At 66.5% G+C, this 57,190-nt stretch carries 48 protein-coding genes (1 of these 48 cut by a window edge); 28 read left to right on the top strand and 20 right to left on the bottom strand.

Annotated features, from left to right (window positions below; genetic code table 11):
• Window positions 1–1,194 carry the 3' portion of an enoyl-ACP reductase FabV gene (gene fabV / locus AC5P7E_RS13520; protein ID WP_495222849.1) on the top strand. It extends 66 nt beyond the left edge of the window, so only the last 1,194 of its 1,260 coding nucleotides appear in the window; the start codon falls outside the window, past its left edge; the stop codon is at window positions 1,192–1,194.
• Between the two features lie 107 nt (window positions 1,195–1,301).
• Here the strand turns inward: fabV and AC5P7E_RS13515 are convergent, their stop codons facing one another.
• From AC5P7E_RS13515 to AC5P7E_RS13505, 3 genes are all read right to left on the bottom strand, one after another.
• Window positions 1,302–3,371 (bottom strand): EAL domain-containing response regulator, encoded by a 2,070-nt coding sequence (locus AC5P7E_RS13515; protein ID WP_005413024.1) that lies wholly within the window; start codon window positions 3,369–3,371, stop codon window positions 1,302–1,304.
• 91 nt (window positions 3,372–3,462) lie between these two features.
• The gene (locus AC5P7E_RS13510) at window positions 3,463–4,647 is read right to left on the bottom strand and encodes a BaiN/RdsA family NAD(P)/FAD-dependent oxidoreductase (protein WP_005409262.1); all 1,185 of its coding nucleotides are present in this window, start codon (window positions 4,645–4,647) and stop codon (window positions 3,463–3,465) included.
• Window positions 4,644–5,192 carry a YaeQ family protein gene (locus AC5P7E_RS13505; RefSeq protein WP_005409263.1) on the bottom strand — a complete coding sequence of 183 codons (549 nt, stop codon included), beginning with the start codon at window positions 5,190–5,192 and terminating at the stop codon, window positions 4,644–4,646. The genes AC5P7E_RS13510 and AC5P7E_RS13505 overlap by 4 nt, the downstream gene beginning before the upstream one ends.
• 125 nt (window positions 5,193–5,317) lie before the next feature.
• Here AC5P7E_RS13505 and AC5P7E_RS13500 point away from each other — a divergent pair, with 125 nt between their 5' ends.
• Entirely contained in the window at window positions 5,318–6,196 is an 879-nt protein-coding gene (locus tag AC5P7E_RS13500) for a pseudouridine synthase (protein WP_024958677.1), read from the top strand.
• 6 nt (window positions 6,197–6,202) lie between these two features.
• Here the strand turns inward: AC5P7E_RS13500 and AC5P7E_RS13495 are convergent, their stop codons facing one another.
• A complete protein-coding gene (locus tag AC5P7E_RS13495) occupies window positions 6,203–6,691 on the bottom strand; it encodes a YaiI/YqxD family protein (protein ID WP_024958678.1) in 489 nt (162 codons plus the stop codon).
• 301 nt (window positions 6,692–6,992) lie between these two features.
• Between AC5P7E_RS13495 and AC5P7E_RS13490 the strand changes: the two genes are divergently transcribed.
• The 4 genes from AC5P7E_RS13490 to AC5P7E_RS13475 all read left to right on the top strand — a co-directional run bounded on the left by AC5P7E_RS13490 (window position 6,993) and on the right by AC5P7E_RS13475 (window position 10,884).
• Window positions 6,993–7,202: a cold-shock protein gene (locus AC5P7E_RS13490; protein ID WP_004153307.1), complete on the top strand. Its 210-nt coding sequence runs from the start codon at window positions 6,993–6,995 to the stop codon at window positions 7,200–7,202.
• A gap of 183 nt (window positions 7,203–7,385) precedes the next feature.
• On the top strand, window positions 7,386–8,075 hold the full coding sequence (locus tag AC5P7E_RS13485) for a glutathione S-transferase family protein (RefSeq protein ID WP_005409266.1): 690 nt from the start codon (window positions 7,386–7,388) through the stop codon (window positions 8,073–8,075).
• Between the two features lie 32 nt (window positions 8,076–8,107).
• Complete coding sequence (locus tag AC5P7E_RS13480; protein ID WP_111174495.1) at window positions 8,108–9,673, top strand: protein adenylyltransferase SelO; 1,566 nt, start codon at window positions 8,108–8,110, stop codon at window positions 9,671–9,673.
• Window positions 9,674–10,347: 674 nt separating this feature from the next.
• The gene (locus AC5P7E_RS13475; protein ID WP_099523483.1) at window positions 10,348–10,884 is read left to right on the top strand and encodes an adenine phosphoribosyltransferase; all 537 of its coding nucleotides are present in this window, start codon (window positions 10,348–10,350) and stop codon (window positions 10,882–10,884) included.
• Between the two features lie 174 nt (window positions 10,885–11,058).
• Here AC5P7E_RS13475 and dbpA read toward each other — a convergent pair whose 3' ends face one another.
• Complete coding sequence (gene dbpA, locus AC5P7E_RS13470; RefSeq protein WP_114618662.1) at window positions 11,059–12,435, bottom strand: ATP-dependent RNA helicase DbpA; 1,377 nt, start codon at window positions 12,433–12,435, stop codon at window positions 11,059–11,061.
• 85 nt (window positions 12,436–12,520) lie between these two features.
• Window positions 12,521–13,600: a YeiH family protein gene (locus AC5P7E_RS13465; protein WP_111118121.1), complete on the bottom strand. Its 1,080-nt coding sequence runs from the start codon at window positions 13,598–13,600 to the stop codon at window positions 12,521–12,523.
• A gap of 102 nt (window positions 13,601–13,702) precedes the next feature.
• Between AC5P7E_RS13465 and AC5P7E_RS13460 the strand changes: the two genes are divergently transcribed.
• Window positions 13,703–14,578, top strand: coding sequence for a LysR family transcriptional regulator (locus tag AC5P7E_RS13460; RefSeq protein ID WP_111193755.1), 876 nt, complete (start codon window positions 13,703–13,705; stop codon window positions 14,576–14,578).
• Window positions 14,579–14,728: 150 nt separating this feature from the next.
• On the top strand, window positions 14,729–16,612 hold the full coding sequence (locus AC5P7E_RS13455) for an ATP-binding cassette domain-containing protein (RefSeq protein ID WP_087803551.1): 1,884 nt from the start codon (window positions 14,729–14,731) through the stop codon (window positions 16,610–16,612).
• Window positions 16,613–16,899: 287 nt separating this feature from the next.
• On the opposite strand, the gene AC5P7E_RS13450 is transcribed toward AC5P7E_RS13455, so the two are convergent.
• Window positions 16,900–17,361: a c-type cytochrome gene (locus tag AC5P7E_RS13450; RefSeq protein ID WP_005409273.1), complete on the bottom strand. Its 462-nt coding sequence runs from the start codon at window positions 17,359–17,361 to the stop codon at window positions 16,900–16,902.
• Between the two features lie 9 nt (window positions 17,362–17,370).
• Entirely contained in the window at window positions 17,371–17,760 is a 390-nt protein-coding gene (locus AC5P7E_RS13445; protein ID WP_005413034.1) for a c-type cytochrome, read from the bottom strand.
• Between the two features lie 205 nt (window positions 17,761–17,965).
• On the opposite strand from AC5P7E_RS13445, the gene AC5P7E_RS13440 reads away from it, so the two are divergent.
• The 3 genes from AC5P7E_RS13440 to AC5P7E_RS13430 are packed head-to-tail and all read left to right on the top strand — an operon-like array spanning window position 17,966 to window position 25,718.
• Window positions 17,966–19,117 carry an efflux RND transporter periplasmic adaptor subunit gene (locus tag AC5P7E_RS13440; protein WP_005413036.1) on the top strand — a complete coding sequence of 384 codons (1,152 nt, stop codon included), beginning with the start codon at window positions 17,966–17,968 and terminating at the stop codon, window positions 19,115–19,117.
• Window positions 19,114–22,635, top strand: coding sequence for an efflux RND transporter permease subunit (locus AC5P7E_RS13435; protein WP_162792548.1), 3,522 nt, complete (start codon window positions 19,114–19,116; stop codon window positions 22,633–22,635). The genes AC5P7E_RS13440 and AC5P7E_RS13435 overlap by 4 nt, the downstream gene beginning before the upstream one ends.
• Window positions 22,632–25,718 carry an efflux RND transporter permease subunit gene (locus AC5P7E_RS13430; RefSeq protein WP_024958283.1) on the top strand — a complete coding sequence of 1,029 codons (3,087 nt, stop codon included), beginning with the start codon at window positions 22,632–22,634 and terminating at the stop codon, window positions 25,716–25,718. Before AC5P7E_RS13435 ends, AC5P7E_RS13430 begins: the two co-directional genes overlap by 4 nt.
• 140 nt (window positions 25,719–25,858) lie before the next feature.
• Here the strand turns inward: AC5P7E_RS13430 and AC5P7E_RS13425 are convergent, their stop codons facing one another.
• The 6 genes from AC5P7E_RS13425 to ykgO form a co-directional block, all read right to left on the bottom strand.
• Window positions 25,859–27,079, bottom strand: coding sequence for a TraB/GumN family protein (locus AC5P7E_RS13425; RefSeq protein WP_005409278.1), 1,221 nt, complete (start codon window positions 27,077–27,079; stop codon window positions 25,859–25,861).
• A gap of 4 nt (window positions 27,080–27,083) precedes the next feature.
• Window positions 27,084–27,614, bottom strand: coding sequence for a GNAT family N-acetyltransferase (locus tag AC5P7E_RS13420; RefSeq protein ID WP_005409279.1), 531 nt, complete (start codon window positions 27,612–27,614; stop codon window positions 27,084–27,086).
• Between the two features lie 14 nt (window positions 27,615–27,628).
• Window positions 27,629–28,516 (bottom strand): carbon-nitrogen hydrolase, encoded by an 888-nt coding sequence (locus AC5P7E_RS13415; RefSeq protein WP_005409280.1) that lies wholly within the window; start codon window positions 28,514–28,516, stop codon window positions 27,629–27,631.
• A gap of 161 nt (window positions 28,517–28,677) precedes the next feature.
• Window positions 28,678–29,715 carry an agmatine deiminase family protein gene (locus AC5P7E_RS13410; protein ID WP_033834906.1) on the bottom strand — a complete coding sequence of 346 codons (1,038 nt, stop codon included), beginning with the start codon at window positions 29,713–29,715 and terminating at the stop codon, window positions 28,678–28,680.
• A 39-nt stretch (window positions 29,716–29,754) separates the two neighbouring features.
• Entirely contained in the window at window positions 29,755–30,054 is a 300-nt protein-coding gene (locus AC5P7E_RS13405) for a hypothetical protein (protein WP_227837998.1), read from the bottom strand.
• 176 nt (window positions 30,055–30,230) lie between these two features.
• Window positions 30,231–30,356: a type B 50S ribosomal protein L36 gene (gene ykgO / locus AC5P7E_RS13400; RefSeq protein WP_005409283.1), complete on the bottom strand. Its 126-nt coding sequence runs from the start codon at window positions 30,354–30,356 to the stop codon at window positions 30,231–30,233.
• Window positions 30,357–30,553: 197 nt separating this feature from the next.
• Between ykgO and cmk the strand changes: the two genes are divergently transcribed.
• The 8 genes from cmk to galU all read left to right on the top strand — a co-directional run bounded on the left by cmk (window position 30,554) and on the right by galU (window position 38,840).
• Window positions 30,554–31,231: a (d)CMP kinase gene (gene cmk, locus AC5P7E_RS13395; RefSeq protein WP_005409284.1), complete on the top strand. Its 678-nt coding sequence runs from the start codon at window positions 30,554–30,556 to the stop codon at window positions 31,229–31,231.
• A gap of 198 nt (window positions 31,232–31,429) precedes the next feature.
• Entirely contained in the window at window positions 31,430–33,115 is a 1,686-nt protein-coding gene (gene rpsA, locus AC5P7E_RS13390) for a 30S ribosomal protein S1 (RefSeq protein WP_005409285.1), read from the top strand.
• Between the two features lie 88 nt (window positions 33,116–33,203).
• Window positions 33,204–33,509: an integration host factor subunit beta gene (locus AC5P7E_RS13385; protein WP_049397760.1), complete on the top strand. Its 306-nt coding sequence runs from the start codon at window positions 33,204–33,206 to the stop codon at window positions 33,507–33,509.
• Window positions 33,510–33,585: 76 nt separating this feature from the next.
• The gene (locus tag AC5P7E_RS13380) at window positions 33,586–33,870 is read left to right on the top strand and encodes a lipopolysaccharide assembly protein LapA domain-containing protein (protein WP_005409287.1); all 285 of its coding nucleotides are present in this window, start codon (window positions 33,586–33,588) and stop codon (window positions 33,868–33,870) included.
• Window positions 33,871–33,876: 6 nt separating this feature from the next.
• Window positions 33,877–35,055, top strand: coding sequence for a lipopolysaccharide assembly protein LapB (gene lapB, locus AC5P7E_RS13375; RefSeq protein ID WP_049397759.1), 1,179 nt, complete (start codon window positions 33,877–33,879; stop codon window positions 35,053–35,055).
• A 3-nt stretch (window positions 35,056–35,058) separates the two neighbouring features.
• Window positions 35,059–36,048: an MraY family glycosyltransferase gene (locus AC5P7E_RS13370; RefSeq protein WP_114618664.1), complete on the top strand. Its 990-nt coding sequence runs from the start codon at window positions 35,059–35,061 to the stop codon at window positions 36,046–36,048.
• 3 nt (window positions 36,049–36,051) lie between these two features.
• Window positions 36,052–37,965: a polysaccharide biosynthesis protein gene (locus AC5P7E_RS13365; protein WP_005413043.1), complete on the top strand. Its 1,914-nt coding sequence runs from the start codon at window positions 36,052–36,054 to the stop codon at window positions 37,963–37,965.
• On the top strand, window positions 37,962–38,840 hold the full coding sequence (gene galU, locus AC5P7E_RS13360; protein ID WP_005409291.1) for a UTP--glucose-1-phosphate uridylyltransferase GalU: 879 nt from the start codon (window positions 37,962–37,964) through the stop codon (window positions 38,838–38,840). Before AC5P7E_RS13365 ends, galU begins: the two co-directional genes overlap by 4 nt.
• A gap of 637 nt (window positions 38,841–39,477) precedes the next feature.
• On the opposite strand, the gene AC5P7E_RS13355 is transcribed toward galU, so the two are convergent.
• From AC5P7E_RS13355 to AC5P7E_RS13345, 3 genes are all read right to left on the bottom strand, one after another.
• Entirely contained in the window at window positions 39,478–40,686 is a 1,209-nt protein-coding gene (locus tag AC5P7E_RS13355; protein WP_005409292.1) for an acetyl-CoA C-acyltransferase, read from the bottom strand.
• Between the two features lie 99 nt (window positions 40,687–40,785).
• Complete coding sequence (locus tag AC5P7E_RS13350) at window positions 40,786–43,158, bottom strand: 3-hydroxyacyl-CoA dehydrogenase/enoyl-CoA hydratase family protein (RefSeq protein ID WP_114618665.1); 2,373 nt, start codon at window positions 43,156–43,158, stop codon at window positions 40,786–40,788.
• A gap of 26 nt (window positions 43,159–43,184) precedes the next feature.
• Window positions 43,185–43,850, bottom strand: a complete 666-nt coding sequence (locus AC5P7E_RS13345) for a TetR/AcrR family transcriptional regulator (RefSeq protein WP_005413120.1) — start codon at window positions 43,848–43,850, stop codon at window positions 43,185–43,187.
• 313 nt (window positions 43,851–44,163) lie between these two features.
• Here AC5P7E_RS13345 and ndk point away from each other — a divergent pair, with 313 nt between their 5' ends.
• The 7 genes from ndk (at window position 44,164) to der (ending at window position 50,795) form a co-directional block, all read left to right on the top strand.
• Entirely contained in the window at window positions 44,164–44,589 is a 426-nt protein-coding gene (gene ndk / locus AC5P7E_RS13340) for a nucleoside-diphosphate kinase (RefSeq protein WP_005409295.1), read from the top strand.
• A 10-nt stretch (window positions 44,590–44,599) separates the two neighbouring features.
• Window positions 44,600–45,805, top strand: coding sequence for a dual-specificity RNA methyltransferase RlmN (rlmN, locus tag AC5P7E_RS13335; protein WP_005409296.1), 1,206 nt, complete (start codon window positions 44,600–44,602; stop codon window positions 45,803–45,805).
• Window positions 45,792–46,577 (top strand): tetratricopeptide repeat protein, encoded by a 786-nt coding sequence (locus AC5P7E_RS13330; RefSeq protein WP_114618666.1) that lies wholly within the window; start codon window positions 45,792–45,794, stop codon window positions 46,575–46,577. Before rlmN ends, AC5P7E_RS13330 begins: the two co-directional genes overlap by 14 nt.
• An 18-nt stretch (window positions 46,578–46,595) precedes the next feature.
• On the top strand, window positions 46,596–47,468 hold the full coding sequence (locus AC5P7E_RS13325; RefSeq protein ID WP_005409298.1) for a RodZ domain-containing protein: 873 nt from the start codon (window positions 46,596–46,598) through the stop codon (window positions 47,466–47,468).
• A 65-nt stretch (window positions 47,469–47,533) separates the two neighbouring features.
• Complete coding sequence (locus AC5P7E_RS13320) at window positions 47,534–48,172, top strand: YfgM family protein (protein ID WP_005409299.1); 639 nt, start codon at window positions 47,534–47,536, stop codon at window positions 48,170–48,172.
• Window positions 48,172–49,380, top strand: a complete 1,209-nt coding sequence (gene bamB, locus AC5P7E_RS13315; protein WP_005409300.1) for an outer membrane protein assembly factor BamB — start codon at window positions 48,172–48,174, stop codon at window positions 49,378–49,380. Before AC5P7E_RS13320 ends, bamB begins: the two co-directional genes overlap by 1 nt.
• A gap of 17 nt (window positions 49,381–49,397) precedes the next feature.
• Window positions 49,398–50,795 carry a ribosome biogenesis GTPase Der gene (der, locus tag AC5P7E_RS13310; RefSeq protein WP_005413118.1) on the top strand — a complete coding sequence of 466 codons (1,398 nt, stop codon included), beginning with the start codon at window positions 49,398–49,400 and terminating at the stop codon, window positions 50,793–50,795.
• 138 nt (window positions 50,796–50,933) lie between these two features.
• Here the strand turns inward: der and AC5P7E_RS13305 are convergent, their stop codons facing one another.
• The 3 genes from AC5P7E_RS13305 to AC5P7E_RS13295 all read right to left on the bottom strand — a co-directional run bounded on the left by AC5P7E_RS13305 (window position 50,934) and on the right by AC5P7E_RS13295 (window position 53,300).
• Window positions 50,934–51,683 carry a lysine transporter LysE gene (locus AC5P7E_RS13305; protein ID WP_114618668.1) on the bottom strand — a complete coding sequence of 250 codons (750 nt, stop codon included), beginning with the start codon at window positions 51,681–51,683 and terminating at the stop codon, window positions 50,934–50,936.
• Between the two features lie 94 nt (window positions 51,684–51,777).
• Entirely contained in the window at window positions 51,778–52,407 is a 630-nt protein-coding gene (locus AC5P7E_RS13300; RefSeq protein ID WP_062606288.1) for a LysE family translocator, read from the bottom strand.
• 77 nt (window positions 52,408–52,484) lie between these two features.
• Window positions 52,485–53,300 carry an AraC family transcriptional regulator gene (locus tag AC5P7E_RS13295; protein ID WP_005409304.1) on the bottom strand — a complete coding sequence of 272 codons (816 nt, stop codon included), beginning with the start codon at window positions 53,298–53,300 and terminating at the stop codon, window positions 52,485–52,487.
• Between the two features lie 88 nt (window positions 53,301–53,388).
• Between AC5P7E_RS13295 and moeB the strand changes: the two genes are divergently transcribed.
• On the top strand, window positions 53,389–54,525 hold the full coding sequence (moeB, locus tag AC5P7E_RS13290; RefSeq protein WP_495222848.1) for a molybdopterin-synthase adenylyltransferase MoeB: 1,137 nt from the start codon (window positions 53,389–53,391) through the stop codon (window positions 54,523–54,525).
• 442 nt (window positions 54,526–54,967) lie between these two features.
• Complete coding sequence (locus AC5P7E_RS13285) at window positions 54,968–56,800, top strand: monovalent cation:proton antiporter-2 (CPA2) family protein (RefSeq protein ID WP_114618670.1); 1,833 nt, start codon at window positions 54,968–54,970, stop codon at window positions 56,798–56,800.
• The last annotated feature ends 390 nt before the right edge of the window (window positions 56,801–57,190 follow it).

Genomic DNA, 57,190 nt, shown 5'->3' with positions numbered 1-57,190 from the left:
GCGGTCAAGCAGCAGATCGACTACATCCGCGCGCGTCCGCCGATCCAGAACGGCCCCAAGCGCGTGCTGGTGATCGGCGCCTCCACCGGCTACGGCCTGGCTGCGCGCATCGCCGCTGCCTTCGGCAGCGGCGCCGCGACCCTGGGCATCTTCTTCGAGCGCCCGGGCAGCGAGAGCAAGCCGGGTACTGCGGGCTGGTACAACTCGGCTGCGTTCCACAAGTACGCCGACGAAGCCGGCCTGTACGCCAAGAGCATCAACGGCGATGGCTTCTCCGATGAAGTGAAGGCGAAGACCATCGAAATGATCAAGGCCGATCTCGGCCAGGTCGACCAGGTCGTCTACAGCCTGGCGGCGCCGCGTCGCAAGCACCCCAAGACCGGTGAAGTCATCAGCTCTACGCTGAAGCCGATCGGCGAGCCGATCACCCTGCGCGGCCTGGATACCGACAAGGAAGTAATCACGGAAACCACCCTGCAGCCGGCTACCCCGGAAGAGATCGCTGGCACCGTCGCGGTGATGGGTGGCGAAGACTGGCAGATGTGGATCGACGCGCTGGCCGACGCCGGCGTGCTGGCCAACGGCTGCACCACCACGGCCTTCACCTACGTGGGCGAAGAGATCACCCAGGCGATTTACTGGAACGGCTCGATCGGCGCCGCCAAGAAGGACCTGGACACCAAGGTGCTGGGCCTGCGCGAGAAGCTGGCGAAAATCGGCGGCGACGCGCGCGTGTCGGTGCTGAAGGCCGTGGTCACCCAGGCCAGCTCGGCCATTCCGACCATGCCGCTCTACCTGTCGCTGCTGTTCAAGGTGATGAAGGAAAAGGGCACCCACGAAGGCTGCATCGAGCAGCTGGACGTGCTGTACGACATCCTCTACGGCGGCAAGGCCGACGGCGTGGCGATCGATCGCCTGCGCCACGATCTGGTCGATGGCGATGGCCATACCGTCGCGCTGGTCGACGAGGAAGGCCGCCTGCGTGCCGACTACAAGGAAATGGCGGCAGACGTGCAGGGCAAGGTGGTCGCGCTGTGGCCGCAGGTCACCAATGAGAACCTGTACGAGATCAGCGACCTGGCCGGCTACAAGGCCGACTTCCTGCGCCTGTTCGGTTTTGGCGTGGAGGGTGTCGACTACGAGGCCGACGTCAATCCGGACGTGAAGATCGATAATCTGGTCGACATGACCTGACCAATGAAAAGGCCGGCGAAAGCCGGCCTTCGCTTTTGGTGGGGCCGGCCGCTGGCCGGCAACCCTGGGTACCAAAGGCTGCCGGCCAGCGGCCGGCACTACCCCGGTCACCCGAACTCGAACCCCATCTCCGGCAGCGCCGGGCCGACGAAGTCGCCCTGCACGTAATCCACGCCGGCACTGAACAGCAGGGTCATCGAATTGGCGTCGCTGACGAACTCGGCGATGGTGCGGATGCCGGCCTCCTGCGCGCGTGCGGTGATCTGGCTGATGCGGTCGATGTTCTCGCGGGTGGCCGCCAGATCGCTGGTGAAACCGCGGTCCAGCTTGAGGAACTGCGGCTGGAAGTGGGCGAGCAGCTGGAACGAGTCCAATCCCGAACCGAACTGCTCCAGCCCGATGCGGCAGCCCAGTGGCGCCACTTCGGCAAGGAACTGCTGCGCACTGCGCAGGTGGGTGAACACCTTCGCTTCTGGCGCATGCAGCCACAGCCGTTCGCCGGGCACGCCCTGCGCCTGCAGCTCGCGCCGCAGGGTGGCGATCATCTCTGGGTCGTCGAACGATTCCGGCGTTACCTTCACCAGAACCTGGGTGGCATGGCCCTGGCGTGCGCGCTGACCCAGTACGGCGATGGCCTGCGAAACCACCCAGCGGTTGATCTCCGCCAGCAGGCCGTACTCCTCGGCGATGCCCAGGAACGCGGTCGGGCTCAGCAGTTCGCCGTTGTGCTCCAGGCGCAGGTAGGCCTCGTACAGCTCCAGCGGCTCGCCCTGCAGGTTCAGCACCGGCTGGTAGTGCAGCTGGAAGCCGTCGCCGGCCAGTGCTTCACGGATACGGGTGACCCAGCGCAGCACGCGTTCTTCCTCGACGCGGTCGGCCGCAGCCGGGTCGAAGATGCGGCAGGTATTGCCCAGTTCGGCGGCGGCATGCGTGCACTCGCTGGCGCGTGCGAGCACCTGGCCGATGCTGGCGATCTTCTCGCCCACCTGCACGCCACCGATGCTGACCGTCACCGTGGCCGAGCGCGCGCCGATGCTGAACACATGCGCTGCATACGCTTCGCGGATGCGCTCGGCCAGTGCCACGGTCTGCGCGTAGGGCCCGGCCTGCAGCACGGCGAAATTGTGTTCGCCGAAGCGGGCCAGCTGCGCGTCCTCGCCAACGACCTCGGCCAGCAGGCCGGCAAGGGCGCCGATCAGCGCGTCGGCCGAGGCCAGGCCGATGTCCGGCAGCAGGCGCGCGTAGTGGTCCGGCTCGATCAGCAGCAGGCCGAACTGGCCTTCGCTGCGCCCGGCCTGTGCCACTGCGCTTTCCAGCTGCAGCATGAAGGTCGGGCGGTTGAGCAGGCCCGTGACCTGATCGCGCTGGCGCAGGTCCTCGACCTCGCGGGCCAGCTCCGGATCGAACTCCATGCGGCGGCGAAGCACCACCTGCAGGCAGGATTCGCCTTCGTAGGTGGCGGCGGTGAATTCCATGGTTGCCGCGAACGTACTGCCATCCTCGTGGCGGGCATCGAGCTGGTACTGCGGCGGCGGCGCCTCGCCACGGCTCAGGCCCTTCAGCAGCTGCTTGAAGCCTTCCACATGCTGCGCGGCGACCATGTCCAGCAGCGAGATGCCTTCGATGTCGTCGAACTGCTCGTAGCCGAACATTTCCAGGTAGGCATCGTTGGCACGGATGTGCATGCCTTCGTGCACGTAGGCGATGGGATCGCGCGAAGAGGCGATCAGCGCATCGCAGCGGCGCTCGGTCTCGCGCATCTGCGCTTCGATGCGGCGCAGGCCGCGACGGGCCTGCAGGTCCACCCATTGGTCGCGGACCACGGCCAACAGATGCTCGGAGCGCTGGCGCAGGGCGAGGGCACGGATGCCGTGGCTGCTGGCCTGCACCAGCTCGTCCTCGTCGATGCGATCGGCCAGCAGCACCAGCGGAATGTCCTTGCCGCTGGCGGCGATGTGCTGGGCCACCAGCGGCAGCGGGATGCCTTGCGAGGGGGACGCCAGCACCAGGTCGATGGCCTGGCTGGACAGCACCTGGGACAGCTCGGCCGCATCCTGCGGACGCCAAGGGCGCACCGCGATGCCGCTGTTGCGCAGCGTGCTGACGATGGCTTCGGCATTCTCGCCGCTGTCATCGACGATCAGCAGGCGGATGGTGATGTCGTTCGCGTTCTGCATGCACTGCTCCCCAATCTGCGAATCTAGATACACGATGCGCGGCGAACCGTCCATGCGCGCGCCCCTTGCACGCATCGAACGGCGATCTGGTTCACACCACGCCACCGGCCGCGTGGCCGCTGGCCCAGGCCCACTGGAAGTTGTAGCCGCCCAGCCAGCCGGTCACATCCAGCACCTCGCCGACGAAATGCAGGCCGGGTACGCGCTTGGATTCCATTGTCGAGGACGACACCTCAGCGGTATCCACGCCGCCCAGGGTGACTTCGGCGGTGCGATAGCCCTCGGTGCCGCTGGCCACCAGCGGGAACGCGCCCAGCAGCTGCGCGGCCTGGCGCAGCACCGGCTCGTCCAGCTGGCGCACAGGCCGGTCGGGCAGCCAGTGCTCGCACAGGCGCTGCGCCAGCCGCTTCGGCAGTACCTCGGCCAGCACCGTGCGCAGCTCGGCGGCCGGGCGCTCGCGCTTCATCTGGCGCAGCCACTCGCCGGCATCCTGGCCGGGCAGCAGGTCCAGCTCCAGCGCATCGCCGGGTTGCCAGAACGAGGAGATCTGCAGGATCGCCGGGCCGCTCACGCCGCGATGGGTCAGCAGCATGAAGTTCTGGAAGCTCTTGCCGTTGCAGCGCGCCTCGATCGGCAGGGCGACACCACTCAGATCAGCCAGCCGTTCCTGGTGCTTGCCGCTGAGCGTCAGCGGCACCAGCCCGGCGCGGGTCGGCAGCACCTGATGGCCGAACTGGCGGGCAATCTCGTAGCCAAAGCCGGTGGCGCCCATGCTCGGAATCGACAGGCCGCCGGTGGCAACCACCAGCGAGGCGCAGTGGAACAGGCCCTGCGTGGTGTGCACGCGGAACCCGTCGCTGCCGTGCTCGATGCGCTGCACGCTGCATTCGGTGCGGATCTGGGCACCGGCCGCCTGGCATTCGTCCACCAGCATCTTCACGATCTGCTTGGACGAGATGTCGCAGAACAGCTGGCCCAGCTCCTTTTCGTGATAGGCGATGCCGTGCTTGCTGACCAGCTCGATGAAGTGCCAGGGCGTGTAGCGCGCCAGCGCCGATTTGCAGAAGTGCGGGTTGGCCGACAGGAAGTTGGCCGGGGTGGTGCCGGTGTTGGTGAAGTTGCAGCGGCCACCGCCGGACATCAGGATCTTCTTGCCGACCTTGTTGGCATGGTCGATCACCTGCACCTGGCGGCCGCGCTGGCCAGCCGTGATCGCGGTCATCAGCCCGGCCGCGCCGGCGCCGATGACCACCACGTCGCAACGGATCGTGCTCATGCCTTGGCGCGCTTGCGCCAGTTCGGGACCACGTCGAGCTGCATCTGATCGTTGAGCAGCTGCACTTCACCGTCCTGGATCAGCACGCTCCAGCGCATCGCGCGCTGGATCTGCTGGCCCCACAGTTCGACGAAGGCACCATCGAGGTCAACCACCGACAGGTTGTCGAAGCGCGCCAGGCCCTTGCCCTGCTTGCCCCACCAGATTTCCGAGGCGTTGCCGCCGTAATTGACCACCTGCACCTGTCGACTGCGGTTGCTGGCCTTGCGGATGCGGGATTCGTCGGGATGGCCCAGGTCGATCCATTGCAGGATGTCGCCGGTGTAGTCGTGTTCCCACAGGTCCGGCTCATCGTCGGTACTGAGGCCGCGGCCGAATTCCAGGCGGTCGCCGGCGTTCAGCGCGAAGGCGAGCAGGCGCACCATCAATCGTTCGTCGGTCTCGGACGGATGCTGGGCCAGGGTCAGGTTGTGGGTCGCGTAGTAGCCGCGATCCATGTCGCTGATCTGCAGTTCGGCCTTGCGGATGGTGGCGGTAAGAGCCATGGGGGATCCGTGGACTAAAGACGTCAATGATAGAGGTTTGCTCCAAGGGTGTCCGTTGCCGGGCTGTCTGCGCAGCGTCAACGGTGGCACTCTTGGCGCTCTTTCCCGTGGCCGGAATGGACGCCATGACCCTGCCCAGCCACCTGCAGCTGCCCCCCGGCCACTGGCCCAGCCTGCTCGATGGCCTGTGCGCGCGTTTCCCGCGCATCGGTCGCGCGCAATGGCAGGACCGCTTCGCCCGAGGCCGTGTGCAGGATGCGCAGGGCAGGGCACTGGCGCCGGACATGCCCTGGCAGGTGGGGCTGGAAATCCAGTACTTCCGCGAGGTTGCCGACGAGCCGGTGATTCCCTTCGCCGAGACCATCCTGCATCTGGATGCGCACCTGCTGGTGGCCGACAAGCCGCACTTCCTGCCGGTAACGCCGGCCGGTGGGTATGTGCGCGAAACCCTGCTGTCGCGCCTGGTCGCACGCACCGGCAACACCGAACTGGCGCCGTTGCACCGCTTGGATCGGCTGACCGCCGGCCTGGTGCTGTTCTCGACCCAGGCGGCCACGCGCGATGCCTATCAGCGGCTGTTCCGCGAGCGGCGCATCGAGAAGACCTATGAGGCGCTGGCACCGGCGCTGCCCGGGCTGGCGTTTCCGTTGCAGCGGGACAGCCGTCTGGTGCCGGGGGAGCCGTTCTTCCGCATGGCCGAAGTGCCGGGCGAGCCCAATGCGCGCAGCCTGATCGAGCCGATCGAGGCCGAAGGGCCGATCTGGCGCTACCGGCTGAAGCCGGAAACCGGTCGCAAGCACCAGCTGCGCGTGCATATGGCCGCGCTGGGCGCACCGATCGAGGGCGACGACCTTTACCCGCAGCTGCAGTCGCGGCCGGAGGGCAGCGCCGAGCCTGCACTGCAGCTGCTGGCACAGGTGCTGGCCTTCGATGATCCGCTGACCGGGGAACCGCGGCGGTTCAGCAGCCAGCGCCGCCTGTGCCGAATGGAGCAGGGCGGCTAGCGCGGGTCAGCGGGCCGGGCGCCGCGCCAGCCATCGGTCCAGCTCGGCGGCGAACAGCTGCCGGTCGCGCTGGCCCAGCGGCGGCGGGCCGCCGGTCTGGACCCCGGCGCCGCGCAGTTCTTCCATGAAGTTGCGCATCGACAGCCGCTCGGCCATGTTGTTCGGCGTGTACAGCTGGCCGCGCGGGTTCAGCGCCACGGCCTTCTTCTCCAGCACCAGCGCGGCCAGCGGGATGTCCTGGGTGACGACCAGGTCTCCGGCAGCGACCCGTTCGACGATGGCGCTGTCGGCCACGTCCAGGCCCTGGGGCACCTGGATCGAACGCAGCCAGCGTGAGGGCGGGGTCCGGATCCACTGGTTGGCGACCAGGGTCAGCTCGATGCCAACGCGTTCAGCGGCACGGAACAGGATGTCGCGAATGACGGTGGGGCAGGCGTCCGCGTCCACCCAGATGCGGGGGAGGGCGGGTTCAGCTTGGGTTTCAGCTTCAGTCATTTACCCAGTGTAGGGTAGGAAAATCCTGAATGGGGACTCGGGGTTAGCCTCGATCGGCTGCCAGCCCTTGTCACGTCTAGCGGGCGGGGCCAGCCGATGAACGTCCGGGCTATCGCTTTTTGCAGAAAACACGCGTATCGTTCGTCCCACTGTGTTTGCTAGGGTCACCGTGAATCGTGGCCTGGTGCAGTTGATCTCACGATCCGCTCATCGATCCGCTTTACCAACGCCTGCAACTCAGTCTCGGCCCCGATACCCGGTGGCTGCGATTTTTTCAACATGTGTTTCAGGAGTTAGTCAAATGTCTGATCGTCAGACCGGCACCGTCAAGTGGTTCAACGACGCCAAGGGCTTCGGCTTCATCACCCCGGAAAGCGGCCCGGACCTGTTTGTGCACTTCCGTGCCATCCAGGGCACCGGCTTCAAGACCCTGCAGGAAGGCCAGAAGGTTACCTTCATCGCCGTCCAGGGCCAGAAGGGTATGCAGGCTGACCAGGTGCAGGCGGTCTAATCCGTCTGCTACCGTTTGGTAGCCAGAACGCCGGAAGCGAAAGCTTCCGGCGTTTTTTATTGCCTGCTGCTTTGTCGAGTCGAGATTGCTCGACTGTCTCTGGAAAGCAGTCGAGCACGCTCGACTCTACAAAGGGCATGCAGCTGGCGCGGTACGATGCAGGCCTCCCCAAGGATCATCCCCATGCGCATCGTCCACCACCTGGAAAACTCCCGTTCCCTGCGTGTGCTGTGGATGCTGGAGGAGCTGGGGCTGGACTACGAACTGCGCCGTTATCCCCGCGATCCGAAGACGCTGCTGGCACCGCCCGAACTGCGTAACGTGCATCCGCTGGGCAAGTCGCCGGTGCTGCAGGATGGCGAGCTGGTACTGGCCGAGTCCGGTGCCATCCTCGACTACCTCGCGGATCGCTATGACACCCAACGCCAGCTGTCGCCGTCACCGATGCCGGCCGATGGCGCCGAGCGCATTGCCTACCGCTATTGGCTGCACTACGCCGAAGGCTCGGCGATGCCGCCGCTGCTGCTGACCCTGGTGATGGGCCGCATCCGCAACGCGCCGATGCCGTTCTTCGCCCGCCCGATTGCGCGCAGCATCGCCGACAAGGCCGAGCGTGGCTTCATCGGCCCGCAGCGACGACTGCACCTGGACTGGATGGAGCGCCGCCTGTCTGAAAGCCCATGGTTCGCCGGCGAACGCTTCAGTGCGGCCGACATCCAGATGAGCTTCCCGATCCAGGCGGCCGCCGCGCGCGGCGGTGGCCTCGACGACAAGCCGGCGCTGCGTGGCTTCCTCAAGCGTATCGGCGAGCGCCCGGCCTACCAGCGTGCAGAGGCCCACGGCGGTCATCTGCAGGCGCTCAGCGGCAATTGAGGCGGGCGGCGGTCGTCCCCATCTTCAGCACCATGGATACCGACAGCCCCCGTTTCGACAACCGACTGCTGCACACCCTGCCGGGCGACCCCGAATCCGGCCCGCGCCGCCGCGAAGTGCTGGGCGCGGCCTGGTCGCCGGTGATGCCGACTCCAGTGACGGCGCCTACGCTGCTGGCTTGGGCGCCGGACGTCGCCGCGATGCTCGGCTTCGATACCGCTGAAGTCGAAAGCGAAGGCTTCGCGCGGGTGTTCGGCGGCAATGCGCTGTACGCCGGCATGAAGCCATGGGCAGCCAACTACGGTGGCCATCAGTTTGGCCACTGGGCGGGCCAGCTCGGCGACGGCCGCGCGATCTCGCTGGGCGAACTGGTCGCACCCGATGGCCGTCATTGGGAACTGCAGCTGAAGGGTGCTGGTCCCACGCCGTATTCGCGGGGTGCTGATGGCCGCGCAGTGCTGCGCTCATCCATCCGTGAATTCCTGTGCAGCGAAGCGATGCATCACCTGGGCGTACCGACCACGCGCGCGCTGTCGCTGGTCGGCACCGGCGAAGACGTGGTACGCGACATGTTCTACGACGGCCACCCGCGTGCCGAGCCCGGCGCCATCGTGTGCCGGGTATCGCCCTCGTTCCTGCGCTTTGGTTCCTTCGAACTGCCAGCGTCACGCGGCGAAACTGCCTTGTTGCGGCAGCTGGTCGACGCGTGCATCGCCCGCGACTTTCCGGAGCTTGAAGGGCAGGGGGAGGCGCTGTACGGCGACTGGTTCGCGCAGATCGCGGTGCGCACTGCCGAGATGATCGCGCACTGGATGCGCGTCGGTTTCGTGCATGGCGTGATGAACACCGACAACCTGTCCGTGCTCGGCCTCACGCTCGACTACGGTCCTTATGGCTGGGTCGAGGACTTCGACCCGGACTGGACACCGAACACCACCGATGCCCAGGGGCGTCGCTACCGCTTCGGTACACAGCCGCAGGTGGCGTACTGGAACCTGAGCCGATTGGCACAGGCGTTGTCACCGTTGTTCGCCGATGTCGAACCGTTGCAGGCAGGATTGGCCGCGTACCAGTCCACCTTCGTCGCCTGCACCCGTCGCGATGCCGCAGCGAAACTCGGCCTGGCTGCGGCGGATGATGAAGACCTGCAGTTCTACCTGCGCTGGCAGCAGTTGATGCAGGACGGCGCAATGGACATGACCCTGGCCTGGCGCGCGCTGATGCGCGTTGATCCAGCGTCGCCCGATGTGGGTGTGCTGGACGCGGTGTACTACGACGAGGCACGCCAGCAGTCGGTGCAGGCACCGTTGCAGCAGTGGCTGCAGGATTACGCGGCGCGGCTGCGCGTGGATCCGCTGTCGGCCAGCGAGCGCACGGCGAAGATGGCCGCGGCCAATCCGCTGTACGTGCTGCGCAACTGGCTGGCGCAGGAGGCCATCGATCGCGCCGAACAGGGCGACCTCGGCGGTGTTCATGCGTTACAGGATGTGCTGCGCGATCCGTATACCGAGCGCGCCGGCCTGGAGCACTATGCCGGCAAGCGGCCGGCGTGGGCCGACAACCGCGCCGGCTGCTCGATGTTGTCCTGCAGTTCCTGAGGGTGGGTTTCGGCAGGGCTGCGCCCTGCACCCGCAGAGGCCAGGTCAACAGCCAGAGCAAAAGCTGGATTCCGTGGTTTGGCGGGGCGGTGTCGGAGTGCGGGGACGCCGCAAGTACGTCCGTGTAGGCTTGGCAGCCGCTTGCTCGTGTGCGCTTTCCTGCGCACACGGCAAGACCGGGGTTGGGCGTCCTGCCCAACCCGCCCGAGGCATGCCTCGGGCCCATGCGGCTGACACCCCGCACTCCGACACCGCCCCGCCTCCGACAGATTCCCGTTGCTGTGGGTAGGTGTCGACCTTGGTCGACACGGTCGATCCACGCCATGCGTGGATGCTTTTTGTTCAATTCTCGAAATATTCGATTTCGATGAAGATTCATCCACGCATGGCGTGGATCTACGACAGGTCGCAGGAAACTGTCGAAGGCGGGGTGGGTCCGGTTGCGGGGGCGTGAGCCGCATGGATGCGGCGACCGAGCTTACATGGACGTACTTGCAGCGGCCCCCGCCACCGGACCCACCCCGCCATCCCACAGGAAACCCGCTTCTGCCGTTGCCGTTGCCGTTGCTTGAAGCCTCTGCAGGTGCCGGGCGCAGCCCGGCCCGAACACCCCTCAACAGGCAGGCGGCGCCCGGAACAGGTACCCTATGCCGCCATCAGATAGCCAATGTGACATGACCGACGCCCTCGTCGCTCCGCAGTGGGCCTCCCGACTGCGCGACATCGCCGACTTCCCCAAGCCCGGCATCCTCTTCAAGGACATCATGCCGCTGCTCGCCCATAGAGAGGACTTCCGCGGTGCCATCACCGCGATGGCCGACCGTTGGCGCGACCAGAAGCTGGACGCGGTGATCGGTATCGAATCGCGTGGCTTCATCCTCGGCGCCGCGATGGCGCTGGAACTGGGCGTGGGCTTCGTGCCGGTGCGCAAGCCGGGCAAGCTGCCGGGCCAGGTGCTGCGCGAGGAATACACGCTGGAATACCGCAGTGACTGCATCGAAGTGCACGCCGATGCGCTGCCGGCCGGGGCCCGCGTGGCGATCATCGACGACGTGCTGGCCACCGGCGGCACGCTGGTCGCTGCGCTGTCGCTGGTGCGCCGCCTGGGCGTTGACGTGGTCGGTGCCGGCGTACTGGTCGAACTGGACGGCCTGGGTGGTCGCGCCCGCTGGGAATCGGATCTGCCGCTGCACACCGAACTGGTGTTCTGATCGAAGGGCAGGTGCCAACCAAGGTTGGCATCTACCAGAGCGAATGGCCGGGAACCGGTAGTTGCCAACCTTGGTTGGCAGCGCTTTTCGCGATTGACGCCACGGATGGGCCAACCAAGGTTGGCCACTACCAGGTCAGATCATTGCCAACCGTGGTTGGCAACGCTGCTTCAATCACATCATCCGCACGCGGAAACGACGGCCCTTGATCTTGCCGGCTTCCAGCTTGGCCACGGCCTTGTTGGCCTGCTCACGGGCGATCGCCACGTAGGAGCGGGTCGGGAAGATCGCGATCTTGCCGATGAACTTGCTCGACAGGCCGGCATCACCGGTCAGCGCACCGAGGATGTCGCCTGGGCGCAGCTTGTCGGTCTTGCCACCGTCAATCCGCAGCGTGCGCATCGCGGCCTGCGGCAGTTCGGCCGGGCGCGAGGTTGCCAGCGGCGTCTTCTGCCAGTCCAGCGGCTGCCCCATCTGCGCTTCGATGGCTTCGGCGCGGGTCTTCTCGCGGCCGGCCACCAGGCTGATCGCCAGGCCACTGGCACCGGCACGGCCGGTACGGCCGACGCGGTGCTGGTAGCTTTCCACGTCGGTCGGAAGCTCGTAATTGATCACTGCCGCCAGATCTTCCACGTCCAGGCCACGTGCGGCCACGTCGCTGGCCACCAGCACGTTGCAGCTGCGGTTGGCCAGCAGCAACAGCACTTCCTCGCGGTCGCGCTGTTCCATGTCGCCATGCAGGGCCAGCGCGGAGAAGCCGAACTGCTGCAGCGAGTTGGCAACTTCGTCCACGTCCTTGCGGGTGTTGCAGAACACCACCGCCGATTCCGGGGTGTACTTCAGCAGCAGGCCGGCCAGCGCTTTCTGGCGGTGCGCCGGTTCCACCTCGCAGAACAGGTGGCGGATCGCCGGTGCCTGGTCGGCGCCTTCCACCGTTACTTCCACCGCGTCGCGCAGCAGGTCACGCGCCATGGCGCGGATGCTGTCGGGGAAGGTGGCCGAGAACAGCAGGCTCTGGCGGTCCTTGTGGGTGCGGCCGGCGATCTCGCGGATCGGCTCCTCGAAGCCCATGTCGAGCATGCGGTCGGCCTCGTCCAGCACCAGCGTGCGCACCGCGCCAAGATTCAGCGCGCGCTTGCGTGCCAGCTCCTGCACGCGGCCGGGGGTGCCGACCACAACGTGTGGGTCATGGCCTTCCAGCGAGGCCAGCTGCGGGCCCAGCGGCACGCCGCCGACCAGCAGCAACAGCTTCAGGTTGGGGATGCCGGTGGCCAGCTTGCGGATCTGCTTGCCGACCTGGTCGGCCAGTTCGCGGGTCGGGCACAGCACCAGCGCCTGCACGCGGATCATGCTGGGGTCGATGGCCTGCAGCAGGCCCAGGCCGAAGGCGGCGGTCTTGCCGCTGCCGGTCGGCGCCTGTGCGATCACATCGCGGCCATCCAGGATGGCCGGCAGGCTCTGCGCCTGCACGGGGGTAAGGTTGGTGTAGCCGAGGGCATCCAGGCCGGGCTGCAGGGCCGGGCTCAGTGGCAGGGTCGAGAAGTCAGTCATGGCGCATTGTACCCGTCCGCGCGGCAGGTCCCTGCCACAGGGCCTTCATCCATGTGGGTGCCGACCTTGGTCGGCACGCTCTTCCTCAGCCCAGCAACGCCAGCACGCCCTGATGAATCGCCAGGCCACCGAACAGCAGCCAGGCGAACAGGATCAGCGCCAGCAGCAGCGGCTTCAGGCCCGCCTGGCGCAGCGCCGAGACGTGGGTGGTCAGGCCCAGCGCGGCCATCGCCATCGCCAGCAGTACGGTATCCAGCTGTACCAGCCCCGCCTGCAGGCCGGCCGGCAGCAGATGCAGCGAATTGAAACCGGCCACTGCCACGAAACCGAACGCGAACCACGGCACCACGATGCGCGCCGTGTTGCCGTCGGTGCTGGCCTTGCCGCCACGCGCCAGCCACAGCGACAGCGCGATCAGGAACGGCGCCAGCAGCATCACCCGCACCATCTTGGTGATCACCGCGGTATCGGCGGCGGCTTCGTTCACCGCACGGCCGGCGGCCACTACCTGCGCCACTTCATGCACCGTCGCACCGGTGAACAGGCCGTACTGCCGTGCGTCCATTGCCAGCCAGCCGTGTGACTGAACCAGTGCATACAACGCCGGATACAGGAACATCGCCAGCGTGCCGAACACCACCACCGTAGAGACCGCCACCGTGACCTGCGCCGCACGGCCACGCACCACCGGTTCGGCGGCCATTACGGCCGCTGCGCCGCAGATTGCGCTGCCGGCGCCGATCAGCATCGCCGCCTCGCGTTCCATCTTGAACACGCGCACTCCCACCCAGCAGGCCAGGCCGAAGGTGCTGGCAACCACCAGCACGTCCATCAGCACGCCAGTGACGCCGACATGGCCGATGTCCTGGAAGGTCAGGCGCAACCCGTACAGCACGATGCCGGCGCGCAGCAGCCAGTGCTTGGAAAAGCCGACACCGGCCGCGCTGCCCGGTGCCAGCCGCGGGTAGAAGGTGTTGCCGACCACGATGCCGGCGACGATCGCCACGGTCAGCGCGCTCAAGCCGTGCGCCTGGAGCCACGGCAGCTCGGCCAGATACAGCGACGCCGCCGCGATCAGGCCCACCAGCAGCAGGCCGGGCAGACGCGGCTGCCAGCGTTGGCGCAGGGCGGGCAGGGACCAGGAGGAGAGGGCGGGGGCATTCATGGCAGGAGCAGGGCTGGAGTGATGGGGCAAGCGTGCGCCCGGAACGATGACCTGTAAAACGAATAATATGGGTGAAACCTACCCATCAAAAAGGTAAGTGCCATGCGCCTGACCTTGCGCCAACTGCAGGTCTTCGTCGCCATCGCCGACTATGGCAGCACCACCGCTGCCGGCCAGGCCATTGCGCTCTCGCAGTCGGCCAGCAGCGCCGCACTGCAGGAGCTGGAGGCGCACTTCGGCACCCCGCTGTTCGACCGCATCGGCCGCCGCCTGGCGCTGAACGGGCACGGCCGCGCACTGCTGGAGCCGGCGCGCACCTTGCTGGTCAACGCCGCCGACCTGGAGCGTCAGCTGGCCGCCGGCGGCGACCCGTCGCAGGGGGCACCGCTGCGGCTGGTGCTGGCCGCCAGTACCACCATCGGCAATTACCTGCTGCCGCCACGCATCGCCGAACTGCTGCGCCAGGCGCCACAGGCTGAGGTTGATCTACGCATCGACAACAGTGCCGGCGTGGTCGCCGCCGTGCAGCGCCTGGACGTCGACGCTGGCCTGATCGAAGGCCCGTGCCACGGGCGCGGCCTGCAGGTGACCGCCTGGCAGCAGGACCCGCTGGTGATCGTGGCTGCCGCCGATGCCCCCGCGCGCTGGACGCTGGATGAACTTCGCGGCGCACGCTGGCTGCTGCGCGAGCCCGGCTCCGGCACCCGCGAAGCTGTCGAACAGGCGCTGCTGCCGCACCTGCGTGGCTTCGCCCAGACCCTGCAGCTGGGCAACACCGAAGCAATCAAGCAGGCCGCCATCGCCGGCCTCGGCCTGGCCTGTCTTTCGCGTCACGCGCTGGAAGAGCCATTGGCCCTGGGCCGCCTGCGCGTGCTCGAAACCCCGCTGCCGGCCCTGCAGCGCACGCTGTGGCTGGTGCGGCATCCCGGCAAGCAGTGGCTGCCGGGGTTGCAGGCGCTGCTGGGGGACGTGGAATAAGCCATCAGATCCCCAGTCGATTCCAACCATCCCGCCATCCCACAGGAAACCAGCTTTTCACGTTGCCGTTGAAGTTGCCGGCCAGCGGCCGGCACTACTGCGGGTGGCGGGTGCAACCCGGCCGACGCCCCCAACCCGTACAATATCCGGATGCCTCTGATTACTCTGCAGAACGTCGACTTCAGCGTCGGCGGCCCGTTGTTGCTGGAAAAGGCCGAACTGTCGATCGAGCCGGGCGAACGCATCGCCCTGATCGGCCGCAACGGCGCCGGCAAATCCACCCTGCTCAAGCTGCTGTCCGGCGACCACAAGCCCGATGACGGCGAAGTCCGCGTGCAGCAGGGCGTGCGCGTCACCCGCCTGGAGCAGGAAGTGCCGCACGGCGCGGCCGGCTCGGTGTTCGAGGTCGTCGCCGACGGCCTTGGCGAGCTGGGCCAGTGGCTGGCTGAATTCCACCACCTCAGCCATGCCGAAGTCTTCGATGGCGAAGCCCTCGGCAACGTGCAGGCCAAGATCGATGCCGCCAACGGCTGGGGCCTGGACCAGCGCGTCAGCGAAACCCTGACCAAGCTCGACCTGGATGGCGAGGCCGAGTTCGGCCGCCTGTCCGGCGGCATGAAGCGCCGCGTGCTGCTCGCCCGCGCGCTGGTGTCCAGCCCGGACGTGCTGCTGCTGGACGAACCGACCAACCACCTGGACATCGAAGCCATCGACTGGCTCGAAGCGTTCCTGAAGGGCTGGAGCGGCAGCGTGGTGTTCGTCACCCATGACCGTCGCTTCCTGCGTGCCCTGGCCACCCGCATCGTCGAGATCGACCGCGGCCAGGTCACCAGCTGGCCAGGCGACTGGGCCAACTACGAGCGCCGCCGCGAGGAACGCCTCAATGCGCAGGCGCAGGAAAACGCCCGCTTCGACAAGCTGCTGGCGCAGGAAGAAGTCTGGATCCGGCAGGGCATCAAGGCCCGTCGCACCCGCGACGAAGGCCGCGTGCGCCGCCTGAAGGCGATGCGCGTGGAGCGTTCGCAGCGTCGCGACCTCAGCGGCAACGTCAAGATGGAAGCCGCACAGGGCGTCAGTTCCGGCAAGAAGGTCATCGATGTCAAGGACATTTCGTTCGCCTTCGGCGAGCGCACCATGGTCCGCGATTTCACCACCACCATCATGCGCGGCGACCGCATCGGTCTGATCGGTCCCAACGGCAGCGGCAAGACCACGCTGCTCAAGCTGCTGCTGGGCGAACTGCAGCCGGCCAAGGGCGAAGTCAACGCCGGCACCAACCTGCAGATCGCGTATTTCGACCAGTACCGCGCGGTGCTGCGCGAAGACTGGAGCGCGATCGAGAACGTCGCCGAAGGCCGCGATTTCCTCGAGTTCAACGGCAAGCGCAAGCATGTGCATGCCTATCTGCAGGACTTCATGTTCACCCCGGAACGCGCGCGTGCGCCGATTACCCGCCTGTCCGGTGGCGAGCGCAACCGCCTGCTGCTGGCCAAGCTGTTCGCGCAGCCGTCCAACCTGCTGGTGATGGACGAACCGACCAACGACCTGGACGTGGAAACCCTGGAGCTGCTGGAAGAGCTGCTGGGCGAGTACACCGGTACGCTGCTGCTGGTCAGCCACGACCGTGACTTCATCGACAACGTGGTGACCTCCACGCTGGTGATGGAAGGCGACGGCGTGATCGGCGAGTACGTAGGGGGCTACAGCGACTGGCAGCGTTATGCGGCCAGCATCGCAGCGCCTGCCGCGGCCCCTGCCGCCAAGCCGGCGGCCGCTGCGCCGGCCACCCCGGCTACCGCAGCTCCGGCCGCACCCAAGCGCAAGCTGGCCTACAAGGAAGCGCGCGAACTGGAGCAGCTGCCGAAGACCATCGAGAAGCTGGAAGGCGATGTCGAAGGCCTGACCTCGGCGATGAACGACCCGTCGTTCTACACCCGCAGCAGCGCCGAAGTGACCGCGCACACCCAGCAGCTGGCGAAGGTGCAGGCCGAGCTGGATGCCGCTTACGCGCGCTGGGAAGAGCTGGAAGGCTGAGCGGCTACCACGGCCGTCTCGCCCTGCGGGCGGCTGTGGCTTTTGATCTGATTCCGCCTTGAAGCGAGCCGAGCACCGCAGGTCCGACGAGGGCGAAGAGGCGCGGGTGTCTGAGCGCAGCGAGTTCCCGCGCCGTCCCTCGGTGGACCGAGGAGCGCAGGGTACCGGTGCGTAGCATCGGCTCGCGGACGGCGGAGCGTTTCTTTTGGTTACTTTTCTTTGCGCGCAAAGAAAAGTAACGCCCATGAACGCATCAGATTGCAGCAGTCATGATCCGCGCAGAGCGGTCATTTGACCCCGTGCAGATCCCGCAGCTGGCTCGGCCGGCTGCCGAAATACGCCGCCAGATCGGCGATGTCCTGATCACTCAGGTCCTTCGCCTGTGGCGTCATCAACATGTGCTGGCGGTCACCGGCGCGGTAGGCCTGCAGCGCATGCGCCAGGTAGTCACCGTACTGCCCACCCAGCTTCGGATAGGTCGGATCGATCGGCGCATTGCCATCGGCCCCGTGGCAGTCGATGCAGCTCTGGTTGGTGGCCTTGCCCTTCACCTTGGCGCGGGCTTCACCGGCGGCCTCGCGACCTGCAGGCAGGCCAGCCGAAGAAGAAGAGCCGTGTTCGCCACTGGCATGGCCCGGGTCGGCGGCGGATTTCTCGCTGTTTTCCACCTGCGACTGTGAACAGGCCGCCAGCAGCAGGGCAACGGACAGGGCGATGGCGTGACGCAGCGGATGCGCGGCTTTCGACATGGGCGGGCCTTACTTGACGGTGGACAGGTAAACAGAGAGATCGGCGATCTCCTGTTCGCTGAAACTCATCGACTGCGCCTGCATCGTCGGATGCCGGCGCTTGCCCTGGCGGTACTCGGTCAGGGCCTGGGCCAGGTACTGCTGGGTCTGGCCGCCGATCTTCGGCACCCGGTAGCTGGGGTAGGCGTTCTTGTAGCCGGTGATGCCGTGGCACCCCTGGCAGGTGTAGGCCAGCACGCGGCCATTGTCGAAGTTGCCGGTGGGCGCGGCAGGCGCCGGCGCGGCGGCAGGAGCCGGGGCCGGAGCGGGTGTGGCAGGAGCAGGAGCGGGCTGTGCGGCGGCCCCAAGGGGCAGGAGGACGGCCAGAGCGAGACAAGCGGCGAGCGGCTGCGGGCGCATGGTGTCGTTTCCGGGGATTCGGGTCTGGTCGTTCCGGCGTGAGGTACGGAACGCCCCGAGTATAGCCTCAGGTTTCATCTAGCTGAAATGGGGTCGGGCCGACCAGCGGCGTGAAGACACCATGACCTTTGGGATATGGTGTTGCCGTGAAGTGGTGCATTACTTTGCTACCACACCTGTCCACGCATCCTCCAGGGACCTGACGATGTCGCACCCAACCTTCCCGTCCGGCCGTCGCAGCGGAATCTGCGCTGCCGCACTGCTGATCTCCACCTCCCTGTTGCTGGGCGGTTGCGCCGCAGGGCCCAATTCCGAAGCCAAGGCCGCCGAGACCAAGGAGGAGAAGAAGGTCGATGCGGTCCCGGTCGAAGTGGCCGTGGCCAGCCATCGCGCGGTCGCGGCCAGTTACACAGGCACCGCCGCGCTGGAACCACGCGCCGAGTCGCAGGTGGTGGCCAAGACCTCCGGTGTGGCGCTGGCGGTGCTGGTCGAGGAAGGCCAGCGGGTCACCGCCGGCCAGCCGCTGGTGCGCCTGGACCCGGACCGCGCACGCCTGGCCGTAGCCCAGAGCGAAGCGCAGATGCGCAAGCTGGAAAACAACTACCAACGTGCACAGAAACTGGTTGGCCAGCAGATGGTCAGTGCTGCCGATGTCGATCAGCTGCGCTTTGATCTGGAAAACGTCCGTGCGCAGTACCGCCTGGCCACGCTGGAACTGTCCTACACCACGGTGGTGGCACCGATCTCCGGCGTGATCGCATCGCGCTCGATCAAGACCGGCAACTTCGTGCAGATCAACACGCCGATCTTCCGCATCGTCGACAACTCGCGCCTGGAAGCCACCCTCAACGTGCCCGAACGGGAGCTGGCCACGCTGCGTGCCGGCCAGCCGGTGACGTTGGCCGCCGATGCGCTGCCGGGCCAGAGCTTCACCGGCACCGTCGATCGCATCGCGCCCGTGGTGGATTCGGGCAGCGGCACGTTTCGCGTGGTCAGCGCCTTCGATGGCGCCGCGCACGCGCTGCAGCCCGGCATGTTCGGGCGCATCCGCATCGATTACGACCAGCGTGCCGATGCGCTCGTGGTGCCGCGCCTGGCGCTGCTCGACGACGGTGAGCCGGCGGTGTTCCGGGTGCGCGAAGGCAAGGTCGCACGCGTTCCGGTCAAGCTGGGTTACGCCGAGGGCCCGTGGGTGGAGATCCGTGATGGCCTGGCGGCCGGTGATCAGGTGGTCACCGCCGGCAAGGTCGCGCTGCGCGACGGTACCGCGGTGCAGGTGATCGCCGATCCGAAGGCAAAGGCGAAGACGGTCGCAGCGGCCGCCAAGCCGGCAGACAAGGCCGGGAGCAAGCAATGACCGCCCCGGGCCACGACCACGGTGCCTCGCCGGCGAGCGATGGCGCCGCCGCCGGCATGCGCGGCGGCCTGGTGGAATTCGCCACCCGCCGCCGCGTGACCATCGCCATGTGCACGGTCACCCTGCTGCTGTTCGGCCTGATCGCGCTGGGCAACCTCAAGGTCAACCTGTTGCCCGACCTGAGCTACCCGACGCTGACCGTGCGCACCGAGTACACCGGTTCGGCGCCGACCGAAATCGAAACCCTGATCACCCAGCCGGTCGAAGAGGCGGTCGGCGTGGTCAAGAACCTGCGCAAGCTGAAGTCGGTCTCGCGCACCGGCCAGAGCGACGTGGTGCTGGAGTTCGCCTGGGGCACCAACATGGACCAGGCCAGCCTGGAGGTGCGTGACAAGATGGAAGCGCTGAACCTGCCACTGGAGGCCAAGGCCCCGGTGCTGCTGCGCTTCAATCCGTCCACCGAGCCGATCATGCGCCTGGTGCTGTCGAACAAGGTGGCGCCGACCAGCGATGCCGATGCGGTCCGCGAGCTGACCGGCCTGCGCCGCTATGCCGATGAAGACCTGAAGAAGAAGCTGGAGCCGGTTGCCGGCGTGGCAGCGGTCAAGGTCGGCGGCGGCCTGGAAGATGAAATCCAGGTCGACATCGACCAGCAGAAGCTGGCACAGCTGAACCTGCCGATCGACACCGTCATCAAGCGCCTGAAGGACGAGAACATCAACATCTCCGGCGGTCGCCTGGAGGAGGGGTCGCAGCGCTTCCTGGTGCGCACCGTCAACCAGTTCGCCGACCTGGAGGAGATCCGCAACCTGCTGGTCACCACCCAGGGCTCGAACGGAAGTGCAGCCGACTCGGCATTGCAGCAGATGTTCAACATCGCCGCGTCGACCGGTTCGGCCGCAGCCATCGCGGCGGCTTCGGCGGCGCAGAGCGCATCGTCCGGTGGTGGCTCCAGCGTAGTCGCCAACGGTGTTCCGGTGCGCCTGAAGGACGTGGCCACCGTTCGCCAGGGCTACAAGGAACGCGAAGCGGTGATCCGCCTGGGCGGCAAGGAATCGGTTGAACTGGCCATCTACAAGGAAGGCGACGCCAACACGGTTTCCACCGCCGAAGCGCTGCGCAAGCGCCTGGAGCAGATCAAGGGCACGTTCCCGTCCGACGTCGAGATGACCACCATCGAGGACCAGTCGCGCTTCATCGAGCACGCCATCGCCGACGTCAAGAAGGATGCTGTGATCGGTGGCCTGCTGGCGATCCTGATCATCTTCCTGTTCCTGCGTGATGGCTGGAGCACGTTCGTGATCAGCCTGTCGTTGCCGGTCTCGATCATCGCCACGTTCTTCTTCATGGGCCAGCTCGGCCTCAGCTTGAACGTGATGTCGCTGGGCGGCCTGGCATTGGCCACCGGCCTGGTGGTGGACGACTCGATCGTGGTGCTGGAGAGCATTGCCAAGGCCCGCGAGCGTGGCCTGGGCATCCTGCAGGCAGCGATCGTCGGTACCCGCGAAGTGAGCATGGCGGTGGTTGCCTCGACCCTGACCACCATCGCCGTGTTCCTGCCGCTGGTGTTCGTCGATGGCATCGCCGGCCAGCTGTTCCGCGACCAGGCATTGACCGTGGCGATCGCCATCGCGATCTCGCTGCTGGTGTCGATGACGCTGATTCCGATGCTGAGCTCGCTGAAGGGCCGGCCGCCGCTGGCATTCCCGGAAGAGGCGCCGAACGAACCGTGGCAGCCGCAGAACCGCTGGCAGAAGCCGGTGGCGCTGGGCCGTCGTGGTGCCGTCGCAACCGCGCGCTGGAGCTTCTATGCGCTGGCCTGGCTGGTCGTACGTGCGTGGCGGGGCGTCGTGGCAGTGGTCGGCCCGGTGATGCGCAAGGCCAGCGACCTGGCAATGAAGCCCTACGCCGGTGCCGAGCGCGGCTATCTGCGCCTGTTGCCGAGCGCGCTGGCCCATCCGGGCAAGGTGCTCGGCGTGGCCACGATCATCTTCGTGGCGACCATGGCGCTGGTGCCGATGCTCGGTGCCGACCTGATCCCGCAGCTGGCGCAGGACCGTTTCGAGATGACGGTGAAGCTGCCGGCCGGCACACCGCTCAAGCAGACCGATGCGCTGGTGCGTGAGCTGCAGCTGGCGCATGGCAAGGGTGAAGGCGTGGCCTCGCTGTACGGCGTCAGTGGCAGCGGCACCCGCCTGGATGCCAGCCCGACCGAGAGCGGCGAGAACATCGGCAAGCTGACCGTAGTGATGGAAGGCGGTGGCAATGCACGCACTGAAGCCGAGATCACCGAGCGCCTGCGCAACAGCATGGGCCAGCATCCGGGGGCACAGGTCGACTTCGCGCGGCCGGCGTTGTTCAGCTTCTCCACGCCGCTGGAAATCGAGCTGCGCGGGCAGGACATGGCGACCCTGGAAGTGGCTGGCCAGCGCCTGGCGGCGATGCTGCGTGGCAATGCGCACTACGCCGACGTGAAGTCCACGGTGGAAGAGGGCTTCCCGGAAATCCAGATCCGCTTCGACCAGGAACGTGCCGGTGCGCTGGGCCTGACCACCCGCCAGATCGCCGACGTGGTGGTGAAGAAGGTGCGTGGCGACGTGGCCACCCGCTACAGCTTCCGCGACCGCAAGATCGACGTGCTGGTGCGTGCCCAGGAAGGCGACCGCGCCAGCGTGGAGAGCATCCGCCGGTTGATCGTCAATCCGGGCAGCTCCCGGCCGGTCACGCTGGATGCGGTGGCCGACGTGGTTGCCACCACTGGCCCCAGCGAGATCCATCGCGCCGACCAGACCCGCGTTGCGGTGGTCTCGGCCAACCTGCGCGACATCGACCTCGGCGCGGCCATGCGCGAAGTGCAGCAGATGGTGGCCGAACAGCCGCTGGGCGCGGGTGTCGGCCTGCACATCGGTGGCCAGGGCGAGGAACTGGCGCAGGCGGCGAAGTCGCTGATCTTCGCCTTCGGCCTGGCGATCTTCCTGGTCTACCTGGTGATGGCCTCGCAGTTCGAATCGCTGCTGCATCCGTTCGTGATCCTGTTCACGATCCCGCTGGCGCTGGTCGGCGCGATCCTGGCACTGATGCTGACCGGCAAGCCCATCTCGGTGGTGGTGTTCATCGGTCTGATCCTGCTGGTCGGCCTGGTCACCAAGAACGCGATCATCCTGATCGACAAGGTCAACCAGCTGCGCGAGGCCGGCGTGGCCAAGCACGAGGCGCTGGTGGAAGGTGCACGCTCGCGCCTGCGGCCGATCATCATGACCACGCTGTGCACGCTGTTCGGCTTCCTGCCGCTGGCGGTGGCGATGGGCGAGGGCGCCGAAGTACGCGCGCCGATGGCGATCACTGTGATCGGTGGCCTGCTGGTGTCGACCCTGCTGACCCTGCTGGTGATCCCGGTGGTCTACGACCTGATGGACCGCCGTGGTGACGCCTATTACCGCGAGCGTGGCCGCAAGCATGCCGGCGAGATCGAGCCGGGCGCAGCAGGCAGCGCGGCGGGTGCGGAGGAGCCGGCATGAGTGTTGCCGAGTTCTCCATCCGCCGCCCGGTCACCACCATCATGTGCTTCGTGTCACTGGTGGTGATCGGCCTGATCGCCTCGTTCCGGTTGCCGCTGGAAGCGTTGCCGGACATTTCCGCGCCCTTCCTGTTCGTGCAGATTCCGTACACCGGTTCAACCCCGGAGGAAGTGGAGCGGACCATCATCCGCCCGGTGGAGGAATCGCTGGCGACGATGACCGGCATCAAGCGCATGCGCTCGTCGGCCACCTCCGAGGCGGCGCTGATCTTCATCGAGTTCAGCGACTGGGACCGCGACATCGCCATCGCCGCCTCCGATGCACGCGAACGCATCGACGCGATCCGCAGCGATCTGCCCGACGACCTGCAGCGCTACAACGTGTTCAAGTGGTCCAGCAGCGACCAGCCGGTGCTGAAGGTGCGCCTGGCCAGCACCAGCGACCTGACCACCGCTTACGACATGCTCGACCGCGAGTTCAAGCGGCGCATCGAGCGTATCCCCGGCGTGGCCCGCGTCGACATCACCGGCGCGCCGCCGAACGAGGTGGAGATCGCTATTGATCCGAACCGGCTCAACGCGCATGGGCTGAGCATCAACGAGCTGAGTGACCGCCTGCGCACGCTGAACTTCTCGATCTCGGCCGGGCAGATCGACGACAACGGCCAGCGCGTGCGCGTGCAGCCGGTGGGCGAGATCACCGACCTGCAGGAAATGCGCGACCTGGTGATCAACGCCAAGGGCCTGCGCCTGGGCGACATCGCCGACGTGCGCCTGAAGCCGGCGCGGATGAACTACGGGCGCCGTCTGGACGGCAACCCGGCGGTCGGGCTGGATATCTTCAAGGAGCGCAGTGCCAACCTGGTGGAGGTGTCGCGCGCGGCGCTGGCCGAGGTTGAAGCGATCCGTGCCGAAGCGTCGATGCGCGACGTCCAGATCAAGGTGATCGACAACCAGGGCAAGGCGGTGACCTCCTCGCTGCTGGAACTGGCCGAGGCCGGTGCGGTCGGCCTGATCCTGTCGATCACGGTGCTGTTCTTCTTCCTGCGCCATTGGCCGTCCACGCTGATGGTGACCCTGGCCATTCCGATCTGCTTCACCATCACCCTGGGTTTCATGTACTTCGTCGGGGTGACGCTGAACATCCTGACCATGATGGGCCTGCTGTTGGCTGTGGGCATGCTGGTCGACAACGCCGTGGTGGTGGTGGAGAGCATCTACCAGGAGCGCGAGCGCATGCCGGGACAGCCGCGTCTGGCCTCGATCATCGGCACCCGCAACGTGGCCATCGCGCTCAGCGCTGGCACCTTGTGCCATTGCATCGTGTTCGTGCCGAACCTGTTTGGCGAGACCAACAACATCAGCATCTTCATGGCGCAGATCGCGATCACCATCTCGGTCTCGCTGCTGGCCTCGTGGCTGGTCGCGGTCAGCCTGATCCCGATGCTGTCCGCGCGCATGGCCACGCCCAAGCTGGTGCACTCGCAGACCGGCCTGATCGCGCGGCTGCAACGCCGCTACGCCAGGCTGCTGGACTGGTCGCTGCACCATCGCGGCTGGAGCCTGCTCGGCATCGTGCTGGTGGTGCTGGTCAGCCTGGTGCCGATGAAGCTGACCAAGGTCGACATGTTCGGTGGGGATGGCGGCAAGGACATCTTCATCGGCTACATGTGGAAGGGCGCCTACACCTATCGGCAGATGTCCGAGGAAGTGGCGCGCGTGGAGAACTGGATCGACGCCAACCGCGAGCGCCTGCACGTCAAGCAGGTGTACTCCTGGTACAGCGAGCAGGAAGGCAGCTCGACCGTGGTCACCCTGGACGAGAAGTACGCCAAGGACATCAAGGCGCTGCAGGAAGAGCTGCGCAAGGGCCTGCCGAAGTCGGCCCGCACCGACTACTTCGTTGGCAACCAGGGCGGTGATGGCGGCGGTGGCGGCAACCAGGGCGTGCAGGTGCAGCTGGTGGGCGACTCCAGTTCGATGCTGCAGGAGATCGGCCAGGAAGTGGTGCCGCTGCTGGCCCAGCGTGCCGAGCTGCGCGACGTGCGCATCGACAACGGCGAGAAGGGCGGCGAGCTGAAGGTGCGCGTCGACCGCGAGCGTGCCGCCGCATTCGGCTTCAATGCCGAGCAGGTCGCCAGCTTCGTCGGCCTGGCCCTGCGCGGTGCGCCGATGCGCGAGTTCCGCCGCGGCGACAATGAAGTACCGGTATGGGTGCGCTTCGCTGGCGCCGAGCAGAGCAGCCCGGAAGACCTGGCCGGCTTCAGCGTGCGCACCGGTGACGGTCGCAGCGTGCCACTGCTGAGCCTGGTCACCGTTGACGTCGGTTCATCGGCGACCCAGATCGGTCGTACCAACCGCCAGACCACGCTGACCATCAAGGCCAACCTGGCCGAGAAGGTCACCGCGCCGGATGGCCGCAAGGCGATGGAGTCCGTGCTCAAGCCGATGAATTTCCCGGCCGGCTATGGCTTCACCTTCGATGGCGGCGACTACGGCAACGACGACGAAGCGATGCAGCAGATGGTGTTCAACCTGCTGATCGCGCTGGTGATGATCTACGTGGTGATGGCGGCGGTGTTCGAGTCGCTGCTGTTCCCGGCGGCGATCATGAGCGGCGTGCTGTTCTCGATCTTCGGTGTGTTCTGGCTGTTCTGGATCACCGGCACCTCGTTCGGGATCATGTCCTTCATCGGCATCCTGGTGCTGATGGGCGTGGTGGTGAACAACGGCATCGTGATGATCGAGCACATCAACAATCTGCGGCGCGGCGGCATGGGACGCACGCAGGCGCTGGTGGAGGGCTCACGCGAGCGATTGCGCCCGATCATGATGACGATGGGCACGGCAATCCTGGCGATGGTGCCGATCTCGCTGACCAACACGCAGATGTTCGGCAACGGCCCGGAGTACGCGCCGATGGCGCGCGCGATTGCCGGCGGCCTGGCGTTCTCCACGGTGGTCAGCCTGCTGTTCCTGCCGACCATCTATGCGGTGCTGGATGACCTGCGCAATGCCGTGACGCGGTTGATCCGCCGCGCGCGTGGAGTGGAAATGGTAGAGCCGGGCGCTGCCCGGCTGTAATGCACATCAACGTGTTGTGGTGTGGGGGAGGCCGGTCGTAGTGGGGCGGCCTCCCCCTTTTTTTGCCGGGCATGGCGTGCCAACCAAGGTTGGCACCTTCCAGAGCGCAGTCGAGCTTGGCTCGACGCTACACGGAACAATCAACCCGCCACCTTGCCCCACACCTTGAAGGTGGTCAGCCACAGGCCGAGCATGCTGCCGATGTTGGTCAGCATGAACGTCAGCACCACGCGCGTGACCCGATTGCGGTACCAGCCCTTCAGGCTCTGCGCGTCGTCGCGCAGCTTCAGGAAGTCTTCGTACGCCGGCTTGCGCAGGCGCGCTTCCACCAGCGCCGAGAATGCGCCGGTCGGGATGCTCAGGCGGAACGGCTTGAACGGGGCCACCGCGATCGCGGTGAGGATGCTCAGCGGGTGACCGCCTGCCAGCAGGCAGCCCAGGCCCGCCAGGCCGCCGGTATACATCGCCCAGGTCGCCAGCAGTTCGGTCCCCACGCCCAGACCACCGCGGTAGAAGCCCACGCCGATGCCGGTCGCCACGATGGCCAGGATGCCCAGCGTGAACCACGGAATGTTGCGCTTCTTCGGCACCGCCTCCAGCTCGGCGCGCAGCGGTGCCGGTGCCTCGGTGTCGGTTTCCAGGTAACGCGCCAGGCCTGCCAGATGACCCGCACCGACAACCGCCAGCACTTCACGCTGCTGCGGGTTGTGTTCCTCGCGCAGGCGCGTGGCCATGTAGCGGTCGCGCTCGCCGATGATGGTCTCGTACAGTGCCGGGCTCTCGCTGGCAAACTCGCCGAAGCTCGATTCCAGCATGTCGCCCTGCTTGAGCTTCTCGATCTCGTTCTCGCCCACTTCCTCGGACGAGAACAGGCCGGCGCCGAGACCGGCAACCAGCTTCAGCTTGCCGAAGAAGCCCAGCCGCTGCGAGGCGCGGCGGAAGGTCAGGCCGACCTCGCGGTCGATCAGGTGCACCGGCAGGTCGCGTTCGCGCGCCAGTTCCACCGCGCGCTTCAGTTCCGCGCCCGGCTCGATGTCGAGCTGTTCGGCCAGGCGGCGCTGGTAGGCGGACAGGGCCAGGTTGGCGGCGAACAGGGCGACGCGGCCCTTGCGAATCACCTCGACCAGGTCGAGCTTGGCCAGCGTGTCCGGGTCGCTCAGCGCCTGCAGGCGCTGCGGGTCCAGTTCAACGGCCACGGCGTCGAAGCGACCGCTGTCGATGGCTTTCTCCACCGCCTCGACGCTGGCGCGTGAGACATGGGCGGTGCCCAGCAGGGTGTAGCGCACGCCGTCGCGTTCAACAACGCGTACCGGCTGGCCGGCGAACAGGTCGTCGCCGGTCTCGGGAAGGGTTTCGGTCATGGGTTCATTCATTGGAAGGTGCAGTGTCGGCGCCATCGCCGAGCGCGCGCTGCATCTGCACGGTATCCAGCCAGCGGCCATGCTTGCGGCCGAGGCCACGGAACACGCCGACCAGCTCGAAGCCGAAGCGTTCGTGCAGCTTGATTGAAGCGGTATTGGTCGGTTCGCCGATCACCGCCACCATCTGCCGGTAGCCACGCGCCACGCAGGCGTCGATCAACGCCTGCAGCAGGCCGGTGCCAACGCCCTTGCCCTGGAACGCGGCATCGACGTAGACCGAGTTTTCCACGGTCCACTGGTAGGCAACGCGGGTGCGGTAGGTGTTGGCGTAGGCATAGCCGGCCACCTGGCCGTCAATCTCGGCGACCAGGTAGGGGAAGCCGCGGTCGATGATGTCGCGCATGCGGCGCAGCATCTCGGACGCGTCCGGGATGTCGTACTCGTAAGTGTTGACGAAGTCGGTCACTTCCACCGCGTAGATCGCGGTGATCGCGGCGATGTCGGCCGGGCCGGCATCACGGATGAGGACGGCCATGCGCGGGCTCCGGCTCAGTCGATGTAGCGCTTGAGCAGGTCGCCGTAGGCATCGATGCGGCGGTCGCGCAGGAACGGCCAGATGCGGCGCACATGCTCGCTGCGCTGCAGGTCGACATCGCACAGCAGAACCGTGGCATCGGTGCCGGCTTCGGCCAGGAATTCGCCCTGCGGGCCCAGCACGTGGCTGTTGCCCCAGAACTGGATGCCGGAGGCGCCCAGCGGTGAGGCCTCGTGGCCGACGCGGTTGCAGCTCAGCACCGGCAGGCCGTTGGCCACGGCGTGGCCGCGGTGGCTCAGCACCCAGGCGTCGCGCTGGCGGGTCTTCTCGTCCTGCACGTCGTCCGGGTCCCAGCCGATCGCGGTCGGGTAGAGCAGCAGTTCGGCACCGGCCAGCGCCATCAGGCGCGCCGCTTCCGGGTACCACTGGTCCCAGCACACCAGCACGCCAAGGCGACCCACCGAGGTATCGATCGGCTTGAAGCCGATGTCGCCCGGGGTGAAGTAGAACTTCTCGTAGAAGCCCGGATCGTCCGGAATATGCATCTTGCGGTACTTGCCCAGCAGCGTACCGTCCTTTTCGAACACCACGGCGGTGTTGTGGTACAGGCCGGCAGCGCGGCGTTCGAACAGCGAGCCGACCAGCACCACGCCATGCTTCTTCGCCAGTGCGCCCAGGCGCTCGGTGCTGGGGCCCGGAATCGGCTCGGCCAGGTCGAATTCGTCCACCGATTCGTGCTGGCAGAAGTACGGACCGTTATGCAGTTCCTGCAGCAGCACCAGCTTGGCACCCTGCGCAGCCGCCTCGGCCACGCGTGCTTCGATCACCGCCAGGTTGGCGGCGGCATCACCGTGGTTGCGCTCCTGGATCAGGGCGACGGTAAGGGGGCTGCGCGAGTTCATGCGGGGCGTTCCTGCGGGGGAAAACCAGCATGTTAGCGCGGATGGACGGCGACGGCGTGTCGCGCGCTGAATGGGTGCGATCGGTAGTGCCGGCCGCGGGCCGGCAATCCCGTGGATCCATCAGGCAGTGCGGGGTTGCCGGCCAGCGGCCGGCACTACCGTCATGCCTTCAACAGCCCTTCCGGCAGCTGCATGGTGATGCAGTGCAGGCTGCCGTTCTGCCAGATCAGCGAGCGGCAGGGCACCTGCACGATCTCGCGGCCCGGGTGCGCCTGGGCCAGCACATCGCGGGCCAGGTCGTCGGCCGGGTCGCCATAGGCCGGCATCAGCACCGCACCATTGACGATCAGGTAGTTGGCGTATGACGCAGCCAGGCGGCGGCCTTCGTCGATCACCGGCTGTGCCCACGGCAGCGGGAACAGGCGGTACGGCTGGCCATCCTTGGTGCGCAGTGCGGCCAGCTCGTTGCCCATCGCCTGCAGTTCGGCGAAGTGCGAGTCGCTCTCGTCGTCACAGGCCTGGTAGACGATGCTGTCGGCCGAGGCGAAGCGGGCGAGGGTGTCGATGTGCGCGTCGGTGTCGTCGCCTTCCAGGTAGCCGTGGTCCAGCCACAGCACGCGGTCCTGCTGCAGCCAGTCGGCCAGGTCGGCACTCAGGCTGGCGCGGTCGCGGTCCGGATGGCGCTCGTGCAGGCACTTCCAGGTGGTCAGCAGGGTGCCTTCGCCATCGGTCTCGATGCCGCCACCTTCCAGCGCGAACGGGATGCTGCGCACCGGCGCGTCGTTGAACACGCCGGCCTGGTCCAGCACGCCCACCAGCTGGTCATCCAGGGTGGCGTCGAACTTGCCGCCCCAACCGGTGAAGCGGAAATCCAGCAGCTGGAAACCGCCGTCGGCACGGCGCAGGGTGATCGGGCCGGAGTCGCGCAGCCAGGTATCGTCGTAGGCGGCCGTGGTGAAGTGGACCTTGTCCATGTCGATGCGGTTGGAGCGCAGCCGCATTTCGGCATAGGTCTCCACATCGTCGTCGGCCACGCAGATCAGCACCGGCTGGAAGCGGGTGATGGCCGCGACCAGGGCGATGTAGGTCTCTTCCACCTGGCCCAGGCGGTCGGCCCAGTCGGTGTCGGCGGTGGGCCAGGCAATCAGGACGCCGCTCTGGGCTTCCCACTCGGCAGGAAAACGAAGGGTCTGGTTCATGGTCTCGCTACACAGGCCCGCCCACGGCGGGTAAAGGGATCAACGGATCGGCGGTTTCGGGCCGATTTCGTTCGGGTCCGCCTGGTTGGCCACCACGTCGATCACCTTCTGCTTCTCGAAGTAGACGGTGAACTGCGGGTACACCCAGCGGTTGATGGTCGGCCATTGCCGCTTCTGCCCGCCACGCGGCTGCAGCTGTTCGCTCGGCGCGCCGAACTGCGCCTGTACCTGCTGCATGCTCTGGCCGCGCACGGGCAGGGCACCGGCCGGCTTCTCGCGGGCGCGGTCGACAAGCAGGGTATCGGCCAGCGCCGGTGTGGCGGCGGCCAGGGTGGCCATCACGGCCAGGGCGGACAGGTAACGCTTCATCTCGATCTACTCCCCAGTGGTCAAGAAAGGCGATTACAGCAAAATCAGCAGGAAAAAGCCGCATAAACAAAAAACCGCCCGAAGGCGGTTTCTTGCATCGGGTCGGCCCCGCGTAGGGCCAGCCGCAGCCGTGAAGGCTGTTGGGCTTAGCGCTGACGCGCCTTGAAACGCGGGTTCGACTTGCAGATGACGAAGATCTTGCCGCGACGACGGACGACCTTGCAGTCGCGGTGACGGGCCTTCGCCGACTTCAGGGAGGACAGGACTTTCATGGCATACCTCGGCGTAAACAGTAGTTGTTCGGGTGGAGCGTGGCCGCGATATGCGAAAGACAATCGGCAGTTGACGCTCGTTCAAGCCCGCCATTCTACCGGGCTTTTCCTCGTGGTTTCAAGTGGTTGCACAAAAGATCCCGCTGGGGGTGTCTGGCAGGGGCTAGAATGGCCCCTTCACACGCTCTGGGAACCCCATGAATCCACTCGCTCCCGTCCTGACCATCGACGGCCCTTCCGGGGCCGGCAAGGGTACCATCAGCCGCATCATCGCGCGCCGGATGGGCTGGCATTACCTGGATTCGGGGGCGCTGTACCGCGCGGTGGGCGTGGCCGCGAGCTGGGCCGACATCGACACCTCCGACGCCTCGGCGCTGGTGCGCTGCACCTTCGACACCCATGTTCAGTTTGTTGAACAGGGCGAGTCGATGCGGGTCATGGTCAACGGCACCGATGCCACCGACGAGCTGCGCCTGGAGACCACTGGCGCTCTGGCTTCTGCCATCGCCGCCATTCCCGAGGTGCGCGCCGCGCTGAAGGAGCGCCAGCGCGCATTCAGGGAGCTGCCCGGCCTGGTCGCCGATGGCCGCGACATGGGTACGGTGATCTTCAAGGACGCCCCCTACAAGGTCTTCCTGACCGCCAGTGCCGAGGAGCGCGCCGAGCGCCGGCATAAGCAGTTGAAAGACAAGGGGGTTTCTGTTAACTTTGATGACCTCCTGCGCGAGATCATGGCCCGCGACGCCCGTGATGCCCAGCGTACCGTGGCGCCCCTGAAGCCGGCAGACGATGCTGTCCTCATCGACACCACAGGCATCGGCATCGATGATGTCGTTGCCCGAGTGATGGATCTGCTTCCGGTTCCGGCTGCCTGATCCGTTCGCGCGGGAGCACTGCCAGCTGCATCGGTGGTGGTCGCGCAAAGCAGTGCTGTACCAGCTCCGTCGCGCAATGATGCGTGGCGGTTTTCCTACTACACACGACCTGCGTTTCCGGGGTCGACCAACAGGCGGGCGGTCGCCATTCCCCTGAAGGGGACGCCACCGACCCATGTGTCCAACAGAGTAAATCTAATGACCGAATCATTTGCCGAACTGTTTGAAGCCAGCCAGGCCAACCTGGCCAAGCTGAAGCCGGGCGCCATCGTCAGCGGTACCGTTGTTGAAGTCCGCGGCGACGTCGTGGTGATCAACGCTGGCCTGAAGTCCGAAGGCATCGTGCCGATCGAACAGTTCCGTAACGACGCTGGCGAAATCGACGTCGCCGAAGGCGACATCGTCAAGGTCGCCCTCGACTCGATCGAGAACGGCTTCGGCGAAACCGTCCTGTCGCGCGAGAAGGCCAAGCGCGCGATGGTGTGGGACGAGCTGGAAGAAGCGTTGGAAAAGAACGAAACCATCACCGGCCGCATCAGCGGCAAGGTCAAGGGTGGTTTCACCGTGGACATCAAGGATGTCCGCGCCTTCCTGCCGGGTTCCCTGGTCGATGTGCGCCCGGTGCGCGATCCGGCCTACCTGGAAGGCAAGGAACTCGAGTTCAAGCTCATCAAGCTGGACCGCAAGCGTAACAACGTCGTGGTCTCGCGCCGCGCTGTCGTCGAAAGCGAGCACTCGGAAGAGCGCGAGCAGCTGATGGACAAGCTGCAGGAAGGCGCGATCCTGAAGGGTGTCGTCAAGAACCTGACCGATTACGGCGCGTTCGTGGACCTGGGCGGTATCGACGGCCTGCTGCACATCACCGACATGGCGTGGAAGCGCGTGCGTCACCCGTCGGAAGTCGTGAACGTCGGCGACGAGCTGGACGTCCGCGTGCTGAAGTTCGACCGCGAGCGCAACCGCGTTTCGCTGGGCCTGAAGCAGCTGGGCGAGGATCCGTGGGACAACATCGGCCGTCGTTACCCGGCCAACAGCCGCGTCTTCGGCAAGGTCTCCAACGTCACCGATTACGGTGCGTTCGTTGAGATCGAGCCGGGCGTCGAAGGCCTGGTGCACGTCTCCGAGATGGATTGGACCAACAAGAACGTCAACCCGTCCAAGGTTGTGCAGGTTGGTGATGAAGTCGAAGTGATGGTGCTGGACGTCGATGAAGAGCGTCGCCGTATCTCGCTGGGCATGAAGCAGGTTGCCGCCAATCCGTGGGAAACCTTCGCTGCCACCCACAAGAAGGGTGACAAGGTGTCGGGCCAGATCAAGTCGATCACCGACTTCGGCATCTTCATCGGCCTGGACGGCGGCATCGACGGCCTGGTCCACCTGTCCGACATCAGCTGGAACACCACCGGCGAAGACGTCGTTCGCAACTTCAAGAAGGGCGATACCCTGGACGCCGTCGTCCTGGCTGTCGATCCGGAGCGCGAGCGCATCTCCCTGGGCGTGAAGCAGCTGGAGCAGGATCCGTTCGGCCAGTACATGGCTGCCAATCCGAAGGGCTCCAAGGTCGAAGGCGTGGTGAAGGAAGTCGACGCCAAGGGCGCGATCATCGAGCTGGCTGACGGCATCGAGGGTTACGTTTCGGCTCGCGACATCGCCAACGAGCGCGTTGACGACGCCACCCAGCACCTGAAGGTCGGCGACAAGATCGAAGCCAAGTTCGTGGGCATGGACCGCAAGGGCCGCACCCTGCAGCTGTCGATCAAGGCCAAGGACGACGCGGAAATGCGCGAAGTGCTGGAGGAATACCAGTCCTCTTCGGCTTCCAGCGGCACCACCCAGCTGGGCGCGCTGCTGCGTGCACAGCTGAACGGCAACAAGTCCGAGTAATCGGCCTTACGCTGTTTGTTGTTTCCTGGACGGCCCGGGCTTCTGCCCGGGCCGTTTCAGGCTGAGATGCCCCTGATGTGAGCCGGTAATGACCAAATCCGAACTGATCGAAATCCTTGCGCGCCGCCAGGCGCACCTGAAGGCCGATGATGTCGATCTGGCGGTGAAGTCGTTGCTGGAGATGATGGGCGGATCGCTGTCCGCCGGGGATCGCATCGAAATCCGTGGTTTTGGCAGCTTCTCGCTGCACTATCGTCCGCCGCGCCTGGGTCGCAACCCGAAGACCGGCCAATCGGTTGCCCTGCCGGGCAAGCACGTCCCCCATTTCAAGCCGGGCAAGGAACTGCGCGAGCGGGTCAGCAGTGTGCTGCCGCTGGACGCCGATCCGGCCTGAGCCCCCGTCGCGCCACCGCGTGCGAATCCAGCCGCGGGTCGGATAAGCTACGGACTCCTGCCACTGGAGCTGTCGCATGAAGGTCTTTCGTCTGCTGGTCCTGCTGGCGGTCCTGATCCTTGGGCTGATCATTGGTGCGGTCAACATGACCGCGATGTCGATCAACCTGCTTTTCACTCAATTGCACACCTCGGTGGGCGTGGCGCTGATCGCTGCACTGCTGGTGGGTGTCGTGGTCGGTGCCGGCCTGGTACTGGTGAGCGTGGTCATTCCGCTCTACAGCCAGCTGCGCCGTGCCAACAAGTCCGTGGCGGCAACGCCGGCCGCGGGTGTTTCCCCCCAATCTTTTGATGGACGCTGATCGAAGATGGATTTCGTCACCGAGTGGCTTTGGTTTTTCCTGTTCGTTCCGCTGGCCGCACTGGCCGGGTGGGTGATCGGCCGGCGCGGTGGCCAGCGCCACGGTGACAACCAGGTCAGCCGCCTGTCCAGCACCTACTTCCGTGGCCTGAACTACCTGCTCAACGAGCAGCCGGACAAGGCCATCGAACTGTTCCTGCACATCGCCGAACTGGACAAGGAAACCTTCGAGACCCAGGTCGCGCTAGGCCACCTGTTCCGCCGCCGCGGTGAAGTCGACCGCGCCATCCGCCTGCACCAGGGGCTGGTCAACCGCCACGACCTGAGCGACGCGCAGCGCGTGCAGGCCCTGCTGGCGCTGGGCGAGGACTATATGAAGTCCGGCCTGCTGGACCGTGCAGAGACCGTGTTCACCGAGCTGGCGCATCTGGACCAGCGTGCCCCGCAGGCGCTCAAGCACCTGATCGGCATCTACCAGGCCGAGCGCGACTGGGAAAAGGCGATCGACAACGCCACCCGCTTCGAAGACGTCACCGGCGAGCCGATGGGCAAGCTGATCGGGCAGTTCGAGTGCGAACTGGCCGAACGCTTCCGCGGCGCCGGCAAGCTGGAAGAGGCGAGGGCAGCGATTGCCCGGGCCTACCAGGCCGATGCGATGTCGGTGCGCGCCGGCATCATCGAAGGTCGCCTTGAGACCGATGCCGGCAACGCTGAAGCCGCCGTGCGTGCATTCGAGCGCGCCGCGCGCAACGACCCGGAGTACCTGCCGGAGCTGCTGCCGGCGTTGATGGAAAACTACCGCAAGGTAGGCGATCTGGCAGGCGCACGTGCGTTCCTGTCGGAAATGACCGAGCACTACCGTGGCATCGCCCCGGTGCTGGCCCTGACCCGGCTGATGGAAGAGCAGGAGGGCGTGGCTCCGGCCCGAGCCTACCTTGGCCGCCAGCTCAAGGATCGTCCGTCGGTGCGTGGCGAATCGGCGCTGATCGACCTGACCTTGGCCGAGGGCGCCGATTCCACGGCGACCCTGCATGACCTCAAGCACATCACCGACCAGCTGCTGGTGCGCAATCCCGCTTACCGCTGCACCCGTTGCGGGTTCGGTGCACGCACCCACCACTGGCAGTGCCCGAGCTGCAAGGAGTGGGGCACGGTCAAGCCACTGCTGAACTACGCGGTGCTCTGATCCATGCCGTGGCTCGTGATGGGCGCGCTGCTGGGGCTGGCCCTGCTGAGTGCGGGGTTGACCTGGGCGGCACGGGGTTATGCCCTGCGCCAGCAACTGGTGGACCAGCCCGGCGAGCGTCGCAGCCATAGCGTGGCAACGCCGCGCGGTGGTGGCATCGCCATCGTCATCAGCCTGCTGGTCACCGCCGGTGCAGCGATGTGGGTCTGGCCTGAATCGATACCGAGCCTGCTGGTGGCCAGCCTGGGCCTGGTGCTGGTGGCGGGCATCGGCTGGTGGGACGACCACCGGCCGTTGCCGGCCATGCGCCGCCTGCTGGTGCACTTCATTGCCGCCGCGCTGCTGGCCGCCCTGGTCAAGGTGCATGGTGGAAGCTGGTTGCTGGCCGGGCTGGTGCTGGTATTCACCGCCTCGTTGATCAACATCTGGAACTTCATGGATGGCATCAACGGTATTGCCGCCAGCCAGGCCATTGTTGTTGCGCTGGGCCTGGCGCCGGTGCTGCCGTGGCCGTATTCGCTGGCCGCGGTGGCGCTGGGCCTGGCCTGCCTGGGCTTCCTGCCGTTCAATTTCCCGCGGGCCCGGATCTTCATGGGTGATGTCGGAAGTGGCGCGCTGGGCTATGCAGTCGCCGTCGTCCTGGCGATCGCTGCGGTGCGTACCGATATCAACTGGATCCTGCTGCTGGTGCCGGCTTCGGCGTTCCTCGTGGACGCGGGCTTCACACTGGCGGCGCGCATCATCTCCGGACAACGCTGGATGGAACCCCATACCCAGCACGTCTACCAGCGGGCGGTGCAGGCAGGAGCCAGCCACGCGCAGGTGACAGGGATGTACTTTGCTTTGGGCCTGTTCAGTATTACAGTGCTTAATGTCTGCTCCAATTTGCAGCCGAGGTGGGAGGCTGTCCTGGCGGTCGCGTGGTTTCTCGCGCTGAGCGTCCTCTGGATCCTCCTGCGCAATGGATTGCGTCACCGACAAGGAAATACCTGACTTATGGCTTCACCCTGGCGGGACAGAATCCTCGGCCTGATGCCGCGTTCGGCCATCGTCTGCCACGACCTGTTCATGGTCTGGGCATGCTGGCAGCTGCTCCACGCCGGGCGGTACTCGATCCTCCCCAACGCGCCCTCGCTTCCGCTCTGGAATGTCGACACCACCCTGGTGCTGCTGCTGCAGGGCCTGGTGTTCTGGCGCGTGGGCCTGTATCGCGGGCTGTGGCGTTTCGCCAGCGTCAGCGACCTGCTGAACATCTTCAAGGCCAGCTTCATCGGCCTGGTCGGCATCGTGCTGGTGCTGATGTGGAAGCGTTTCGACGGCGTGCCGATGTCGGTGCTGGTGATCTATCCGTTCGCGCTGTCGGCGCTGCTGGGCGCGCCGCGCCTGCTGTACCGGGCCTGGAAGGATTACCAGGCACTGCAGTCGGATTCGAGCGCGCGCCGCGTGCTGATCCTCGGTGCGGGGCAAGCCGCCGAGACGCTGGTCCGCGATCTGCGCCGCTCCGGCAACTTCGAACCGGTCGGCCTGCTGGACGACGCACCGCACCTGCGCGGCGCCAAGCTGCAGGGCCTGCCGATCCTGGGCAGCCTCGATGATGCCCCGGCCGTGGTCCGCGAGACTGCGGCCAAGTTGCTGGTGATCGCCATGCCCTCGCTGGATGCCGCAGGCATGCAGCGGGTGGTCGCCATCTGCGAAAGCACCGGCGTGCCGTTCCGCACCGTGCCCAAGCTGAGCGACATCCTGCAGGGGCAGTCGCTGCCCGGCCAACTGAAGGAAGTGGCGATCGAGGACCTGCTCGGCCGCAAGCCGATCACCCCGGACTGGAACCTGATCCGTGGCTGGTTGGGCGGGCGCACCGTGATGGTTACCGGTGCCGGTGGCTCGATCGGCTCGGAGCTGTGCCGCCAGTGCGCGCGCCACGGTGCCGGCCGCATCATCCTGCTGGAGATCAGCGAACTGCTGCTGCTGACCATCGAAGGTGAGCTGCGTCGCAGCTTCCCCGATATCGAGATCGAAGCGGTGCTGGGCGACTGTGGCGATCCTGCGGTGATCCGCCATGCGCTGTCGCTGCATCCGGTCGACACCGCGTTCCATGCCGCAGCGTACAAGCATGTGCCGGTGCTGGAACGGCAGCTGCGCGAAGCCGTGCGCAACAACATCCTGGCGACCGAGAACGTGGCCCGCGCCTGCCTGGAAGCGCGCGTCGAGCATTTCGTGTTCATCTCCACCGACAAGGCGGTCGATCCGGTCAACGCGCTGGGTGCCAGCAAGCGCTATGCCGAGATGATCTGCCAGAGCCTGGACCAGAAGTCCACGCACACCCGTTTCGTTACCGTGCGCTTCGGCAACGTGCTGGCCTCGGCCGGCAGCGTGGTGCCGCTGTTCCGCGAGCAGATCCTGCGCGGTGGTCCGGTCACGGTCACCGATCCGGAAGTCACCCGCTACTTCATGACCATCCCCGAGGCCTGCCAGTTGATCCTGCAGGCCGCAGCCTCGGCCTCGCACGGTGCGATCTACACGCTCGACATGGGCGAGCCGGTGCCGATCCGGCTGCTGGCCGAGCAGATGATCCGTCTGGCGGGCAAGCAGCCGTACAAGGATGTGCAGATCATCTATACCGGCCTGCGTCCGGGCGAGAAGCTGCACGAGACGCTGTTCTATTCGGACGAGGACTACCGCGCAACCGCGCATCCGAAGGTCCTCGAGGCCGGCGTGCGCATGTTCTCGCGCGATCTGGTGCTGGGCAACGTCCCGCGCCTGCGCGAGGCGGTGTGCAGCTACGACACCGAAACCATCAAGGAAGTCCTGTTCGCGACGATGCCCGAGTTCTCGCCAATCGAACAAGATGCTTACATTTCATCCGCTAAAGTCGTGCCCTTTCCCGCACGCGAGGCCAACAGGCACCAATGAGCAAGCGAATTCGCAAAGCAGTTTTCCCCGTAGCGGGTTTGGGGACGCGTTTTTTGCCAGCAACCAAGACCGTGCCGAAGGAGATGCTGCCGATCATTGACCGGCCGCTGATCCAGTACGCAGTGGATGAAGCAATCGAGGCCGGCTGTGACACGCTGGTGTTCATCACCAACCGCTACAAGCACGCGGTCGCCGACTACTTCGACAAGGCCTACGAGCTGGAGCAGAAGCTCGAGCGCGCCGGCAAGCAGGAGCAGCTGGAGCTGATCCGTCACGTGCTGCCCAATGGCGTGCGCGCGATCTTCGTGACCCAGGCCGAGGCGCTGGGCCTGGGCCATGCGGTGCTGTGTGCCAAGGCCGTGATCGGTGACGAGCCGTTCGCGGTGCTGCTGCCGGACGACCTGATCTGGAACCGCGGCGACAGTGCGCTGAAGCAGATGGCCGATCTCAACGAAGCCAGCGGCGCCAGCGTCATTGCCGTTGAAGATGTGCCGCACGACAAGACCGCCAGTTACGGCATCGTCGCGACCGAGGCCTTCGATGGCCGCAAGGGCCGTATTTCGCAGATCGTGGAGAAGCCGAAGCCGGAGGACGCGCCGAGCGACCTGGCCGTGGTCGGCCGCTACGTGCTGAGCCCGAAGATCTTCGAGCTGCTGGAGCAGACCGGCAGCGGTGCCGGCGGCGAGATCCAGCTGACCGATGCGATCGCGCAGCTGCTGAAGACCGAAGAGGTGGATGCCTACCGTTTCGAGGGCACTCGTTTCGACTGCGGTACGCACCTGGGGCTGGTGGAAGCGACGATCCGCTTCGCGCTGGACAACCCGAAGCTGGCAGGGCCGGCGCGGGAGAAGCTGACGGCGATGTTGGCGGAATAAGGTTTATCAAGCGCTCCGTTCGCGGCGCCTTGATTGATACGTGGTGGGCGGTACGGGTGGGCCTTTGCAGGACACGCCGTAAACCCATCCATGGGGGCTCGATGGCGCCATCCATGGCGCCAACGGTCCTGCAAAGGCCCACCCGTCCCGCCTGCCAAGTTTCCTGCGGGCGCGGACGGGAAGGGCGGAATCAAGGGCGGGAGCACAAGCAAAAAAGGCAGCCTATGGCTGCCTTTTTTGATTGTTGGGGTCAGATCCCTTTGCGCAGCAAAGGGCTCTGACCCCAGCTTTTGACCTTGCTTTTGCTAAACCCTCCGCCGCGCGGAATGTTGGGTGGCGCGGGTGGGTGAGGCTGACCGGGACTGTCAGCGGCATGGGCCAGGCGCATGCGCCTGGCGGGTTGGGCAGGGCGCCCAACCCCGGCCTTGCTGCGTGCGCAGGATTGCGCACGCTAGCAAGCCGCTGCCAAGCCCCCATGGGTGAGGGCGCTTTGCTTGCGAAGCACTGCTTCGCAAGCGCCCGAACGCACAGCCGCCAGCGGCTGGGCCGGTCTGGGGGTTCACGGCGTGTCCCGGGCAGCCTCACCCCACCCGGGCCCCACAGCCAACCGACACTCCAGCCGGCAACGCCTTGATCCTTACAGCGCCTCGAAAATACCCGCCGCGCCCATGCCGGTGCCGATGCACATCGTCACCATGCCGTACTTCTGCTGGCGACGACGCAGGCCGTGCAGCAGGGTGGCGGTACGGATCGCGCCGGTCGCACCCAGCGGGTGCCCCAGGGCAATCGCGCCACCCAGCGGGTTGACCTTGCTCGGGTCCAGGCCGCAATCGCGGATCACCGCCAGCGACTGCGCGGCGAACGCTTCGTTGAGCTCGATCCAATCCAGCTGGTCCTGGGTCAGGCCGGCCTGCTTCAGTGCCTTCGGGATCGCGGCGATCGGGCCGATGCCCATCACTTCCGGGCGCACGCCGGCCACCGAGAAGCTGACGAAACGGGCCAGCGGGGTCAGGCCGTAGTCCTTGATCGCCTGTTCCGAGGCCAGCAGCACGGCACCGGCGCCATCGCTCATCTGCGACGAGTTGCCGGCGGTGACGGTGCCGCCGAACTGGCCGTTGCGGAACACCGGGCGCAGCTTGGCCAGGCCTTCAGCCGAGGAATCCGGGCGCGGGCCTTCGTCGGTGTCGGCGATCTTGTTGCGGGTGATGATGCGCTGGCCGTCGGCCAGGTCCGGCAGGTGCGAGACGATCTCGTACGGGCTGATCTCGTCCTTGAACTCGCCGTTCTGGATCGCGGCCATGGCCTTCTGGTGCGAGGCGAGGGCGAAGGCGTCCTGGTCTTCGCGCGAGACCTTCCACTCTTCGGCGACCTTCTCGGCAGTGATGCCCATGCCGTAGGCGATGGCCACGTGGTCGTTGTCGAACACGCTCGGCGCCATGGCGATCTTGTTGCCCATCATCGGCACCATCGACATCGACTCGGTGCCACCAGCCAGCATCAGGTCGGCGTTGCCCAGGCGGATCGCGTCGGCGGCCTGCGCCACGGCCTGCAGGCCGGAGGAGCAGAAGCGGTTCACGGTCTGTGCGGCGATGGTGTTGGGCAGGCCGGCCAGCAGCACGCCGATGCGCGCCACGTTCATGCCCTGCTCGGCTTCCGGCATGGCGCAGCCGATGATCGCGTCATCGATGCGGTTGACGTCCACGCCCGGGGCCTGGGCGACGACGCTGCGCAGCACGTGCGCAAGCATGTCGTCGGGACGGGTGTTGCGGAACATGCCCTTGGGCGCCTTGCCGACCGGGGTGCGGGTGGCGGCGACGATGTAGGCGTCCTGGATTTGCTTGGTCATTGCAGTGATCTCTCGAATTTTTTAGCCGGGGTGCCGACCAACGGTCGGCACCCACCAGAGGCAGAGGAGTGCCAACCAGGGGTCGGCACCCGCCATCAATCAGTTACGCAGCGGCTTGCCGGTCTTCAGCATGTGCGCGATGCGGGCCTGGGTCTTCTCCTGCTGGGCCAGTTCGACGAAGTGCTTGCGCTCCAGGGTCAGCAGCCACTCTTCGTCCACCAGGGTGCCGCGGTCGACCTTGCCACCGCACAGCACGGTGGCGATGCGTTCGGCGATCTCGTAGTCGTACGGGCTGATGAAACGGCCTTCCAGCATGTTGACCAGCATCATCTTGAAGGTGGCGATGCCCACGTCACCGGCCACCTGGATGCGGCGTGCCGGCAGCGGCGGACGGTAGCCCGCTTCGGCCAGTGCACGGGCTTCGGCCTTGGCGATGTGCAGGGCCTCGTAGCTGTTGAACACCACCTTGTCGGTACTGCGCAGCAGGCCCAGTTCCTTGGCGTTGACCGCCGAGTTGGACACCTTGGCCATCGCCACGGTCTCGAAGGTCTTCTTCAGTTCGGCGAACACGTCACCGCCCGGGCCCGCGGCCTGAGAGGCACGCACGGCCAGTTCCTTCAGGCCGCCACCGGCCGGCAGCAGGCCGACACCGGCCTCGACCAGGCCGATGTAGCTTTCCAGGAAGGCCACGGTCTTGGCGCTGTGCATCTGGAACTCGCAGCCGCCGCCCAGGGCCAGGCCACGCACCGCTGCCACCACCGGCACCAGCGAGTACTTGATGCGCTGGCTGGTGCGCTGGAAGTTGGCGACCATTTCCTCGAACTGGTCGACCTTGCCGGCCTGCAGCAGGCCCAGTGCACCGGCCAGGTCGGCACCGGCGGAGAAGGGCTCCTTCTGCTGCCAGATCACCAAGCCCTGGAAGTCCTTCTCGGCGCGGCTCACGCATTCCTGCAGGCCGTCCAGCACCTGGTCGGACACGGTGTTCATCTTGGTCTTGAAGCTGACCACGGCAATGCCATCACCGTCGTGCCACATGCGCAGGCCGTCGTTCTCGAACACGGTCTCGCCCGGCGCGAACTTCTCGCCCAGCAGCGGATCCGGGAAGCGCTGGCGCTGGTACACCGGCAGCGACGAGCGCGGCAGCTTGGCGTTGCGCGACGGGCTGTAGCTGCCCTCGGCGGCGTGCACGCCGTCGCGGCCGTCGAAGACCCAATCCGGCAGCGGGGCATTGCTCATGCTCTTGCCGGCGACGATGTCATCGGCGATCCACTGCGCCACCTGCTTCCAGCCGGCGGCCTGCCAGGTTTCGAACGGGCCCAGCGACCAGCCGTAGCCCCAGCGGATGGCCAGGTCGACATCGCGCGCGGTCTCGGCGATGTCGGCCAGGTGGTAGGCGCTGTAGTGGAACAGGTCGCGGAAGGTCGCCCACAGGAACTGCGCCTGCGGGTGCTGGCTCTCGCGCAGCTTGGCGAACTTCTCGGCCGGGTTCTTGATCTTCAGGATCTCGACCACTTCCGGGGCGGCAGTGCGGTCGGCCGGGCGGTAGTCCTGCTTCTCCAGATCCAGTACCACGATGTCCTTGCCGACCTTGCGGAAGATGCCGGCGCCGGTCTTCTGGCCCAGCGTGCCCTTGGAAATCAGCGCGTCCAGCCACTTCGGCGACTTGAAGAATTCATGCCACGGGTCATTCGGCAGGGTGTCGCCCATGGTCTTGATGACGTGGGCCATGGTGTCCAGGCCGACCACGTCGGAGGTGCGGTAGGTGGCCGACTTCGGGCGGCCCACCAGCGGGCCGGTCAGGCCGTCCACTTCATCGAAGCCCAGGCCGAACTGCTGGGTGTGGTGGATGGTGGACAGGATCGAGAACACGCCGATGCGGTTGCCGATGAAGTTCGGGGTGTCCTTGGCGTACACCACGCCCTTGCCCAGGGTGGTGACCAGGAATGCTTCCAGGCCTTCCAGCACGGCGGCATCGGTGGTGGTGGCCGGGATCAGCTCGGCCAGGTGCATGTAGCGCGGCGGGTTGAAGAAGTGCACGCCGCAGAAGCGGTGGCGCAGCTGCTCGGGCAGCACGTCGGCCAGCTTGTTGATGCCCAGGCCCGAGGTGTTGGAGGCCAGCACCGCGTGGTCGGCCACGAACGGGGCGATCTTCTTGTACAGGTCCTGCTTCCAGTCCATGCGCTCGGCGATGGCCTCGATGATCAGGTCGCAGTCCTTCAGCTGCTCCAGGCCGGACTCGTAGTTGGCCGGGGTGATGGCTTCGGCCAGCGACTTGCTGGCCAGCGGCGCCGGGCTCAGCTTGCCCAGGTTGGCGATCGCCTTCAGCACGATGCCGTCGGCCGGACCTTCCTTGGCAGGCAGGTCGAACAGCACGGTGTCGACGCCAGCATTGGTGAGATGGGCGGCGATCTGGGCACCCATGACGCCGGCACCCAGCACGGCGGCGCGGCGGACTAGCAGGGAATTGGACATGGTGTAGGGCCTTTGTTGGTCAGCAGTTACTGGGTGGAATCAAGGGAAGCGGGCAGGGCGCTGGCGCGTGCGGCGGCGCGGAACCCGGCTTCGGCGAAATGGATCAGTTCGTGGGCGGCATGGGCACGATGCGCCGCTTCGGTGACACCGGCGGGACGCTTGATCAGCCCGAAGTCGGCCATCGCATAGGTCAGCGAGCCGGCCAGGAAGTCGAGGCGCCAGTACAGCTCCTCCTTGCTCAGGTCTGGCACGCACTCGCCGATGGCCTTGCCGAACGCACGCAGCACGTGGCCGTAGTGGTCGGACAGGAACTTGCGCAGGTTGTCGTTCTTCTCGGCGTAGGCGCGGGCGATCACGCGCACGAAGGCGCCGCCGTTCTGGCGGTCCTGGGCCAGCGCCAGGGCCGGCTCGACGAAGGCAGCCAGCACCGGGCGCAGTTCACCCGGGTGCTCGGCGCGGGCGCGCTCGAGCTGCGACAGGCGGGCACCGGTCATCTCGTCCATGCGGCGGCGGAACACCTCGTTGACCAGGTTTTCCTTGGAGCCGAAGTGGTAGTTGACCGCGGCGATGTTGACGTCGGCCTGGCTGGTCACCTGGCGCAGCGAGGTGCCGGCGAAGCCGTGCTGGGCGAACAGCTCCTCGGCCGCGCCGAGAATCCGGTCCTTGGTCGAGAAGTGGGCGGGCTTGGCCATCGGTGGGCGGACCTTAATCAAACGATTGTTTGATACTAGGACCAGACGGTACCGTATGGCATTTTGCAGTGCAGCAAAATCGGCCGACCCGGTCAGATTTCACTCAGGTCGGTGAATGGGGTAGTGCCGGCCGCTGGCCGGCAGCTCCTAGGTTGAATGGTGCCCAATGCCGGCCAGCGGCCGGCACTACCATGCCGCCGCTTTATCTTTTACAATTCGCCTACGTTTATCAGGCTAAGCCCGCGTCCCGACGCGGGTTTTTTTCATGTTACCCTTCGGGCCATCAGCGGCCCGATTCCATTGGAGACATCCCATGGCGCTGGAGCGCACCCTTTCGATCATCAAGCCGGACGCCGTTGCCAAGAACGTCATCGGCGAAATCTACGCCCGCTTCGAGAAGGCCGGCCTGAAGGTCGTGGCCGCCAAGTACAAGCAGCTGTCGCGTCGTGAAGCCGAAGGCTTCTACGCCGTGCACCGCGAGCGTCCGTTCTTCAACGCGCTGGTCGAGTTCATGATCTCCGGCCCGGTGATGATCCAGGCCCTGGAAGGCGAGAACGCCGTCCTGGCCCACCGCGACCTGCTGGGCGCCACCAACCCGAAGGAAGCCGCGCCGGGCACCATCCGCGCCGACTTCGCCGAATCCATCGATGCCAACGCCGCCCACGGCTCGGACTCGGTCGAGAATGCCGCGATTGAAATCGCCTACTTCTTCGCCGCCACCGAAGTCGTTTCGCGCTGAGAGTAATGCCGTGAACGAGGTCGTACAGTCCCCCGCCATCCAGCCGCTGCCGAAGTCGGCACCCACGGCTGGCAAGCAGAACCTGCTCGACCTCGATCGCGCGGGCCTGGAGAAGTTCTTCGTCGAGGTTCTCGGCGAAAAGAAGTTCCGTGCCCATCAGGTGATGAAGTGGATCCACCATCGCTACGTCACCGACTTCGATGAAATGACCGACCTCGGCAAGGTCCTGCGCGCCAAGCTGCAGGCCCATGCCGAGGTGCTGGTTCCCAACATCGTGTTCGACAAGCCCTCCGCCGACGGCACCCACAAATGGCTGCTGGCGATGGGCGTGGATGGCAAGAACGCCATCGAGACCGTGTACATCCCGGACAAGACCCGCGGCACGCTGTGCGTGTCCTCGCAGGTCGGTTGCGGCCTGAACTGCACGTTCTGCTCCACTGCCACCCAGGGCTTCAACCGCAACCTGACCACCGCCGAGATCATCGGCCAGGTGTGGGTTGCCGCACGCCATCTGGGCAACGTGCCGCACCAGATGCGCCGCCTCACCAACGTGGTGATGATGGGCATGGGCGAGCCGCTGATGAATTTCGACAACGTCGTGCGTGCCATGAGCGTGATGCGCGACGATCTGGGCTACGGCCTGGCCAACAAGCGCGTGACCCTGTCGACCTCCGGCCTGGTGCCGCAGATCGATCGTCTGTCTGCCGAAAGCGACGTGTCGCTGGCGGTGTCGCTGCATGCGCCGAACGACGCGCTGCGCGAGACCCTGGTGCCGCTCAACAAGAAGTACCCGATCGCCGAGCTGATGGCCTCGTGCGCACGCTACCTGCGCGCCAACAAGCGCCGCGAATCGGTCACCTTCGAATACACCCTGATGAAGGGCATCAACGACAAGCCCGAGCATGCCCGCGAATTGGCCCGCCTGATGCGCCAGTTCGACAACGCGGTGCAGGCCAAGGACTCGGGCAAGGTCAACCTGATCCCGTTCAATCCGTTCCCCGGCACCCGCTACGAGCGTTCGGAAGAAGCGCACATCCGTGCCTTCCAGAAGATCCTGCTCGACAGCAACGTGCTGACCATGGTCCGCCGTACACGTGGCGACGACATCGACGCCGCCTGTGGCCAGCTCAAGGGCCAGGTGATGGATCGTACCCGCCGCCAGGCGGAATTCAACAAGACGCTGCAGGCGGGGAAGGGGAGCGATGCCGCGGCCTGACCGCCTCTGGCTGGTTCTGTTCGCAGGCACGCTGGCCCTCGCGGTCGGCGGCTGCAAATCCCATCCCAAGGCCAAGCTTGGCCCGAGCGAGGCGCCGGTCTACTCCGTCCGTGATCCGGAAGGGGTGCGGCAGCAGGTGCGCTGGCAGGAGTTGCTGACCCTGGCCGGCCGCGACATCCAGGGCGGCAATCTCGATGCTGCCGAGCGCAAGGCGCGCGAAGCCCAGAAGCTGGTGCCGACGGCCCCCGACGGCCTGGTCCTGCTTGCGGGCATCGACGAGCGTCGCGGTCGCAGCCAGCAGGCCGGCGAGAACTTCCGCAAGGCTGCCGAGCTGGCGCCGCAACGTGGCGACGTGCTCAACAACTATGGTGCCTGGCTGTGCCAACAGGGCCAGGCGGCCGAATCGCTGGTGTGGTTCGATCGTGCCCAGCGGGCGCCGGGCAATCCCGCCGTCGCCGAAGCGCAGTCCAATGCCGGCAGCTGTGCGCTGGATGCAGGCCAGTTCGAGCGTGCCGAGCGCGACCTGCGCGCGGCGCTGTCGGCGCTGCCGGGAAACCCGGTCGCGCTGGAGGCCATGGCCCAGCTCAGCTTCCGCCAGGGCCGCTACATGGAGGCCCGGGCCTTCGCCGAACGTAGGATTGCGGCTGCACCCGCAACGCGTTCCGTGTTACAACTTGCGTCTCAAATCGAAGCGCGGCTGGGTGATCGGGCGGCATCTGACCGCTATCTTCAGCGCATTCGACAGGAATTTCCGCAGGAAGCGGGCTCCTAACTCCAGGGTTGATGCATTGTGATTGATGACCAGACTGTGAGCGCTCTCGAGACTGCGGCCGGCTGCGGCACCCGCCTGCGCCAGGCCCGTGAAGCGGCCGGACTGACCCTTGAGGATGTCGGCTCGCGCCTGCGCATGCCGGTCCAGGTGGTCAGGTCGCTGGAGGAAGAGCAGTGGCAGAAGCTGGGCGCGCCAGTCTTCGTGCGCGGCCAGTTGCGCAGCTACGCGCGCCTGCTCGACGTCGATGTGAGCCAGCTGCTGGAGCAGGCCCAGGTGGGTCCTGTCGTGCCGCCCACCCTGGTCAGCCATACCCATACCCCGCGTGCGCGCCGCATTGCCGAGAATCTCGGCCGGCGCGTGCTGTACGTCGGCATCACCGCCGTGCTGGCCGTGCCGGTGTGGTTCGCCACCCGCGGCCATTTCGATGGCAGTGCCACGCCGTCGCCGAACACGGCCTCGCTGGACGCGATCCCGGCCGCTGTGCCGGTGGCCCCGTCCGCTGCGGGTGTCGAGCCGGCAGCCCCGGCTGAAGTCGCGAGTGCCCCGGCCAGCAAGCCGGCCGCAACCCCGTATGTCGCTTCGCTGTCCCCGGTGCCGCGTTCGGCACCCGCTGCGCCCGCAGCCGCCAATACGCTGGAGATGCAGTTCAGCGGCGACAGCTGGGTCGATATCGGTGGTCCGGACGGCGCCACGGTCGAAAAGGCGCTGATCAAGTCCGGCGAGAGCCGCAGCTTCACGCCGGGCCAGGTGACCCGGGTGACCCTGGGCAACGCCTCGGCGGTCCAGGTTCAGCAGAACGGCGCTATCGTCGATCTGACCCCCTACCAGCGAGCCAACGTGGCACGCTTTCAGGTATCCTCTGAAGGCTCCGTAGTCCCGGTTTCGCACTGAGGCGCGGTTTCACCACCTTCGATTAAACCCAATGGTCCCTCCCGATGGGCGGGGCGAGAGTACGCATGGCGATCGACGATCTGCTCGACGAGCACGAACAAAGTGAACGCGTCCGCAGCTGGCTGCGGAAGAATGGCGCCAGCATCCTCGGTGGCGTAGCCATCGCGATCGGTGCCATTGCCGGCTGGCAGTGGTACCAGAAGGATCAGGGCGGCAAGCTGGCCTCGGCCAACGTGGAATACCAGAAGGCCCTGGTCGGTCTTCAGCAGAACAAGCTCGACGACGCTGCCAAGGCAGTGAAGGCGCTCGAAGCGGGCCCGTCCAGCATCTATGGCGACCTCGCGGCGCTGCAGCTGGCCAAGGCCCAGGTCGACGCCGGCAAGAACGAAGAAGCGCTGGCCACCCTGCGCGCCGTGAAGGTCGAAAGCGACCTGCAGCGCGTGGTCGACCAGCGTGTGGCCCGCCTGCTGGTGGCCACCGGCAAGAGCGACGAGGCGATCAAGCTGCTGGGCAGCGCCACCGACAGCAGCAGCCTGGAAATCCATGGCGATGCGCTGATGGCGCAGGGCAAGCGCGATGACGCCCGCGCACAGTACGAGAAGGCGCTGAAGTCGCTGGACGTGGCAGCGCCGCAGCGGCGCCTGCTGGAAACCAAGGTTATGGATGCCGGCGGCACGGTCGCCGCCCCTGCGGAGTCGGTTTGATGAGTCAGAAGGTCATGATCACCCGCGTCGCCACCGTGCTCCTGATGGGCATGGCCCTGACCGGCTGCAGCACCATGAAGGGCTGGTTCGCCGGCAAGGACGCGGCAGCGAAGAAGGCCCAGGAGCCGGCTGAGCTGGTCAAGTTCGAGCCGAGCGTCAAGGTCAACAAGGCCTGGTCGGTCAACCTCGGCAAGGGCGAGCGCCGCATCGGCGTGCGCCAGGGCCCGGCGGTGGCCAATGGCCACGTGTTTGCCGCGGCGATCACCGGTGGCGTGCACGCCATCGACCTGCAGACCGGCAAGAAGGTCTGGACCTGGGAGCCGCAGAAGGAAAAGAAGAAGCCGAAGCTGCGCCTGTCCGGCGGCCCGGGTGTCGGTGAGAACCTGGTCGTGATCGGCACGCTCGATGGCCAGGTCATCGCCCTGGACATCAATGACGGCAGCGAGAAGTGGCGCGCCCGTGTTCCGGGTGAGGTCATTGCCGCGCCGGCCGTGGCCCAGGGCCTGGTGTTCGTGCGCAGCAACGACGGCCGCGTCACCGCGTTCGATGCCGGCAACGGCACGCAGAAGTGGTTCAACCCGAGCGAACTGCCGGCGCTGACCGTGCGCGGCAACGCGCCGGTGGTCACCGGTCCGGGCGTGTTGTTCATCGGCAAGGACGAAGGCGCGGTTGCCGCGCTGGCCATGCAGGATGGGCGTACCCTGTGGGAACAGAACCTTGGCAACGGCGAAGGCCGTACCGAGCTGGACCGCATGGCCGATGTCGACGGTGCTCCGGTGCTGGAGGGCAACACCCTCTTCGTGAGCAGCTTCAAGAACCAGACCATGGCCATCGAAGGCCCGACCGGTCGCCCGCTGTGGGCGCGCGACCATGGCGGTGCAGGTGGCGTGGCGGTGTCGTCGGGCAATGTGTTCGTCACCGACAACAAGGGTGGCGTGTTCGGCTTGGACAAGGCGACCGGCGCTGCCATGTGGTCGCAGACCGAGCTGGCGCGTCGTTCGCTGACCGGCCCGGCGCTGCACGGTGATTACGTGGTCGTCGGCGACTACAAGGGATACGTGCACTGGTTGAAGACCTCCGATGGTGCGATGGCGGCACGGGCGAAGAGCGGCGGTGACGCCCTGCTGGCCCAGCCGGTCGTCGTCGACGGGGTGCTGCTGGTGCAGAACGTGGATGGCAAGCTGACCGCCTTCCGGTTGGCAAATTAAAAATTGGAGTAATCGCGATGCTGCCTTTGGTCGCCCTGGTTGGACGGCCGAATGTCGGCAAGTCGACTATTTTCAATGCGCTTACGCGCACCCGCGACGCGCTGGTCCATGACCAGCCCGGCGTCACCCGTGACCGCAACTACGGCGTCTGCCGCCTCGACGAGGACAACCATTTCCTCGTCGTGGATACCGGCGGTATTGCCGGGGAAGACGAAGGCCTGGCTGGTGCCACCACGCGCCAGGCCCGGGCTGCGGCGGCCGAAGCCGATCTGATCCTGTTCGTCGTCGACGCCCGCGAGGGCACCTCGGCGCTGGACGACGAGATCCTGGCCTGGCTGCGCAAGCTGTCGCGCCCGACGCTGCTGCTGATCAACAAGATCGACGGCACCGACGAGGACAGCGTGCGTTCGGAATTCGCCCGTTACGGCTTCGGCGAGATGCTGACCGTTTCGGCCGCGCATCGCCAGGGCCTGGACGACCTGCTGGACGAAGTGATCCAGCGCCTGCCGGAAGAAGGCAGCGGAGAAGAGCTGGACAACGATCCGAACCGTATCCGCATCGCCTTCGTCGGACGTCCGAACGTGGGCAAGTCGACCCTGGTCAACCGCATCCTCGGCGAGGAGCGCATGATCGCCTCCGACGTGCCGGGCACCACCCGCGACTCGATCGCGGTGGACCTGGAGCGCGATGGACGTGAGTACCGCCTGATCGACACCGCCGGCCTGCGCCGCCGTTCGCGCGTGGACGAGGTCGTCGAGAAGTTCTCGGTGGTCAAGACCATGCAGTCGATCGAGCAGTGCCAGGTCGCCGTGCTGATGCTGGACGCCACCGAAGGCGTGACCGACCAGGACGCCACCGTGCTCGGTGCCGTGCTCGATGCCGGCCGCGCGCTGGTGATCGCGATCAACAAGTGGGATGGCCTGACCGAGTACCAGCGCGAGCAGGCCGAAACCATGCTGTCGCTGAAGCTGGGCTTCGTGCCCTGGGCCGAATCGGTGCGCATTTCGGCCAAGCACGGCTCGGGCCTGCGCGAGCTGTTCCGTGCGGTGCACCGCGCGCACGAATCGGCGAACAAGACCTTCACCACCAGCGAAGTGAACAAGGCGCTGGAAGTGGCGTACGAGACCAATCCGCCGCCGACCATCCGCGGCCACGTCTCCAAGCTGCGCTACGTGCACCCGGCCGGTTCCAACCCGCCGACCTTCATCGTGCACGGCACCCGCCTGAAGGAGCTGCAGGAGTCGTACAAGCGCTACCTGGAGAACTTCTTCCGCAAGCGCTTCAAGCTGATCGGCACGCCGGTGAGCTTCATCTTCCGCGAGGGTACCAACCCGTACGAGGGCAAGAAGAACGTCCTCACCGAGCGGCAGGTCAAGGCCAAGCGGCGCTTGATGAAGCACGTCAAGGGCAAGTGATTCACGGGAAGGCGGCCGCAGGGCCGCCTTTCTTGTCTGTGGTCGTGCCGGCCGCTGGCCGGCAACCCGATGATGCCTGGCGTGTTCACGAGGTTGCCGGCCAGCGGCCGGTACTACCCCTACGTCTACAGTCCTCGATCATGGCGAACTGTTGCGACGAGCGCGGCAATGCGGCAACGCGCATGGGGCGCTGCGGGGCGCGGCCATCATCGATTCGGGCAGCTGCGCCTGCCCCGTGAGGCTTGCCCAGACCAGGGTGGTACCCAGTACCCCTGCCAGGTACGCCACCGACACCGCGCCGATCACCAGGCCCGCGGCATGCTCCAGCCACGGAAGCAATCGGCAACACCCCTGTGCCCAGCGCGGATGGCTGCCGAGCCACGCCATCAGCAGGCCGAGCGACAGCGCGACGCCGCCCAGGCAGGCCACGTAGGCGGCCTTTGTATCCATGTCGGCAACGAGGCCGCTGACCAGGGCTGCAACCGCGAACTGCAGCGTCCAGTTGTTGATGCTGGCGAGCGCCAACAGGCATCCAGCCTCGGCGTGCGGCCAACGGGAGCGGGCCTTCAGGCCCCGGGGCAGCTGCAGGGAAAGCGGAGAGAGGGAGGTCAGCCCGGCGTCGCGCAGGCACATGCCAGCCAGGCGCAGCAGCAGCAGGCAGCCCGCGCACTCCATCGCCAGCGTCCACAGGCCGCGGTTTCCCAGCATGCCCGCCGCAACGAAGGCCGTGGCGCAGATGGTGCCCGCACCGATGGCGATACCGAACGATGCGGCCATGGCGGCGTGCCCGCCCGCGCCCATCGCGGTGCGCAGGATCTTCGCGTGATTCGACGCAGGCAGGAGCATGGCGAAGCCGTACAGCACCGCGACGATGAAGAACTGCTGCACGAAAACCTGCCACCAAACTACAGAAAGTGCCGAGTGTGGGCTGCGCTGGACGCGCCGTATTGAACGCTATTGCGACAGGCGCGAATTACCGGCATCAGCCCAGCCACAGCGACACGGCGATCCATAGCGCCAGCGCAATCATCAGCAGCCCTGCGGCCCGTTCCAGCCACGGCAGGGCACGCGCGAATCGACCCAGCACCCACGGGTGGCCAACCAGCGCGGCAACCAGCAGATCCCATAGCAGGACGATGCCGAACATCCACGCGCCATAGAAGACCTTCGTTGCGGCCTGCGGACCGTTGAGCATCGCCGCCAGCGTCGCGTAGAACAGCGCATTCTTCGGGTTCAGCAGCGCAGACAGGGCGCCCAGCCCTGCCGCCTTCCACCATCCGTGGGCACCACCCGCTGGCGATCCTGGGGCAGCGTCAGATGCCTGCAGCGTCGTCGAACCCGCATGGCGCAGGAACAACGTGCCGAGGTACAGCAGGAACCCGCAGCCCGCCAACTGCACCGCAATGAACCCTGCGCTGCCTGCGCGCAGCATGGCCATTCCGGTGAAAGCGGCCACGATGAAGACGCCATTGCCGACGGCGATGCCTGCGCAGGCGCCACTGGCAGTGCGCCAGCCCGAGGTGATCGCGGTGCGTGCAACGAGGAAGAAGTCGGGGCCGGGTGAGAGCAGGGCGAGAAAATGTACGGTGGCGATGACCAGGAACTGTTCCATCGGGTCCGGCGGCGGCGGCTGGCTGGGGCGCCAGTCTGGGGATGCGCCGCGCGACGGTATTGAACGTTATTGCAGGCTCAGCGCCGGTACTGGCCCGGGGTCGCACCGGCGTGGGCCTTGAAGACCCGCTGGAAATGGCTCTGGTCGGCAAAGCCCAGCGCATGCGCGACCACGGCCAGTGCCTGCCCTTCGCACAGCCGCCGGCGGGCCTCCTGGATGCGCTGGTCGATCTGCCAGGCGTGTGGGGTCAGGCCCGTGGCGCGTCGGAAGGCGCGGATCAGCTGGTAGCGGCTCATGCCTGCCAGCGATGCCAGCTCCTGCAGGGCCGGGGTGTGTTCGAGCCGCTGGCGCAGAACGTCCATCACCGGCTGCAAGCGCTGCTGTAACGCGGCATCTTCAAGCGGGCCGGCGACGGCAACACCATCGTGTTCATCCAGATCGCCGACGAACGCGATCAGGGCCGCTTCCTTGACGCTGACTGGATCGTCGGAGAACAGCGTCTCGTTGAGCTGGCAGTACTGCTGGTAGCGCGGGCGATGGTTGGAAATCCGGATCGGTTCCTGCTGCCAGTCGGGTTCGGGCAGGTCGTCATACTCGGCGCGGACCTCGGCCATCCAGCGCGGGTCCAGATGCAGCATCTGGTAGCTCCAGACCTGGCCGGGCAGGGGGTTGCAGGCGTGCACACGGCCTGCGGGTACGCCGACCAGACTGCCGGGCTGCAGCAGGCGCGGTCCTGCCGCAGCGCCGGTGAACAGGCTGCTGCCGGCGTCCACGGCGCCGATCGAGAAGGTGTCATGGCTGTGCGGGCGATGGCAGGCGCGGCTGTCGCACGCCCGTCGGCTTTCGACGAAGGGCATGCGCGGGTCACGCCAGAATTCGGTGGCAGAGCGCATGCAGCGGTTCCGGGATGCAGGGGCAACGCCCGCATGGTGCCATGTTCGGGGCAGGGCGCGTCGAGGGTGTCTGCGCGATAATGCCGCCATGAGCATCCAAGAGCTTTCCCCCGCGCAGGCACGCGAGCGCCTGGCCCATGGCGCGGTGCTGATCGATGTGCGCGAGGCGCACGAGCGGGCCGGCGGGATGGCCGAGGGCGCGCGCGGCGTGGCCAAGGGCGAACTGCAGGCCGACCCGGCCGCACACCTGCCGCGGCACGACCAGGAGATCCTGCTGATCTGCCAGAGCGGCAAGCGCTCGGCCGATGCCGCGCAGTTCCTGCTGCAGGCCGGCTACACAAACGTCGCTTCCGTGACGGGCGGTACCGTGGCCTGGCGCGAGCAGTCGCTGCCGCTGGTGCAGCCGCTGGCCAGCGCCGCCGACCGCGACTTCTACGACCGCTATTCGCGCCACCTGCTGTTGCCGCAGGTGGGCGAGGCCGGCCAGCGCCGGCTGCAGCAGTCGCGCGTGCTGGTGCTGGGCGCGGGTGGGCTGGGCGCACCGGCGGGGTTCTACCTGGCCGCCGCCGGGGTAGGGCACCTGCGCTTCGCCGATCACGATCGCGTGGAGCGCAGCAACCTGCACCGGCAGATCGTGCATACCGAAGCCAGCGTGGGCCAGCTCAAGGTCGATTCCGCGCGTGAGCGGCTGCTGGCGCTCAACCCCTCGATCGAGGTCGAGGCGGTGCCGGAGCGGGTCACCTCCGAGAACGTGGATGCGTTGCTGGACGGCGTGGACGTGGTGCTGGACGGCTCGGACAACTTCCCGCTGCGCTACCTGCTCAACGACGCCTGCATCAAGCACGCGATACCGATGGTGTACGCCGCCATCGAGCGCTTTGATGGCCAGGTAAGCGTGTTTGACGCCGGCCGCCAGCGTGGCGTGGCGCCGTGCTACCGCTGCCTGTTCCCCGAGCCGCCGCCGCCGGAGTTCGCGCCGAACTGCTCCGAGGCCGGTGTGCTGGGCGTGCTGCCTGGCCTGGCCGGCGTGCTGCAAGCGACCGAGGTGCTGAAGCTGCTGCTGGGCATCGGTGAACCACTGGTCGGCCGCCTGCTGCGCTTCGATGCGCTGGGCATGCGCTTCCGCGAGACCGGCATCCGGCCGGACCCGCAGTGCCCGGTGTGCACGCCGGGCGTGCCATTCCCGGGGTATATCGATTACGCCGCGTTCTGCCGGGATGGGTGAGGCTGGCCGGGGAATGCCTTGGTAGATGCCGACCTTGGTCGGCGTTTTCGTGCCAACCAAGGTTGGCACCTACCGAAGCGGATGCATGGTTTCGGGATCCGGCATCCGGCCGGACCCGCAGTGCCCGGTGTGCGCGCCGGGTGTGCCATTCCCGGGGTATATCGATTACGCCGCGTTCTGCCGGGATGGGTGAGGCTGGCCGGGGAATGCCTTGGTGGATGCCGACCTTGGTCGGCGTTTTCGTGCCAACCAAGGTTGGCGCCTACCGAAGCGGGTGCATGGTGGCACCCGCCGATGCGGATGCATGGTTTCGGGATGATGCTGGGGGTCACTCCCTGCATCGTTCCACCTCCAAGACAATCCGGCGCAACATGCGTGCTATTGCCGTCATCGGCATTGCTCTATTGTTGAACCCGATTCTGGATCTTGGGGAACACACCGCATGGCGGTAGAAGCAGCGACCAGCGAGCTGGTCAAAGTCGTCGCCCTGTTGGGCGCGGCGGTGGTGATGGTGCCCCTGTTCCGCCGGGCCGGCCTGGGCTCGGTGCTGGGCTACTTCGCCGCTGGCCTGGCGATCGGACCGTTCGGGCTGGGCTGGTTCTCAGACCCGCAGGCGATCCTGCATACCGCCGAGCTCGGCGTGGTGATGTTCCTGTTCGTGATCGGCCTGGAAATGCGGCCCTCGCATCTGTGGAGCCTCCGCAAGGAAATCTTCGGGCTGGGCACGCTGCAGATCGTCACCTGTGCGCTGGTGCTGACCAGCATCGCCAAACTGTTCGGCCTGCCGTGGCAGGTGGCCTTCATCGGCGCCACCGGCTTCGTGCTGACCTCCACTGCGGTGGTGATGCAGCTGCTGGCCGAGCGCGGTGACATCGCGCTGCCGTCGGGGCAGAAGATCGTCTCCATCCTGCTGTTCGAAGACCTGCTGATCGTGCCGTTGCTGGCGCTGGTGGCCTGGATGGGCCCGAGCGCGGGCAGCGCCGATGGCGAGGGTTCGCGTTGGCTGTCGGTGGCGATCGGTGTGGGTGCCATCGTCGGCCTGGTGCTGGTCGGCCGCTTCCTGCTCAACCCACTGTTCCGCGTGCTGGCCGAGTCGAAGGCGCGCGAGGTGATGACCGCCGCCGCGCTGCTGGTGGTGCTGGGTGCGGCGCTGCTGATGCAGCTGTCCGGCCTGTCGATGGCGATGGGCGCGTTCCTGGCCGGCGTGCTGCTGAGCGAATCGACCTTCCGTCACCAGATCGAAGCGGACATCGAACCGTTCCGCGGCATCCTGCTGGGCCTGTTCTTCCTCAGCGTGGGCATGGCGCTGGACCTGGGCGTGGTGGCTGGCAACTGGCAGCTGATCCTCGGCCTGGTGCTGGCGTTGATGGCAGCCAAGGCGCTGTGCATCTACGTGGTCGCGCGCATCATGGGCAGCGACCACGCGCAGGCGCTGGATCGCGGCGTGCTGATGGCGCAGGGCGGCGAGTTCGCCTTCGTGCTGTTCTCTGCCGCCGCATCGGCCGGCGTGATCAATCTGGAGATCAATGCCAATTTCACCGCCGTGGTGGTGCTGTCGATGGCGCTGACCCCGCTGGTGGTGCTGGTCTACAAGCGCATCGCACCGAAGCCGACGGTGAACATGGACGGCGTGGACGAGGCCGAGGGCCTGTCCGGCAGTGTGCTGCTGATCGGCTTCGGCCGCTTCGGCCAGGTCGCCAGCCAGTCGCTGCTGGCGCGCGACGTGGACGTGACCATCATCGACAACGACGTGGAGATGATCCAGAGCGCCGCGCGCTTCGGTTTCAAGATCTACTACGGCGACGGTACGCGACTGGATGTGCTGCATGCCTCCGGCGCGGCCACCGCACGTGCGATTGCGGTCTGCGTGGACAGGGCCGAGGCCGCCGACCGCATCGTCGAACTGGTGTCGCACGAGTTCCCGCAGGCCAAGCTGATGGTGCGCTCGTTCGACCGCGAGCATTCGCTGCGGCTGATCCATGCTGGTGTTGATTTCCAGATCCGCGAGACGTTTGAATCGGCGGTGTTGTTCGGCCAGGCCGCGCTGGTGGAACTGGGTGCGGACGAGGACGACGCGGTGGAGATTGCCGAGCAGATCCGTCGCCGCGATGCCGAGCGCTTCGAGCTGGAGATTGCCGGTGGTGGCTTGAATGCCGGCGCCAAGATGGTGTTCGGCAACTCCGGCCAGGGCGTGCCGACGCCGACGCCGTTCACCGCGCCGAAGCGGGCGAGCAAGACGTTGAACCCGCAGGACGTGCCGGAAGAGGAAGAATAAAGCCCGGTCGTGCCGGCCGCTGGGCGGCAGATGCGGAAACGTTCCGACGTCATGAGGTTGCCGGCCAGCGGCCGGCACTACCGTGAGGGGAATTGCCGGAGCCGGCGGTTGGTAGTGCCGGCCGCTGGCCGGCAGATACGGAAACGTTCCGACGTCATGAGGTTGCCGGCCAGCGGCCGGCACTACCCGGGTCGGGAATTGCCGAAGCCGGTGGTTGGTCGTGCCGGCCGCTGGCCGGCAGGTACGGAATCGTTCCGACGTCATGGGGTTGCCGGCCAGCGGCCGGCACTACCGTGTGGGGAATTGCCGAAGCCGGTGGTTGGTAGTGCCGGCCGCTGGCCGGCAGATACGGAAACGTTCCGACGTCATGGGGTTGCCGGCCAGCGGCCG

Source organism: Stenotrophomonas sp. YJH_SMC_25 (assembly GCF_059369595.1).
The sequence above is the reverse complement of the archived record's forward strand: the minus strand, read 5'-3'. Positions and strand labels throughout refer to the sequence as shown.

Coding starts and splice junctions, on each gene's coding strand:
- der (WP_005413118.1), top strand. CDS start 49,398: ATGCTGCCTTTGGTCGCCCTGGTTGGACGGCCGAATGTCGGCAAGTCG.
- AC5P7E_RS13415 (WP_005409280.1), bottom strand. CDS start 28,516: ATGAACTCGCGCAGCCCCCTTACCGTCGCCCTGATCCAGGAGCGCAAC.
- AC5P7E_RS13475 (WP_099523483.1), top strand. CDS start 10,348: ATGACCGACGCCCTCGTCGCTCCGCAGTGGGCCTCCCGACTGCGCGAC.
- AC5P7E_RS13300 (WP_062606288.1), bottom strand. CDS start 52,407: ATGGAACAGTTCCTGGTCATCGCCACCGTACATTTTCTCGCCCTGCTC.
- AC5P7E_RS13495 (WP_024958678.1), bottom strand. CDS start 6,691: ATGACTGAAGCTGAAACCCAAGCTGAACCCGCCCTCCCCCGCATCTGG.
- AC5P7E_RS13515 (WP_005413024.1), bottom strand. CDS start 3,371: ATGCAGAACGCGAACGACATCACCATCCGCCTGCTGATCGTCGATGAC.
- AC5P7E_RS13345 (WP_005413120.1), bottom strand. CDS start 43,850: ATGGCCAAGCCCGCCCACTTCTCGACCAAGGACCGGATTCTCGGCGCG.
- rpsA (WP_005409285.1), top strand. CDS start 31,430: ATGACCGAATCATTTGCCGAACTGTTTGAAGCCAGCCAGGCCAACCTG.
- AC5P7E_RS13450 (WP_005409273.1), bottom strand. CDS start 17,361: ATGTCGAAAGCCGCGCATCCGCTGCGTCACGCCATCGCCCTGTCCGTT.
- AC5P7E_RS13500 (WP_024958677.1), top strand. CDS start 5,318: ATGACCCTGCCCAGCCACCTGCAGCTGCCCCCCGGCCACTGGCCCAGC.
- cmk (WP_005409284.1), top strand. CDS start 30,554: ATGAATCCACTCGCTCCCGTCCTGACCATCGACGGCCCTTCCGGGGCC.
- AC5P7E_RS13455 (WP_087803551.1), top strand. CDS start 14,729: ATGCCTCTGATTACTCTGCAGAACGTCGACTTCAGCGTCGGCGGCCCG.
- galU (WP_005409291.1), top strand. CDS start 37,962: ATGAGCAAGCGAATTCGCAAAGCAGTTTTCCCCGTAGCGGGTTTGGGG.
- AC5P7E_RS13285 (WP_114618670.1), top strand. CDS start 54,968: ATGGCGGTAGAAGCAGCGACCAGCGAGCTGGTCAAAGTCGTCGCCCTG.
- AC5P7E_RS13435 (WP_162792548.1), top strand. CDS start 19,114: ATGACCGCCCCGGGCCACGACCACGGTGCCTCGCCGGCGAGCGATGGC.
- lapB (WP_049397759.1), top strand. CDS start 33,877: ATGGATTTCGTCACCGAGTGGCTTTGGTTTTTCCTGTTCGTTCCGCTG.
- AC5P7E_RS13465 (WP_111118121.1), bottom strand. CDS start 13,600: ATGAATGCCCCCGCCCTCTCCTCCTGGTCCCTGCCCGCCCTGCGCCAA.
- ykgO (WP_005409283.1), bottom strand. CDS start 30,356: ATGAAAGTCCTGTCCTCCCTGAAGTCGGCGAAGGCCCGTCACCGCGAC.
- AC5P7E_RS13425 (WP_005409278.1), bottom strand. CDS start 27,079: ATGACCGAAACCCTTCCCGAGACCGGCGACGACCTGTTCGCCGGCCAG.
- AC5P7E_RS13490 (WP_004153307.1), top strand. CDS start 6,993: ATGTCTGATCGTCAGACCGGCACCGTCAAGTGGTTCAACGACGCCAAG.
- AC5P7E_RS13350 (WP_114618665.1), bottom strand. CDS start 43,158: ATGTCCAATTCCCTGCTAGTCCGCCGCGCCGCCGTGCTGGGTGCCGGC.
- AC5P7E_RS13430 (WP_024958283.1), top strand. CDS start 22,632: ATGAGTGTTGCCGAGTTCTCCATCCGCCGCCCGGTCACCACCATCATG.
- AC5P7E_RS13320 (WP_005409299.1), top strand. CDS start 47,534: ATGGCGATCGACGATCTGCTCGACGAGCACGAACAAAGTGAACGCGTC.
- AC5P7E_RS13410 (WP_033834906.1), bottom strand. CDS start 29,715: ATGAACCAGACCCTTCGTTTTCCTGCCGAGTGGGAAGCCCAGAGCGGC.
- AC5P7E_RS13510 (WP_005409262.1), bottom strand. CDS start 4,647: ATGAGCACGATCCGTTGCGACGTGGTGGTCATCGGCGCCGGCGCGGCC.
- AC5P7E_RS13295 (WP_005409304.1), bottom strand. CDS start 53,300: ATGCGCTCTGCCACCGAATTCTGGCGTGACCCGCGCATGCCCTTCGTC.
- AC5P7E_RS13380 (WP_005409287.1), top strand. CDS start 33,586: ATGAAGGTCTTTCGTCTGCTGGTCCTGCTGGCGGTCCTGATCCTTGGG.
- AC5P7E_RS13385 (WP_049397760.1), top strand. CDS start 33,204: ATGACCAAATCCGAACTGATCGAAATCCTTGCGCGCCGCCAGGCGCAC.
- AC5P7E_RS13370 (WP_114618664.1), top strand. CDS start 35,059: ATGCCGTGGCTCGTGATGGGCGCGCTGCTGGGGCTGGCCCTGCTGAGT.
- AC5P7E_RS13405 (WP_227837998.1), bottom strand. CDS start 30,054: ATGGCCACCCTGGCCGCCGCCACACCGGCGCTGGCCGATACCCTGCTT.
- moeB (WP_495222848.1), top strand. CDS start 53,389: ATGAGCATCCAAGAGCTTTCCCCCGCGCAGGCACGCGAGCGCCTGGCC.
- AC5P7E_RS13330 (WP_114618666.1), top strand. CDS start 45,792: ATGCCGCGGCCTGACCGCCTCTGGCTGGTTCTGTTCGCAGGCACGCTG.
- bamB (WP_005409300.1), top strand. CDS start 48,172: ATGAGTCAGAAGGTCATGATCACCCGCGTCGCCACCGTGCTCCTGATG.
- AC5P7E_RS13480 (WP_111174495.1), top strand. CDS start 8,108: ATGGATACCGACAGCCCCCGTTTCGACAACCGACTGCTGCACACCCTG.
- AC5P7E_RS13460 (WP_111193755.1), top strand. CDS start 13,703: ATGCGCCTGACCTTGCGCCAACTGCAGGTCTTCGTCGCCATCGCCGAC.
- AC5P7E_RS13365 (WP_005413043.1), top strand. CDS start 36,052: ATGGCTTCACCCTGGCGGGACAGAATCCTCGGCCTGATGCCGCGTTCG.
- AC5P7E_RS13440 (WP_005413036.1), top strand. CDS start 17,966: ATGTCGCACCCAACCTTCCCGTCCGGCCGTCGCAGCGGAATCTGCGCT.
- AC5P7E_RS13355 (WP_005409292.1), bottom strand. CDS start 40,686: ATGACCAAGCAAATCCAGGACGCCTACATCGTCGCCGCCACCCGCACC.
- dbpA (WP_114618662.1), bottom strand. CDS start 12,435: ATGACTGACTTCTCGACCCTGCCACTGAGCCCGGCCCTGCAGCCCGGC.
- ndk (WP_005409295.1), top strand. CDS start 44,164: ATGGCGCTGGAGCGCACCCTTTCGATCATCAAGCCGGACGCCGTTGCC.
- AC5P7E_RS13445 (WP_005413034.1), bottom strand. CDS start 17,760: ATGCGCCCGCAGCCGCTCGCCGCTTGTCTCGCTCTGGCCGTCCTCCTG.
- AC5P7E_RS13505 (WP_005409263.1), bottom strand. CDS start 5,192: ATGGCTCTTACCGCCACCATCCGCAAGGCCGAACTGCAGATCAGCGAC.
- AC5P7E_RS13420 (WP_005409279.1), bottom strand. CDS start 27,614: ATGGCCGTCCTCATCCGTGATGCCGGCCCGGCCGACATCGCCGCGATC.
- AC5P7E_RS13485 (WP_005409266.1), top strand. CDS start 7,386: ATGCGCATCGTCCACCACCTGGAAAACTCCCGTTCCCTGCGTGTGCTG.